The following is a 57,671-nucleotide window of genomic DNA, read 5'->3' on the forward strand; positions in this document are numbered from 1 at the left end:
TTGGGGGTTTAGATGAAAATATAAATTTTAATGCTGAGATAAGATATGAAGAGGTTAATGAAGTTAAGGATATGGAATTTTCTTTAAATAGAAATATTCCAGTATATTATGCTGATATAGTTGATTATTATAAAAATGACAATATAGGAAATGCTATATTTTCATATCATAAAACTTTGCTTTTATTTACTAAAAACAATGAGATTAGCTCAATGGATATGGAATCTTCTTTAAATTATGCTAAAGAAGAATGTGAAAATTATTATAATGAATGGAAAACTCTTATAGCTGATGGTGTTAATTCTAATGCTTCCTATGAAATAGATTATACTGTAAATGTTGGTTATATAGACAATAGAGTAATAGCACTTGATAATTATTCTTATGTATATACTGCAGGAGCACATGGGGAAAAAGCAAATATTCAGGAAGTATTTTCTTTAGAGAGTTCAAACTTAATTACAATAAGAGATTTAATTTCAGATTTTAATAATAATGATTTAATATCTGTAATGAGAGATAAAATACTTAAAACAGGAAGTACAAAAGAAGATTATTTCAATTTTGATGATATAACGTTAGAAAACTCTACATTTAGAATACTCCCTAATTCTATTAATTTTATATGGCAAACTTATGATATAGCACCTTATTCTACAGGTGTAACCGAGATAAGTTTTAGTTTTGATGAGCTAAAGCCTTATGTAAGAGAAGATTCTCCATTGTATTATTTGTTTTTATAAATTGATATAACAATTTTTATAACTATAATTTATCAATTGATTATAGCTATAAAAATTGTTATTAATGTTTTTTTGATTATTGAAATATAATAATTATTTTTATACTTAATAACTATTCATTTTTATTGAATTCTAAATCTTTTAATTCTCTTAATTTTGGAAGGTCATCCAAACTGTTTATACCAAAATGCATAAGGAATTTATCTGTTGTACCATAAGTTTGTCTTTTATCCAAATAATTTTTTCTTCCTTTCCAAGCAATAAAACCGTCTTCCATAAGAGCTTTTAAATGATATCCGCTGTCGCTTTGTCTTATATCATCTATTTCTGCTTTAGTTAGAGGTTGTTTATATGCTATGATTGACAATGTCTGAAGCATTGCTTTAGATATTTTTTTCTTACGTTTTTTATCATAAATAGCAGATAAAGTACCGAAAGTTGAAGGTATTATAGTCATAATAATAGAATTTCCAACTTCAAGAATTTCTATAGCACTTCCTGCATTTCTATATTTGTTATTTATATTTTCTATATAATTTCTTATATCAGAATTTTCACATTTAAAAAGATTTCTTAATCTAGCTATATCTATACTTCCTTCTACATATATTACAGCTTCCATAACTTTTTCAAGTTCTTCTTTATTTGATAAAATAGCTTCATCTATTTCTAAAGTACTTTTTTCAGCTGTATTAACTTCTTTCTCTTCAGTTTCAACATTTTCTGCAGTTTCTTTTATATCATCCATAATATTAATCAAAATCCTTTTTTATTTTATATTTGTTATTATAACATATATAAAACTTTTTTCAATGGTGCAGAAACATTTGGAATTTATATTTTCGATAAAACTAAAATTATATTAAGCAATTTATTATTAACTCTTTATATATAACATTATATAAAATAATATATTTTTATAGTATAAATTGGCATAATTAAATTTAATTATCATAAAATAAATGTTGCTAAAATAATAAAAAATGTTATTATATTTTAGTAAAATACTAAAAAAATAGAATAAATTTATATGAATATAGAATTTTTACTTTCGGCTAAATTTGATAATAGAAGGGTTATTCCTACACAGGAGAGATTGTTTAGAGCAATAGTATCTTCTTTAAATGAAGTTAATATAAACCCTTTAGTAATGCTGTCAGAATTTTCTATAATAGAAGATGGTAATACATTAACATATTCTTTTCATCCGTCATCAGATCCTATATATTTTGAATTTAAAAATGACACTATTTTTATAACTATAAGTACTGGAACATTTGGTGCCGGATATCATAAATTTATAGTTGGTGTTTTGGATAGAATAGCTAGAAGATTGGATATTGAGTTTAAAGAAGATGATGCTCATAAAGATCCAAGCGGATATTTTAGAGATAGAGATTTTAATTCTCTTCAAAAATTTTTTATAAATTCTTTGGCAAGCTATGCTGAAATGCTTATAACTCATCATGATAACGGCTTTAATAATTTTATGATATCAATGCCTTATAATTATCCTATGATAGAAAAAGAGTATTTTGCACTTTCATCCTTAGGATACTGGGGCAAGAGCTGGTTTACAGATTTGATAGCGGCAAATGAAGAAGACAGATTAAGATTAGCTGAAGATTTCTTTATTTGGAATACTGAAGAGATGAATGCCAATTTTTGGTTTAAAAGTTTTATCAGTATGATTTGGCTTTACTTTCCATTTAGAGAGATTATAGATGACAGCGAAAAGACTATGTATAAGAAGATTATGTATTCTTTTCAAGAGGCATATAAAAAAGACAGCAGTTTAAAATATCCTTGGGACATACTTATAAATATAGCCAATTATTTAGATGATGAAAATATGGTTAAATTTATAGAATCAAAGAAGAATCCTCATCAGCCTAATATAGGAATTGGATTCAGACTCGAGCATGCAAGATATTCGATAGCTGCAGGTTTTACAATAAAACTTCCTATGCGTATGAATGTATTTAAAAATGATAAAACTTTGATAGAGTTCAAAGATATCAATATATATATAGCTATGCAGGTTTATTCTTTTGCTAATGAAGAGCTTGATGTTATAATGGAGTATGTATTAAAACAGATAGATATTGCAGGCGAATATAAGGGTGATCCTATAGATGTTAAGATAGAAAGCAATAAAATAGAAAGTGTAGTATATGAAAAAAGTCTTGAACAAGATGATTATATGATAACTCTTGCTGCTGTTACAAAAAAATTAGCATTGCTTGCTTGGTTTACATATACAGGCAAAGAAAATAGAGATACATGCTTGGAAGCTATAAAATCAATAGATATAGAAAATTAATTTTATTTATATTAAATATAATTTAGAGAGTAAAATTATGTCTAATCCAAATGAAGATAGAATAAAAAAACAAATTGAAGAAATAAAGCCTAAAACAGATACATCATTTACAAAAAAAGAATTGAATGAATTACCTAACGTTATACATGAAGATGAAGATATTTTATACTTCACATCAGGATTTCATAAATCTAATAACAATACTATGATTATAGTACTTACTACAAAAAGAATAATATTTTTAGATAAAGGTATGTTTATTTCAAGAAGGCAATTTGATATACCATTGGATATGGTTAATAGTGTTCAATCATATACTGGACTTTTACTTGGAGAACTTACTATAGTACACGGAGCACATTCAGAAATAATAAAAGATATAGGAAAAGATAGTGTAGTAATATTTCAGCAAATGGCTACAAAAGAAATAGAAAAATATAAACAAAAAGTTAAAGAAAAAGAAAATGAACATTTAGCTAGCATGATAAAAGGTGCTGGAACTACTATAAATGAAAATACAAAAAGCAAATACATATTAATAAATAATATTTATGTAAATTGCAGTAGTATTGTAGAAATCAAAAAAGATGAAAGTAACATTATTATTTCCACAATAAAAAATGATCATTATATCAAATGTAATTATAATGATATTGATAATCGTTACAATAGTATTATTTCATTTGTAGCTGACAACATATTTGAGTGCTGAAGATAATTTTAAAATTATTTAGTTTATATTTAAAAAAATTATGTAAAGTAATCATAATAAATACCGAAAAATTTATTGTAGTTACTGTTAAATGTTAAGTAACTATTAACTTAAAGGTGGTATTTTATGTTTAACTTATATGAAGAGCTTACAAAAATAGAGATACTTCTCTCTAAAGAAATAGAAGTTTATAAAATTATATTAGAAGATGAAGAGAAAAAAGTAAATTCCATAATCAATACTAGACTTCAGGATATACATTTATATTGTGATCATCAAAATGAGAAAATGACTGAAGCTAATGAACTTAGAAAATTGAGAGAAAGTGTTATAGATTTAATAGTATTAAATAAATTTCCGCATCTTTCAGAGACAGCAACATTGTCAGACATTATTAGAAGAATACCTTTAAATAAAACTGCCAAAATATCAGCATTACGTCTTGAATTAGTAACATTAATGGCACGTTTAAAACATTTAAATAAATTAGCTCCGAAACTTTTTGATGAAGCTTTAGATTTATTTGCAAACATGAAAGAAGTTTTACATGAAAGCAAAAAAGTAGGTTATAACAACAAAGGTAAAGAACATGTTGTTAATAGAAAATTATCAGTATTAGTAAATAAGCAAGTTTAATATAGAATATTTATATCTTAATAAAACACATAGCATTTTATGTTATGTGTTTATTTTTATTTAACCTTTTGAAAAGCTATTCTATCTTCGTTGTTTCTATGCAGTATAATTCTACCGCATTTTATAAATCCTTCTTTTTCTAAAAATTTCTGCATAGGTATATTATCTTTATGAGTATCTATTCTTATATTATTATGAATATTGAAACAATAATTCATACAAAAAGACGCAGCTCCTTTTCTGCCGTGTAATGATGCTATTCTATGTACAACAGCATATTCATCATTGTTAAGCCAAGCACCGTCATATATTTCATTATAATTATTATCTATTCCAATATAAAAACAAAAAGTGCATATTATATTGCTATCATCATCCAAGCAAACATAACTATGTCCTTTATCTATATCTGCTTTTATATCTAATTCAGAAGGGTATCCGTTAGTCCATTGATTTGGATTATTATTTGCTGCCATAAATTTTCTTGCATAATCGAATATTTCCAATAATTTTTCAATATCTTCATATTTTGTTTTTCTTATTTGCATATATTTATACTCCTGCTGCATTTCTGTTTTTTAGATAATCGAATATAGTTTTTAAATCTTTTTTAGTTAAATCTATTTTTGAAAATAAATCAGCTCTGTTTGCGAATGTTTTTATTAAACTTCTTTCTCTCCTGTATTCATTAATATTTTTATGATTTCCGGATATTAAAACTTCAGGCACTTTCATATTATCTATTTCTACTGGTCTTGTATACTGTTCGTATTCTAATAACCCCATAGAATTTTCTTCAAATGTATCGCTAGGTACAGATTCATTATTATTTAAAATTCCTTTATATCTTGAAATGGCATCTACAATTAGCAAAGCAGGTATTTCTCCTCCGCTTAATACATAATCTCCTATGCTTACAGCTTCATCAGAATATTTATGCTCAACTCTATAGTCTATTCCTTCATAATGTCCTAATATCATTGTTATATGTTCTTTATTTGATAATTCTTTTATTTTTTCTTGAGTAAGAGTTTTTCCAGATGGTGAGAAAAAGAGGGTATAGCCTTTATTATGATTGTCAAAATACTTTTTAAAAATATTATAAGTCATTATCATTCCAGGTCCGCCGCCGTAAGGGTAATCATCGCATCTTTTGTAATTTCCTTCTCCGTAATCTCTCATATTAACAATGTTTAAATTGATTTTATTTTCGTTAACAGCACTGCCTATAAGTCCTACAGATATAGGACTTTCATAAAATTTTGGGAAAAGTGTTAGAATATCTATTGTCATTTATGTATTATACTTAATTAATATTAATTAGGCAAGTAAAAAAATTGACTTATATTATTTGTTGTTATATAATAATGTTATTAAATAATTTATAGAAATGATAAAATTTGTCGCCGGATAAATTTTTTTAAAACGTTTGTATTCATACCGTAGGCCTTAGAAAGTATGAACGCAAACGTTTTTTTATTATGGGGTATTTTTTATGAATATATTAAATTTATTTGTTAAATATGTATCTTTAAACATACTTGGAATGATAGGTTTATCATGCTATATACTTGCAGATACTTTTTTTGTTGCCAGAGGTACTGGTTCTGAAGGACTTGCTGCTTTAAATATTGCTATACCTATTTATAATTTTATAAATGGTATCGGTCTTATGATTGGTATGGGATCTGCTACTAAATATGCTATATTAAAAACTCAAAATAAAAACCATGAGGCAAATGTAATATTTTCAAATGCTTTAATTTATATTGTTATATTTGCCGCTTTCTTCATTATAACAGCTGCTTTTTTTACAGGAAAAATAGCTTATATGCTTGGGGCAAGAGACAATGTCCATACAATGACTGATATATATTTAAAAGTTGTATTATTCTTTTCCCCTATGTTTATGCTTAATAATTTGCTTCTTGGTTTCATTAGAAATGATAATCATCCTAAACTTGCAATGCTTGGCATGATTATGGGAAGTTTGTTTAATATAGTATTTGATTATGTTTTTATCTTTCCTTTAAATATGGGAATATTCGGAGCTGCTTTGGCTACAGGTTTTTCTCCTATTGTAAGTATGCTGGTTTTATCAGTTTTATTCATAAAAAAAGAAAATACTTTTTGCATTGTAAAGCCTAGTATAAATTTTAAAAAATTTTTTGAAACCGTTTCATTAGGTATTTCATTTTTAATAACAGAAGTTTCTTCGGGTTTTGTTATGATAGCTTTTAATATTGTAATACTTAATATTGCAGGTAATATTGGTGTGGCAGCTTACGGCATAATAGCTAATATTGCATTGGTTATTATAGCTATATTTACAGGAACAGGTCAGGGAATACAGCCTATAATAAGCAGCAATTTTGGAAACATTAAAAATATAAATAAAATATATAAGTATGCTTTGATTTTATCTTCATTTATTGCAATTATAGTTTATATAATAACAACTGTATTTGCTAATGAGATAACTAGTGCATTTAATAAAGATAATGATATGGAACTTCAAAAAATAGCAGTTAAAGGGCTTTATTTATATTTTACAGCTTTTATATTTGTAGGATATAATATAATTACATGCGTGTATTTCAGTGCAATGGATAAGGCAAAACCTTCATTTATAATATCAATGCTTAGAGGTTTTGTAATTATAATGCCTTCTATATTCATTTTATCTTCAATTTTTAATATGACAGGAGTATGGCTTTCTTTTCCTACAGCGGAAATTTTAACCAGTATTTTTTCATTTATATTTTTTATAAGAAATAAAAAGTAGGAAAATCTTTATATTAGTTTATTGATTGACTATTTTTCTTATTATGATATAATAATGGTATTATGAGTATATTTAAAATCAAGCAACAAGCATAATTTACTTTCATAATCTATTCTATACTAATCGCAGAAAAAAATTTATAAACATAAATACGATCTTTGTATTTTTGGGGTAGTATATGAAAAATAAGAATTTGTTTTTTAAAATATATATTACCTTTCTAATTATTTGTATTGCAGCATTATTTATAATATCTATTTTAGGAAAAAAACAAGAGTAGGATATTTAGGAGAATTTAAATTTGATGAATATCATATAAATCGTACTTTAGAATTAAATGGATTAATAGATGTAAAAGAAAATTATAAAGTAGATGGAAAACTAGATAAAGAAGCTTTAATAAATTTTATATTTACAAATGAATATATTACTAATTATAGCTATGGATTTAGATTGCAGTATTATAATAAAGTATTTAGGAATAGTGATATTTATGGTGTTTATGTAGATACTAATAAAGTTTTGAAAGATAATCCGTTCATTAAAGAAATTATAATGAATGAAAATGGAAGTCCGTTTGGTGATTTAGTTAGTATTGAAAAAATAGATTTTGAAAAAATAGATAATATTGATTATATACTAAAACTAAAACAAAGAATTATTAACATACTAATAGTATTATTTTTATTTATAATATTTATTAGATATATATTACATTTATATAAACTTAAATCTAAAGAAAATATAAAATATAACTATAATATACATATAAATAAAAAAGATACACTTTTTTTACTTATTTCTTTTTTTATATGTATTCTGCTATTTATTTTTCAATATTGGTTGTCATTCCCAGGATATTTTCAATATCCTGATTCTTTATCAAGTATGTCTGAAGCTATAACTTTGTATCTTGATAATTGGCATCCTTTAATTATTAGTTTATTTTTAAATATTTTATATAAATTATTTGGATACAATACTTATTATATACTATTTTTGAATTTATCTTTATGGTACATAGGGATATATTTAATAACTATATCTTTATATTTAAAATATAAAAACAAATTGTTTGTACTTTTATTATTTACAGGATTTCTTGCCAATTTATTTTTTCTGAATATAAATCATATAAAAGATGTTACATCAAGTTTATGGATATGGTGTTTATGTAGTTTAATATTTTTTTCAATTATTATACCATTACAAAATAAATATATTAATATATTATCTATTATTTTTTTAATAGTCGGTATGTTATGGAGACATAATTCCATAGTTACAATTTATCCTATATTTATTATGTTTTCATATCTTATTCTCAAAGATATTAATTTTGATTTAAAAAATTATCTTTTATCATTTATTAGACTAATGATAATATTTGCTATAACTCTTATAATAATATATTTATCATTTCCAGCAATATTTAAAACTTCTAATTATGGAAAATATGCAACAAATCATTTATTTTTATTGCAGATTTCTGCATGTGCTGTTTTATCTAATGATGATAGTATGATACCAAAAGAATGGTATGCTGATGGTAAAACTTTTGATAATGTTAAAAAATTATACTATTTGGATCCTTGTAACGGTGATGTACTTGGAGCACCTTGGGCAAAAGAAGCTCCATTTATTAGAGGAAAGGAATTACCGCATTTAAAATCAGTATGGTTAAAATATATATTAAAATATCCATTTAGTTATATAAAACATATATCTAATTTTGCTATTAAATTATATACAATTAATACTTGGAAAATTAATGTAAAAGACATTCAAATTAATAATATGGAGGTGGATTTTAGTAAAGATATTTATAATTTATTTAAGCATGATAATTATGTTTCATTTACTCCAATAAAAAATAGTATATACTCTTTTTTATATGAATATTTACCAGATATTAATATATTATTTTTTATAGTACTGTCAGCAATAATATTTTTATTATCTCTATATTTTATTATTTTTAAAAATAAAATTATCAATATTATATTATTATTTTCATTTTCTACATCTTTCTCTGCAATTGCTACAGCATTAATAATTAATTTTGTTTAGCCCATCAGTTATATATAGATATATACATCCTGTAGTTCCAATAAGTATTATATCTCTAATAAGCTTCACTACATTTATATATGATATAGTAAGGTCAAAAAATTAGAGGTATTAAATGTTTGATAAAGAATATTTGAAAATATTAAACAAAAATGTACCCGAATATAATATTTTTAATTTTTTTAATAAGAAAAATAAATATGCTTTATTGATGCCTGTTATAAATGAGGGAGAAAGATTTATATCTCAAATGAATAAAATGAAAGGTAGCAATATATTTAATATTTGTGATGTTTATATATGTGACGGCGGAAGCAAAGATAATTCTTCAAACCCTGATTTTATAAAAGGTTACGGATGTAAAGGATTAATAATAAATATAAGTGATAAAATTGGACAGGGTGTTCAATTAAAACAAGGTTTTTATGAAGCTATGAAAGAAGAATATGATGGTGTTGTTATGGTTGATGGTAATGATAAAGATAATGTACATGAAAGTTTGCCGTTATTTTTAGAAAAGTTATGTGAAGGATATGATGTTGTTCAGGCTACTAGATTTACATTAGGAGGTAAAGAAGAAAATACACCTTTTTTAAGAAATATAGGTATAAGATTTATAGCATCTCCATTAATTAGTTTTACTTCAGGTTTTCATTATGATGATGTATGCAATGGATATAAAGGGTTTTCAAGAAAATACATACTAGATAAAAGAATGGATTGGTTTAGAGAAGAATTTAATACTTATGAATATTGTTATTATCCTTTAGTGCATGTGAAAAAGTTAGGTTATAAAGTTTGTCAGGTTCCTACAAATAGATTTTATCCAAAGAATGAGGTTCCTTCTAAAATAAAAGGATTTTCATCTAATTTAAAATTATTAAAAGAAATATTTAACTTAGCTTTTAGTAAGACTAAAAATTCAAATATGAACTAATAGTTTGTAAATAAAAAAATGAAATGGATAAAATTTATAATTAATTTTACCCATTTCATTAATAAAAGATAAATTACATCTCAACAACTAAAGCAGTACCCATACCGCCGCCTATACAAAGTGTAGCAAGACCTTTTTTAGAACCGCGTTTTTTCATCTCATATAGCAGTGTAGTAAGTATTCTAGCTCCGGAAGCTCCTATAGGGTGTCCTATAGCAATAGCTCCTCCATTAACATTAACTTTTTCCATATCGAATTTTAATTCACGCGCAACAGCAATAGACTGAGCAGCAAAAGCCTCATTACTTTCTATTAAGTCCATATCTTCAACTGTAAGATTAACCATTTTCAAAGCCTTTCTGCTTGCTTCTATAGGTCCTATCCCCATTATTCTAGGTTCAACACCGCAAGTAGCATAACCTAAAACTTTAGCCATAGGTTTAACTCCAAGTTTATCAGCTTTTTCTTTAGACATTAATATCACAGCAGAAGCGGCATCATTTATACCAGAAGCATTACCTGCGGTAACAGTACCATCTTTCTTGAATGCCGGCTTTAATTTGGCCAAAGTTTCCATAGTAGTGCCGAATGTAGGGTGCTCATCTGTATCAATAACTATTTCTCCTTTTTTAGTTTTGATTGTAACAGGTACTATTTCATCTTTGAATCTTCCGCTTTTAACTGCAGCTTCAGCTCTGTTCTGACTTCGGCATGCAAACTCATCTTGCTCCTGTCTTGTTATTCTCCATTGTTCAGCAATATTTTCAGCAGTAACTCCCATATGATAATGCTCAAAAGCACAAATAAGAGCATCATTAAGTAAAGTATCCTGCATTTTAGTTTCTCCCATTCTCATGGCAGAAGCGGTATATGGAGCCATACTCATATTTTCTGTACCACCGGCAACCACTATATCAGCATCTCCTGCTCTAATTATTTGCGCTGCCATTGATACCGCCCTAAGTCCTGAACCGCATAAGATATTTATAGTTAATGCCGGTTTATCTACAGGTATTCCTGCATTAATAGAAACCTGCCTTGCAACGTTTGGAAGAAGTGCTGATTGTATAACACATCCGAAATAAGTTTCATCGATTTGATCTGGTTTTATATTTGCTCTCTTTAACGCCTCTTTTACTGCTATTGTACCTAATTCTACAGCTGATATATTAGAAAAAGAACCTAAAAATTTACCTACAGGTGTTCTAACTGCACTAGCTATAACTACTTCTTTCATAGCTTTTCTCCTTAAATAATATAAAATTATTTTCTAATTAAATATATCATACTATAGTATAGTAATTAAAAAATAATTTTACAAGTATATTAAGAGTAAAAAGTTAATGATGTACAAAGCCTAATGAGTCAAAGTTAATTTCTTTATTGTTTATATCTATAAATTTAACGAAGCTGTTTGAAAATTCTTTAACTTTTCCTATTTTTATTAAATTCTTTTCTTCCTGTATTTCATCTTTAGAGCTGAAAATAATAGCATAATCTTCACCTCCCGTAAGAATTGATTTTAATATTTCTTTATAATTTTGACAGTCTGTATTAAAAAATCTATTAACTAAATTCCAATTAGAAGATTCGTATATTTCTATAGATTTGTTTGATTCCTCAGCAATATGAGAAGCATCCTGTAAAAGCCCGTCGCTTATATCTATAGAAGAGTTTATTTTATATTTATTTATAATTTCCTGCCATTTATCATAGAAAAGTTTAGGTTTTAAATGAGTTTTAATACTTTCATCATTATAATCATAATTTCCAGATAAAAGTTTTTTTAGTCCTATATCGCTTTCTCCTACAAATCCAAGCACATAAACATTATCTCCTTCTTCAGCATTGCTTCTTAATATGGATTTATTCTTTTCTATTGTACCTATTAAAGTTATGGACATAAAAAAAGAATCATTTGAACTTGTAGTATCTCCTCCGGATATTTCTATATTATAAGGATTACATGCATCTAAAAATCCTTTATACCATTCTAATATATTTTCATCATTTATTTTTTTAGGGATAGATAATGAAATAAATATATTTGTTGGATAAGCTCCTTTACATATAATATCGCTTATATTTGCTTGGGCAGATTTATATCCAATATCATAAAAGGAATAGTATTTTAAAGAGAAATGTATATTTTCTGCTAATATATCAGTAGTTACAAGAATGTCTTTATCATTGCTTATGTTTTTTATTACAGCACAATCATCACCTATATTTAAATTATTACTTGTATTATTATTTTTTGTTAATTCTTTTATTTTTTTTATAAGTTTGAATTCATGCATTTTATTAATTCCATATAATTTCTAATAATTATAACATATATAATATATCTTTTAAATCATTAAAAATAGTTATTTAGGCATTCTATTGTTTATTAGAATTACAGAATCTTGTTAAAATATATCTTTAATTAAAAATATTATTCAAATTACAGAAAAATTGTAAAAAAATACGAAAAATCTGTAAATTTTGAGTAAAAAAAGAGTAAATAAATTTGACATATATTGTATAATGTACTATAATATAAATGTAAAGATAATTTACTTCTATATATGCTATTTTTACAAAATTAATAAGGAGATTATTTATGACAACTATAAAAAGATGTTTATCAATAGTTTTTGTTTTAGCTATATGTTCAGGTGCATTATTTGCCCAATATAATGGATATTATGATCAGCAGCAAGGAGGTGGATATCAAGATTCTTATGCTCAACAGCCACCAGCACAGAACCCTTATGCACAGCCACAACAAGGAGCTAATCCTCAATACGGTTATGGTGTGCAATTATCATCTATACCTCAGAATGCACAAAACTTTATCAAACAGCATTTTTCAGGTATTGAAGTAACTTTTATAGAAAGAGATTGGGAGGATATAGAGGTTTATTTAGCTAATGGTACTCAAGTAGATTTCTTCCCTAATGGTGATTGGAAAGAGGTTAAATGCTATGGAAATATGCCAAATGGTATACTTCCTGCTAATGTTATGAATACAGTTAAAAAAACTTATCCTAATGCAGCTATAGTAAAGATAGAAAAACAATTTACTACATTCCAAGTAAAATTAAATAATATGATGGAATTATATATAGACAGCAATGGACAATTATTAGGTCAGCAGTGGGATGACTGATTAAAATAAAAATAAAGTAATTAAAATAAAAAGATTAGGAGGATTTTATCATGAAAAAAATACTTTGTTTATTAGTAGCTTTGACAGTTATAGGTTCTTCAGCTTTATTTGCTGATTGGTATGTACCTTTGAATCAAGTTCCTCAGGCAGTTTTAGCAAGAGCTAGACAAACTTATCCGCAGGCACAAGTTTGGGCAGTAGAAATGGAACATTATAATGTTTATAAAGTAAAAATGAGCAATATGATGGAATTGTACATTGATAAAGCTGGTAACTTATTAGGCCAAGAATGGGACGATTAATATAATTTGAAAAGGAGTTTTTTATGAAGAGAATACTTTGTTTATTAGTAGCTTTAACAGTTATAGGTTCTTCAGCTTTATTTGCTGATTGGTATATACCTTTAGAGCAGGTTCCTCAGGCAGTTTTATCTACTGCTAGGAGAACATATCCTCAAGCACAGATTTGGGCAGTAGAAATGGAACATTATAATGTTTATAAAGTAAAAATGAGCAATATGATGGAATTGTACATTGATAAAGCTGGTAACTTATTAGGTCAAGATTTTGATTAATTTTATTCATATATTTATTTTTATAAGGTAAAGTTATTAATGATTATGACTTTACCTTATAATAGCAATTTTAGAGGTTATTTATGGACAAATCAAAAATTTTATTAATATTATCAGTAATTATTTTGGTATGCAGTATTATTGTTGCTAGGTATCAAAGTTCTACAGCATATACTAATTTTACGAATCTTACATCTAAACTTCTTAATACTAATGATACTACATTAAATGAAGATCATAAGCCTGTAGAAGAGAATGTTTATTATAATCCTTTCGGCGGCGAGTATGGAGAGAATAGGCCATTCGATACTGTATTAACTAATCAAGGAGATTTGTATTATGATCCTTTTGGCGAAGGTTTACAGTATGTTACAGAAAAACCAGAATCAATAGCTGGTATTACTCCAAGCAATCAGAATGAAAATACAACAGATACCACAGAAACATATTCATCAGATACATATACAGCAGAAGATGATCTTAATATGATAAATAGTATGATGAATAATAATCAAGTAAGTTTGTTTAATGCGGATACTACAGCTAATGCTAATGTTCCGGATACTGCATCTGTGGCAAGCGGTTTTGATTATACAGAAACTACAACAGTTCAAAGTAATAATAGCGTAGTACAATCATCAGTAGTTTCTAATAATTCTCAAGCTAATAATTCAAGTACTACTAATACAAATACATATAGTTCTTATAAAGGAATAATGAAAGATATTATACAGCTTAATTTATTAAATAATTCTAATCAGGTGAACGGACCTAATAATAACAATAATGATCCTTATTATAATGATCCATACTATAATAATGACCCATATAATAATGGAGATCCTTATTATAATAATAACCAATACAATAATAATGATCCTTATAATAGCGATCCTTATTATAACAATAACAGTACTTATTCTGATCCTTATGCAGCAGATAATAATACAGCAGCTGCAGCAGACTATAATACAGCAAATACTTATGATGCTATTTCTTCTCTTCCAGCTGCAATACAAAATAATATAAGAAAATCTTTTCCTAATAAACAGGTAAGTTATGTAGCATATGATGACTGGGATGAGATAAAAGTATCTTTATCAGATGGTACTCAAGTAGAATATCATCCAGCAGGATACTGGAAAGAAATACAAAGCTATAATGGAATACCAGCATCAGCATTTCCTCCTGCAGTTTATAGAACAGCTAAAAGATATTATCCTAATGCTTTAATATATAAAGCTGAAAGAGATAATGGACGTTTTGAACTTAAACTCAATAATATGATGGAAATTTATATAAGCGGTTCTGGTGCTTTTTTAGGCAGAGAATACGATGATTGATTTAATCATATAAAAAACTCAACTTTAAAGGGCATGAAGAAAAATAAAAAATCTTCTTGTCCTTTTTATATTTAACTAATCATATAATTATTAAAAAATAGAATAACAGTTATTGACATTATGTTTATAATTATGTAAACTATAATATGTTTACTAAATTAGAGAAGGTATTTGTATAATGGTTATAGTGAAAGTAAATGATTTAATGCAAAAAGTATATGATAAATTCAAAGCAGCAGGAGTATCAAATGAACAGGCTTCTATTGTAACAGATTTATTAATTTACGCTGATCTAAGAGGCATACATTCTCATGGAGTTTTAAGAGTTGAACATTATATAGAAAGAATAAAAGCGGGCGGAATAAATTTAAATTCAAAATTCAATATAGAAGTAAAAAAGCCTTCTTTTGCATTGATGGATGCTGACGGCGGATTTGGACATGTTGCAACGCAGTATGCTATGGAATGGGCTTTAGAAACAGTTGAAAAACAGGGTATTGCTTTAATAGGAATAAAAAATAATAGTCATGCAGGTGCTTTAGGCTATTATAATAAAATGGCTATATATCAAAATAAGGTTTCTTTAATAATGGTTAATACTGATCCTTGTGTTATACCTTTTGGAGGAAAGAGGTCTTTTTTTGGTACTAATCCTATAAGTTATGGTTTTCCTGGTAAAAAAGATTTTATACTTGGGGATATGGCAACAAGTGAGGTATCATTAGGACGCATATTTACAGCAAGAGAAAATAATGAAACAGTACCTATGCATTGGGGAGTTGATGAGAATGGCAATCCTAGTTCAAATCCCCATGAAATAAAATATGTTGTGCCTTTTGGAGGAGTTAAGGGATATTTAATAATGACTATGGTTGAAGCTTTTACCGGGCTTTTAATAGGACAAGTTTACTGCAATAATCTAGTAAAAATGTATGGCGATATGGATAAAAAAAGAAATCTTTCTACATTTATACTTGTTATTGATCCTACCGTTTATAATGATTTGGATACTTATTTAAATACTGTGCAGTCATTTATTGATGATATAAGAAAAGAACCTGCTTTAAAAGAAGGAGAAACTATATCAGTACCGGGGGAGAGAAAAGAATCTTGTTCTTTTGATTATTTAAAAAATGGAATACCTTTATCTGAACATGTTTATAAATATATTTTTGACAAATAAATTTTAGGTATCATTAAATGAATGATTTATACAATATTCTTTCAAAAGAATTTGAAAAATTAAAGAATGAAAAAGAAGCTGTACCAATGGCTAAGTACATGAAAAATAATTTTGAGTTTTTAGGTATTCATTCAAAGGAAAGAAAAGAAGCTGAGAAAAAAGTATTTAAAACAATTCCAAAAGAACAAAAAGAGTTTATTGATTTTAATTTTACAAATAAATGCTATGATAATAAATACAGAGAATTTCAGTATGCTGCTGTAGATTATCTAATCTTAAAAAATAAATATTTAAATAAAAATCATATAGAAAAATTAAAAGAATATGCTCTTACAAAATCTTGGTGGGATAGTATAGATTTTTTAGACAGGATAATCGGTGATATTGCTTTAAGAGATGAAACAGTTAATGATATACTTTTAGAGTGGTCTTTATCCGATAACATTTGGCTTAGAAGAATTGCTATAGATCATCAGCTTTTAAGAAAAGATAAAACTAACACTGAATTATTAGAAAAAATAATAATAAACAATTTAAACAGCAAAGAGTTTTTTATAAACAAAGCTATAGGCTGGTCTTTAAGGGATTATAGTAAAACTAATCCTAATTGGGTTCGTAATTTTATACAAAAACATAAAGAAAATATGGCTAATCTCAGCATCAAGGAAGCTAGCAAGTATATTTAATTTATTATTGTTGCTAGTGATAAACTCGCTAAGAAATAGCTGACAACTTCCTTCGTCAGTTATCAGCTGCTCGTTTATCACTTTAAAACTCATAATTATAAAATTCAGTACCCGCCCAAGTGTTTATTAGTTTTAAAATTTATTTAATACATTTCTGCCAAAAACTAAATTTTTGATTAATATTAAAACTACCAACTTGAAAATACCAAAAAATGAAATATATTATTTTTATAATAAGAAATTATTTGAGGTAAAATATGTTATCATCAGAAGAATATTATGAAGAAGGTATTAATTATCATGAGGAAGGAAAATACAAAGAAGCTATAGAATCTTTTGATAAAGCAATAGAGCTTGATAATACTCAATTAAGATATTACAATGCTAGAGGCATATCTAAAAATAGTTTAGAAGAATATGAAGAAGCTATTAAGGATTATGATAAAGCTATAGAGTTAAATCCTAACAATAGTTCAGTATATAATAACAGAGGAAACTCTAAATCAGATTTAAAACAATACGAAGAGGCTATCAAAGATTATGATAAAGCTATAGAATTAGACCCTAATAATACTCATGCTTATGTCAATAGAGGAAATTCTAAGGCTTATTTAAAACAATATAAAGAATCTATTGAAGATTATAACAAAGCTATAGAATTAGATCCTAATGATAGTACAGCTTATTACAACAGAGGAATTTCTAAAGCAGATTCAAAACAATATGAAGAATCTATTGAAGATTATAATAAAGCCATAGAGTTGGATCCTAATAATAGCTCTATTTATAATAATAGAAGTGTCAGTAAATTTAATTTATGTCGATATGAAGACGCAATTAAAGATTGTAAAAGATCTTTAGAATTGAAGAATAATAGCATAGTTTAGAAAATATTCAATATAAATATGGTTTGAAATGAACTTTACGCACGGTGGGCAAAATTAACAATATAATAAAATTTGAAATTACTATAAAACCATATTTATAACTTTGCTCTGCGTGCGGTGTATGCATTATAAATTTAAAAAAAAATTTGGGTGGGCGTTAACAATTCTATTTAAACTTCTAAGAAATGAAAAACAATAATTGCAAATTAAAATAGTAAGTCTAGAGAGTTGGCAGCAAAAATAACAGAGAAAATAAAAAAGAAAAGAAAAATCATAAATGCAAATAAAAATAAAAAGAATAAAGGGTGGCAAATGAAAATAAATTTTAAAGCTTTATTTACATACTCCCATTAAAATTTAATGCTTCATTTTGAATTTAATATTAATTATATTTATAGCTTAATTAGAAATTTTAGCTCCCAAGTATTGAATAAATTTAAGAATTTATTTTAATAATGATTGATAAAATTATTTTATATAAAATTAGCACTTTTGCAACTTTTGCGGCGGGAAAAGTTGATAAAAAATAACTTTAAAACTTTATTTACATACCCCGCCCTTTAAAGTTTATTGTTTTATTTTGAATTTAATATTAATTATATTTGTAGTTTAATTATAATTTGTTGTCACCCGCCCAAGTTTTAATTAAATTTATAGTTCTAATTAACGTACGTTTAATTAATAGTTTTTTATTGTTAAAATTTGATTATTAATTAATATATATTTATAATTTTATTCTGCGTGCGGTAATTAATTATGAAATATTTTGAAAATAAAGAGGGTAATATATTTTTTATTAGGGATGAATATAACCCAAAATTATGGTTAGGCGGCGAAGTTAAAACAATAAAAAACTATGATACTAATAAATGTAATGTATGGATTGTTTATACACCTACAGAAGCGGAGGAAATGATAAGAAAATATAATTATACTGTTTCTTGTAAAAAATAATCGATTAACTTTTGACATAATATAAAATTTTTAGTATATTATATCAGCTATAAAATTACGGAGTTATATATTTTTATATGAAAAAAGAAAAGAATGAAGAAGCTGTAAGACTTGTAAAGGTTATACTTGAATCTGGTTTTGCAAGCAGAAGAAACTGCGAAAAGGCTATAATGTCCGGCAGAGTGAGAGTGAATAATCAGGTAATATTGGATCCTGCATATAGAGTAAAAGAAGAAGATAGTGTTTCTATTGATAGAAATTTAATAAACAGACAAACTAAAAGATATATGGCATTATATAAGCCTATAGGTGTTGTAAGCACTACAAAGTATTTACCTGGAAGAAGAATAATTACAGAATTTTTTAAGGGTATAAATGAAAGATTATTTTATGCCGGAAGACTTGACTCAGAATCAAGAGGAATAATGATAATAACAAACGACGGAGAGTTTGCAAATATTATTACACATCCTTCTTATGAAATATTAAAAGTTTATGATGTTACAGTTAATGGAAAAATAGATTCTGAAAAGCTATTTGAGGCAAGTAAAGGTATTACTATAAAGAATGTAACTTATTCTCCTTTTAAATTTAAAATACTTTCTAAGGGAAGAATACAAAGCAAGATACGCCTTACTATTAATGAAGGTAAAAATAGAGAGATTAGGAAAATTTTTGATCATTTAGGTTATAAAGTTATTGATTTGGAGAGAATATCCGTTGGATGTGTAAGCAAGTATAATGAAATATCCGGTACATTAGAAGCCGGACATATTAGGGACTTAACAGAAGAAGAAATAGCATTCTTTTTTAAACAAAAAGATAAAAAATTAAAAGATATAGAAAATATATTTGCTGATGTTGAAAAATATAATAATATTTCAGAAGAAGAAATTGATATTGAAGAAGAGATAACAATTAAAGATGATAAGCCTGTAAAAAAGCATGATAAGTCAAAATGGGCAAAAGCAAAACCTAAGAAAAAAAGATTAACTTCGGGTAAATTAAAAACATATAAGGGTAAATCTTCAACAGAAAAAAAGTCTGATAAATTAACAAAAAAGAATAAAATTGAAATAACTAATAAAAATATAAAAAAGACTAGCAAAAAAAGATGATTTTTTTATATTTTTTTGATAGCATTTAGTTTTTCAATTTCTTTTGGTATTGATTTTATTTGATTGCTGTTTATTGTTATTTCTTCTAGCTTTTGCAGGTTTTGTATATCTTTACTGATTTTTTTTATTTTATTGAATGATATGTCTATGAACCTAAGGTTGTATAAATAGAATATTTCTTTTGGTAAATAATTAATATTACAGCTGCTTATATCAAGTTCTTTCAATTTGATAAGTTTATAAATATTTTTATCTATTTTATGAATATAGTTATTAGAAATATTTAAATATTCCAAATTACTTAAATTATAAATTTCTGCTGGAAGTTTTTTTATTCTATTGGCTGAAATATCAAGTTTTTTTAATTTTTTCAAATTGGAAATTTCTTTTGGTATCTTTTCAATATTATTTAAAGATAAATACATACTTTCTATATTTGTAAGTTTAAAAAATTCATTTGGTATATAATCTATATCTAAATTGCTTAAATTAATTTCTTTAATGTTAAAAATTTCATCTTTGCTCATATTTGATATATCATAAGCATCTTTTTCAATTGACCATTTAATTATTTTTTTAAAATCCGTATCACTAAAGCTCATAATAAAACACCTTTTAATATATTGATATATTAAAATATAATTATGACAAAAAATGACGTAAAAATACATATTTTTATAAATATTTGTATTTTTTTATTATTTGTATATTATAACATATAAAAGATTAAATATTATCAGAATATAAAAATTCTTTGAAATAATCCGGATAATCTATTTCAAATTTCATCATTTGTCCGCTGATAGGATGTTTAAACTCTATTTCTTTGGCTACAAGCATTAATCCATTGTATCTATTAGAGCTTTTTGAATATATTTTATCTCCTGCAACCGGAAAGCCTTTGTATGAAGAATGTACTCTTATTTGATGAGTTCTGCCTGTTTTAAGATTTATTTCTATTAGGGTATGATTTTTAAATCTTTTAATAACTTTTATATAGGTTAGGGCGTCTTTACCGTCTTCTCTAACAGTCATTTTTTTCCTATAAACAGGATGTCTTCCTATAGGTAAATTTATCTCTAAAAAATTTTCTTTTAATACGGATATTACTACTGCATGATATATCTTTTTTATAGTTCTGTTTTTAAATTGTTCTTGTATTTTTGCAACTATATCAGCATTCTTTCCAATAATCATAAGTCCGGAAGTATCCTTATCCAGTCTATGTATAATACCTGCCCGGCTTTTATTTCCTAAAAAAACAAAATCTTTTATATGATAAAGCAAGCCATTTACCAAAGTACCATTCATCTCTGATGATGAGCAATGAACACTCATATTTGCAGGCTTATTTATTACTAGAAGATGTTTATCTTCATAAACTATATCTAAATCAATATTCTCTGGTGCAGGACTTTCTATATCTGTTTCATCATCATCAATATTATCTAAATTAATTGTAATTTTATCATTAAGTTTTAATGAATATGATAATTTTTTTTCAGAATCATTTACCATTATAGAAGACATGTAATTTTTTACTTGGCTTCTTGTAATATTTATCTTCTCACTTATAAATATATCCAATCTTTTACCTGTATCTTCTTCTGTAATAATAAATGACTTTGCAGTATTGTTATCATTCATATTTTTTAATTATTTTCTTCAATATTAGTTTTTTTATTTTTATCGAAATCTTCTTTGAATATGAATACTCCTATTGCTATTATACATATACCTATTGTAATAGAAGCATCAGCTATATTATAATTATAAGGGAATCTAATAGTTTCATTAAATCCCATGCTTATAAAATCTGTTACATATCCTCTCATAATTCTATCAACTAGATTTCCCATAGCTCCTCCTAGAACCATAGTAAAACCTATCATAGATAATCTCTGTTTTTTTACATTTATTGAAATCATTATAAAAAAAACTATAATCATAGCAGCAAATACAACTACTTTTAATAATTCAGGTATTATATGCTTTATAGTTTCAGGTACATTATTAAGAAATCCGAATGATACGCCGTAATTTCTTGTATATATAAATATTAATATATCTCCTATAACTCTCTTTATTACAATTTCCTGCAAATACTTATCTATAAAATATTTTGATATTGTGTCAGCTATAAATATCAATACAGCTATTATAAAATATATTTTCTTTTCTTTGATTTCTTCTAATACTTTATTAAATTTTATCATGTTTTATTGTTCTCTATATTTTAGTTTTTATTTTAATTTGAAATCATAATTTATATTAATAAAAATTACAAGCATAATTTATAAAATTGTTGCTTTTAATATTTAAGTATTATATAATAACAAAAATAAAAATCTAAGAGTAAATGGTAACAAATTATGAAAAAAATCAATTTATGTTTATTAGGTGCCTCCGGTGCCGTTGGTCAAGAGATGCTTAAGGTATTAGAAGAAAAAAATTTTCCTATTGAAAACTTGAGATTATTGGGAAACAGTTCAGCAGGTCAAAAAGTTTCTTTTAAAGGTCAGGATTATACTATTGAAAAAGTTTCTAAAGATTCTTTTAAAGATATGGATATTACATTAGTTGCAGTTGGTGCAGATGAGAGTAAAAAATATTCTCCATTAGCAGCAGCAGCAGGAAGTATAGTTATAGATAACAGCAGTGCTTTTAGAATGGATAAAGATGTCCCTTTAGTAGTTCCTGAAGTAAATCCAGAAGATATAGTTAATAGAAAAAAAGGAATAATAGCTAATCCTAACTGTTCTACAATAATAGCTTTAGTGGTATTAGCTCCATTGCATAAGTATGGAAAAATTACTCGTGTTATAGCTTCTACTTATCAGGCTGTTTCAGGTGCTGGCAAAGCAGGTATGGATGAATTAAAAGAACAGATTAAAGATCTTAGTCAAGGTAAAAAACCAACTTCAAAGACATTCCCATATCAGATAGCATACAATTTGATACCTCGTATAGATTCTTTTGATGAAAAAAATTGGTATACTAAAGAAGAATTGAAAATGACTAATGAAACAAGAAAAATGCTTCATGATCCTAAAATAGCTATAAGCTGTACTTGTGTAAGAGTTCCTGTTGAAAGAAGTCATAGTGAATCTATAACAGTAGAAACACAAAAGAAAATTTCTGCTAAAAAGGCAAGAGAATTATTAGAAAAAGCAGATGGAGTTAAAGTTGTAGATAATCCTCTTAAAGAAAAATATCCTATGCCTTTAGATACTTCAAATCAGGATTTAGTATTTGTAGGAAGAATCAGAGATGATATAAGTGCTAAAAACTCTTTAACATTCTGGTGTGCAGGCGACCAAGTTAGAAAAGGTGCTGCTACAAATGCTGTTCAAATAGCTGAATTAGTATTAAAAGAATTAGAAGCAAAAGAAAAATCAAAAGATTCTAAAAAAGTTAAAGATACTAAAAAAACAGCTTCATCAGCAAAAAAGACTACAAGAAAGCCTTGTGTTAGAAAAACAACAAAAAAATAATAATAATTTTTTATAGAAATTGTAAAGGAGTCCTAATTTAAAATAGGCTCCTTTTTTTATAGTTGATATTGAAAAAAATATAACTTGTACTATACTAGAAAATAATTTAATTTTTTAATAAATGAAGGATTTTAATATGACAATTCAAGAAGAATATTTTTCTAATTTATCCAAAATATTAAAAGAAAAGTTTAATAATAAAGGTTTTGCATTTGATAGTTTTTCAAATAAGGATGAAGCTAAAAAGTTTATTATGTCACTTATCAAAAAAGATGATGTAATAACTTTTGGAGGAAGTACATCTGTTAATCAAATGGGTATACTTGAAGATTTAAAAAGCTATAAAAATTTTATTGACAGAAACAATAAAGATATAAAAGCGGAAGCCGAATTAAAGGCTTTCAGCAGTGATGTTTATTTATGTTCTGCTAATGCTGTAACAAAAAATGGAGATATAATAGCTATAGATGGTACAGGAAATAGGGTAGCTGCTATTATTTACGGGCCTAAGAAAGTATTTTTAGTTGTTGGAAGAAATAAAGTTTGTAATAATGAAAAGGATGCTTTGAAGAGGGCTAAAGACGTTGCGGCAGCTGAAAATTCTATAAGATTTAAAATGGATAATCCTTGCTGTATTAATGAAATGATTTGCAATGATAACTGTGATATAGATAAAAGATTATGTGCCTATACTGTTATAATTAATAAATGTCATATAAAAGATAGAATACATATAATATTTATAGATGAAGAATTAGGATTTTAACTTTTACTATAAAAAATTTAAAGTTATCAATTAATTTAATTGATAACTTTAAATATATATATATTTTTTTTTTAATATAAAACTTTGCTCTTATATTTTTCAAATAAAGTGCCTGAAAAATCTGTGCTTTTTATAGCCTCTTTTAATCCTGATAAATCAATATTATATTCATCACCGTAATCATTCGGTCTTATAGTCATATTTGTACTTTTTAGTAATTTCTTGAAAAAATCTACAGTTTCTTTTTCCTGAACCAATCCGAATGTAGGAGAAATAGTAAAGAGTATATCAAAATTATCTTTTGATGATCTCATTATAGGCTCTACAGAATAATAATCTGAATCATTAAATTTATACTGTACTATAGGTTTATTCTCATCTATATCATCTTTATACCATGTTAAAGTTATATTAAATTGATTAGTTCTTGAAGCTATATAAATTTCAAGGTTTTTATCAACATCAAGTGATACTGTAACCGTTTTTGCAGTTGTATTATCATAAGTTATAGTTCTTACTTTCCATTTGTCATAGTATTTGGTTACTGCTGCTGGAAATAATTGCATGCTGAATATAAATAATATTATAAATATAAATTTCTTCATTTTGTAAACCTCATCATACATATTATTATATACTTTTAGTTTGTTTTTGTCAAAGTATTAATATAATAATTTTTTTATGCTATTATACCAATTTATTATATATTTTTTAAAGTCTTCATACTTTATTCTTTGTTTTTCCATTTCATCTATATGCCATGGAGTGATCATATTTCCTAATTCTTTTATTTCGTTTAAATTATCATTTTTAACATTTTCGATAAATGTTTCTATCTTTTTTATAAGCTCTTCTTTATTAACATTTTCTATTATATGATTATCTATTTTTATATTATTTTTATTATACTCATTATTACAATCAAAATTATATATTTTAACGTTATTTATTTTAGCGGATTCTTTTGTTAATGTAAATATATCTATTGTATTAATGAGTTCTTGTACTAAAGATTCAAAATGCATTTTATAGCTCATTAAAGATGAAGATGTATTTCTATAAATTCCATCATAACATTCCTGTTTCTGATTATCATTAAGACGTTTATATTTTAGAGTTTCAAATGTCTTTATTTTATTACTATTAATTAAATCTAATGCTATAGCATTTGAATATAATGAATGGCTTTTATCATTCAAATGGCAGAAGTCGCATCCAGCAAGAAGTATATATTTGGGATTAAGCATATAAGCTATTCTTAATGCTGGCATTATTACGCTTCCTTCCATATAGAAATAAATATTATTGTTTTCATTACTGTCTTCTGTGTTATATAAAATTTTCTCTAAACTTTCATCATGTGAGAAATAAAATATTCTTTCATCTTCAATATCAGTTAAAGGAAAAGGGTAGGCACTATGTGTTGTAAATATTTTTATGTCTTTATTTTCCTTTTTTGTGAGATTCATTATATGTATAGAGGAATAAAATCCTCCATCTGTTGAAACTACAGCATCAGGTTTTATATTATTGTTTATTAATGTATTAAAAGCATGAGATAAAACAATAGTAAAATGTGTTTTAGATAATTCTTTTATTTTATCTATATAATTATCTATAGAAGCACCTGCTGAAACCAGCAATATAGGCACTTCTTTTTTTAGTATATTATGATATGTTTTTATAGAGTATCCTCTATTGAAATGCATATTATATAATATATTACGTGACCATATAGGGGCAAAATAGTAATTTGATGTGAGGGACATTAATTTTTCTTTTATACTATTTGCCAAGCATATATTAATATTATCATAATATTCTGAAGTTTCTTTATCAATATTTGAAGCTCTTACATGCCTTATATATACTATTTTTTTTGTATCAGTATCATTCATATAAAAGTTAAAGAATGCTAATATATTTTCTATATCCTCATTGAGAATTATTATTATATTTTCTGAATATTTAATTTCAATATTTTCTAAAATGAGTTTAACAATTTCAATATCTTTTTCTATTATTATAGCTTTATTGTTTTCATTAAGAGATAAAAAATATTCTATATGATAAAAAGAAGCTATAGATAAAAATATTCCTATATGAGCATTATTATCTTTTATAAATTGTTCTATTAATCTTTTGCCCTCATCAATAGGGGCATAGGTTGATGTTAATGGTTTATTATTAAATAATATACTTATTAAATTATTCTTTGTTAATTTAATTTTATATTTTTCGCTGCTGTTTGTATAATCTTTTAACTTATTTACAGCTCTAAAGTTATACTTATTCTTCTGCAGTTTTTTTATATTATCATTGAAAATATTATTGTTCATTTCCATAGCTCTAGTATATTAGAATATACCATATTTTTCTATAAGTTCATATATAGAATCTTCATCATCTTTGAGTTTATTATATATAATTAATTCAGGCCTATATTCAAAATGTATGGTATCATAATTATGCCATTTTCCGCCCCATATAAATCCATACTTTTCAAATACTTTTACAACTTCTTTAGGAGGATGCCATCTTTTATCATAAGGTACAGCATACCAAGCCTTATTATTAACTCTAGTCCAAACCCAATATATTTGCTTACCATAATTTTTTTTAGGTAAAGTATCAAAAGCAACTCCATAACTATGATAGCTTCTGCTTGCACTTTTTGATATTATTTTCCATACATATCCGCTCACAATTTTTAGAGAATCCAAAAACTCATCAACCTCTTTATTTGTTTGAGCAATAAGTTTAACTTCCATACTTACATTTGAAAGAGGCTCATAAACGTAGTCATGTACTCTTACTCTATGACCTAAAATACTTACAGTATTTATATGCTTAATCATATTTCTTTCAGTTGTACCATCATATAAAGTATCTAAAAATTTATTGTTTATGTATTTGCTATTGTTTACCCTTCTTTTATAATAATCTTCAAGTTCTTTTGTTCTTTCTGGTGTTTCCTGCTGTAATTCCGGAAGTCTGTCTATTGGATATGAATAAAAACCAAAAGGTATATAATTGTCTTGATTTGTCATATCTTCATCTGTTAATAATTTTCCATTAGCCCAATTGAACCATATTCCATCTAAGTAGAACCCTAATTCACGGTTTTTTATCATAGGAGGAGATATTCTATTTGAATAGGCTAAATGCAATGATATAGTTTCTATAGCACCAGGTCTTATTATCATATCTCTTCTTATTCTTGCTTTTTCTTCTTCTATTTTTTTCTGTTCTATATCAAGTGCTATATTAGGAAGTATACTCACTGTGTTATTCATATATATAACACCAACAGCTGTTATTGAAGACACTACTACACTTATTAATATTATGATTATAAGTTTATATTTAAATCCGGAACTTGCTTTCAAAATAAAGCTTATAAGTGCCATTATAACTAATATTACAACTATTAATAATACATATTGTAAAATTTCCATAAATTATATTTAATTATCTCTCTATTTTATAAAGTTAACATAATAATAACATGTTTTTTTATTTAATTCAATTATTAATTATCGTTAAAAACGATAAAATACTTAATAGTAACATTTATCAAAAAAGTATTTTATTTATATAGATTTAATGAAGAAGAAAGATTGGGCGATGACGGGCTCGAACCGCCGACCTAGTGCTTGTAAGGCACCCGCTCTCCCAGCTGAGCTAATCGCCCTTTCATTGAAACGTGTAAATATATTACCATGCTATGATAAAAATGTCAAGTGCATAAATGAAACAAATTTTATAATTTTGATAATAAATAAGGCATGCATATAAATGCACACCTTATTATTGTATATTATTTAGAATTCATATTATACATTAGCATAAGCAGGCTCATTGCTATTTTCGCTGCTGCTGTTATTTGTATTTTCTTCTTCCAATGCTTTTCTTTTCATTTTTCTATATATATAGATATACATAATTGAAGCCATTATTACTGTAACTATATCAGCTATAGGCTGAGCCCATATAATACCTTTGATACCGAATAATTTTGTACCTATCAGTATAGTAGGCACAAATGCTATACCTTGTCTGCTTATAGAAAGTATTAGGGAAGGAATAGATTTTCCTAATGCTTGGAATGTGGACATAAATACAAATTGGAAGCCTATTATAGGTGCTATTGAGTAACTTGCTACTAGGAATTTTACTCCATAATCAATTACCTCTTCATTATTAATAAATAGCTGAACAGATGCTCTTCCTAATATTAAAGATAAACATAAAAGTAAACATCCTATTAGAACACTTGCAACACATGATATTTTTATAGCAGCATTCATCCTTTTATAATTTTTTGAAGCGAAATTATATCCTACAAAAGGCTGAAGTCCTTGAGAAAGCCCGATAAATACCAATACAACAAGAGTAAATATTCTCTGAGCCACTCCTAGTCCTGCCACAGCATTGTCGCTATATCCTGCAGCTAAGTTATTTATTAATATGTTTGAAGCACTCATAAGTATATTGTTAATTGAAACAGGTATTCCTATTGCAAATACATTTGAAAGTATATCTGATTTTATAGAAAAATCTTTAAAATGTATTGATAGGAAAGATTTTTTTCTTAATATGTGATAGATGTAATAAACAGTAGAACAAGCATTTCCTATTATTGTAGCAAGAGCAGCACCAGCAACCCCCATATTCATATAAAGTATCATAATAGGGTCTAATACAATATTTACTACAGTACCAATCATCATACCTATCATAGCCTCTTTTGAAGAACCTTCTGCACGTACAATCTGTCCCATAGCCATTTGATTTACTACGAAAGGAGCTCCTAATGCTACTATTATTAAATAGTCCTTAGAAAATTGATAAGTGTTTTGGCTTGCTCCTGATATCTTTAATATATCTTTCATAAATATTAAATATACTGCCATTGAGATGAATCCTACTATAATACTAGCATAAAAACCAAAAGCAGATATCTTTTTTACACTTTCATAATCTTTAGAACCTAATTTTCTTGATATGTAAGAACCTCCGCCTATACCGAATATATTACCAAAAGCCATAAGAAGCAAATATATTGGCATACATAATGATACAGCGGCTACCTGATTCGGATCTCCTGTCTGTCCTACAAAGAAAGTATCTACCATATTATAAAAAACATTTACTAACATTCCTAATATTGTTGGAAGTGCTAGCGTAATTAGAGCTTTGTGTACAGGATAATTTTCAAATAATTCTATTTTTTTATCTGTCATACGTTTGTACCTCCTATTATTATTTTAATATATATTGTATGCTATATATTAAAATATAGCAAGCTATATAATAGTGATTTTTAACTGTATTTACAGATATATTCTTGTATGTATAATACATTTATAACAAATTATTCATAATATGCATATACTCCTCTTTCTCTTGAGGCATCATAATCTTCTTTTAATTTCATAGAATATTTTTCTTTTGAATTAATAAATCTCAAACATGATTTTATAGCTTCTTTTGTAAGAGGAGGAACATCGCTTCTATTTAACGTTTCTTCTACATCAAGCCAAATAACCTCGCTGTTCTCCTCATCATTAACTTTAGCTTCTCCTGAAATATATTCTGCTCTGAATGCTAAATACCAATCATCAGCAGTAAAACGCATAGACACTATTTCCAATGCCTTTACTTTTACATTGGTTTCTTCCAATACCTCACGTTCTGCAGCTTCAGCAGGCAGTTCTCCTTCATTGATAAATCCTCCCGGTATTATAAGAAGTCCGTTTCCTCTTCCGTAATTATGGCGTCCAAGCAATACCTTACCGTCTTTTATAACAACACATCCGACACCTTTGCCGAATATCATTCTTTCATTAGTAGAAAATGCCATTTTTTTGTATCCTCTTTTTTATTGAATTTTATTTCTAATATATATTCATCTTTTTTACTGCATGCCGCTTCATTTGATATTCTGTTTAATCCGTAAGGCTCTAAATATAAAGCAAGTATATTATTATCATCTTCAGAAGTTATTACTGGTATTTTTTTTCTAAAGCTATTGGGTATTTTTAAATCTATAAAAATCTTCCTTAAACTTTTTTTATGATTATCAGGATAAGCAAATAAAATATCTCCGTATCTTCTTTTTCTTATTATTATAGGGTATTTTATTTTTATATAAATATTATCTCTATAATTAATATTTTTATTTAAAATAGTTTTTATTTCAACTTCTTTATCTAAAAAATTATATATTCCGTCTTTTTCTATTTTTATATAGTCATTAACTATATTTTTATCAGATATTTCTTCCATACTTTTTATATTAATAAAATCATAATCTTTTATTAAATAAAAATTATCAAGTCTTAATTTTATATTTGTATTTTTTGATTTTATTATATTTATTATTTCAGCAACTCTTTTTTCACTTATTTCTATATTATTTTTAGCTAACAGCTTAATAATTATTCTGCTTGTAAAAATATAATTCATACTTTTTATTTTTTTTATGCTAAGAGTTTTATTATTATTTGAAATATTTTTTTTGTATAAAAGATCAGTTTTTTTTCTTAATATTACAGCTTCATCATAGCTTCTTTTGGCAAATCTTATAATATTTGTTTTTGCTTTTGTATTTATTTCTTCAAGCATTGGTATTATTAAATTTCTTATTTTATTTCTTGCATAATAATTTTTTTTATTTGAAGAATCTTCTCTATGTTCAAGGCCGTTATTTTTTGCATACTCTTCTATATCTTTTCTGTAGAAATTAAGTATAGGTCTTAAAACATAACCCTTTTTTTCTCTAAGGCTTTTATAAACATTGGTTCCGGCACCTTTGATCATTCTGTATATTATAGTTTCAACTAAATCATCCTTATTATGTGCTATTAATAAATAATCATATATATTTTGTTTATAAAGCTCTTCAAAAAAATTATATCTGTCATTTCTAGCTTCAAGCTGTACATTCTTTCCATCATAGCTATTAGGCTCTATTTCTTTAACATATATTTTTATATTATATTTTTCAGCCATACTGCAGGCAAATAATTCATCATTTGTTGAATCTTCGCCTCTGAGATTATAATTAACATGTATTATAATCAAATTAAATGATAATTTTTCTTTTAGTCTGTATGCCAAATTAAGCATAACCTGAGAGTCTATACCTCCGGAGTAGGCAACGGCTAAAGTTTTTTCTTTTATATTATCTATATTGTGTATTAAAAATTCTTCTGTTTCTTTCAGCATGTAAATTACCGTATTAGTATCTTATTATAAGAGTATATCATAATATTATTATTTTTTATATAACTGCAATTTTATTTGAAAGAATATGATTGTTAGTATATAACAGATGTATTAGACTGATTATTATTAATTAATACCTCATAATATGAAGTTTTTGATTTTTCTAAATGTTTTTTCATAAAATCAGAAGCTTTATCTAAATTATTTTTTTCTAGTTCATCAATTATACATTTATGTTCATTATATGTTTCTTCTAATCTTTTAGAATTATGTCTTCCGCTTAAGAATCTTAAACGTGAATTTTGATTATCAATATCATTATATGTACGTAAAAAATAAGAATTTGAACATTTTGACATTAATTTAAAATGAAATTCATTATCATAAATATAATATTCTGTACCGTTTGATTCTATTGTAGCCTTAATTTTTTCATTTAATTCTTTTAACTCATTTATTAATTCTAACTCAATATTTTGACAGTAATTTAATATAATATATGGTTCTAATAATAATCTTGCTTCAAATATCATTTCTACATCATTAATAGAAAATGATGATACTAAAAATCCTTTTTTTGGGAATATTTTTATCAAGTTTTCCTGTTCAATTCTACTTAAAGCATCTCTAACAGGTGTTCTGCTCATTTTTAAATCAGCACATATTATATCTTCATTCAAAAATGCATTTGGTTTATAATCGCATGTTAATATCTTATTTTTAATAGTATTGTATGCTATTTGTTTTAAACTTTCTTTACTCATAATTGCCTATAATTAGTATATTAATAATATACAAGAGTTTAAAATAATTTGCAATATATTATCATACTAGTATATCACAAGACATGAAATATTTTTATTATTCCATGTCTTGCATAAATTATAATGTTACACCGTCTTTGAATATTGCAATTTCCTGTTTATTTAAAGATTCACTTTTTGCATGAATATTTCCAGAAGCAACATCTAAAATATATTGAATTAATTTATCTGCTGCACTTTCCATAGTTTCTCCTGTAAGCAATATGCCAGCATCAAAATCTATCCAATTTTTTTTATGTTTAGCTAAATTTGAATTGCTTGATATTTTTATTGTAGGCACAGGAGAAGAAAAAGGAGTTCCTCTTCCAGTTGTAAATAATATGATATGCGAACCGGCTGCAGCGAGTGCATTAGAAGCTATAAGGTCATTTCCAGGAGATTGAAGAAGCATGAGTCCTTTTTTAGATACTATATCTCCATATAAAAGTACATCTTCTATTACAGCATTTCCGCCTTTTTGTACGCATCCAAGAGATTTATCTTCAAGTGTAGTTATACCGCCTTCCTTGTTTCCAGGAGATGGGTTTTCATCAATATGTTCTCCATATTTAATGAAATATGACTTGAAATTATTAATAAGATCTACAGTTTTTTTAAATACTTCTTCGTTTCTGCATCTTGCCATAAGCAGTGTTTCAGCCCCAAACATTTCAGGAACTTCAGTTAGTATTGATGTTCCTCCATGAGATACAATTCTATTTGATATCTCTCCTACAAGAGGATTTGCAGTAATACCGGAAAAACCGTCTGATCCGCCGCATTTCAAACCTATAACTAAATTAGAAATGTCGCATTCTTCTCTATGAAATTTGGAAGCATAAGCACATAATTGTTCTATGATATTTACTCCATCTTCTATTTCATTTTCAGATTCTTGGCAAACTAAAAACTTCACCCGCTCTTCATCATATGAACCTATAACTTCTTTTAATAAAGATATTTGATTGTTTTCGCATCCAAGTCCTATTACTAATACAGCACCTGCATTAGGACTTTTTATTAATCCGCTTAATATTTTTTGAGTATGTAATTGATCATCTCCAAGCTGTGAGCATCCATAAGGATGGCTATATGAAAATATACCATCTATATTATCCGTTTTAAATTTTTGAGAATTTCTAGCTATTTGATCCGCTATGGCATTTACACATCCTACAGTAGGTATAATCCATACTTCATTACGTATTCCTACAGATCCGTTGTTGCGTTTATAGCCCATAAATTTATATTCTTTTTTATTGTTTATAGGCTCTTTAAAATTAGGTTTATAATCATAATTTAGTACTTTGTCCAATTTAGTTCTTATATTATGGGTATGTACCCATTGACCTTTTTTTATATCATTTTTTGAAACACCTATAGGGAAACCGTATTTTATTATATCCTTTCCATTTTCTATATCATAAATTGCTATCTTGTGACCAGCTGGTATATCATCTTCTGCTTTGATTTCTGCGCCGTTGATATTAATAATTTCTCCTTTTGAGATTTTATTTACAGCAACAGCTACATTATCATTTTCATTGATTTTTATAACTGACAGCATATTATTCTCCTATATTCATAAAACTAACTCATCTATGTATTTTTTTATTCCAATTTCTGATATTTTGTTCAAATGATTTACTATGATATCTTTGAATGAAGTTCCTGAAGAATCATGTATTGCTGATAAATCCTCTCCCCAGAAATTTATTTGCTTCATTAATATATCTGCAAATTTATCATTATCTAAATTAGAATTATTAGCAAAGAATTCCAAGACATTGCTGTCATCATGTATTTCATAATTATCATTTCCTCTTTTTCCGATTAGGCAGTTATCTCCTTTCTCAGTGCTTCTATAAAAAGCGGCCAAAGATGCAAATGAAAAAGAAAGCCATTTTGGAAATTTTCCAGTATTTGATATACTGTCTTTTAAAGTAGGAAGTACTCTTGCTTTCCATTTTGATACAGAATTTAAAGAAATAGATAATAATGAATGTTTTACAAAAGGATTCTCAAAACGTTCAAATACAGAATTAGCAAATTCCTCTGATAAATGCACAGTAGGTACAATTTCTTCAAATACGCATTGTTCAAGCTGTTTTCTAATAGATTTATTATCCATACATTCTTTAACATAATCCATTCCGTAAAGATATGCTCCTAATGCCATTGAAGTATGTGCTCCGTTTAATATACGTACTTTTCTTTCTTTAAAAACATTTATATTATCTGTAAATTCAACATTTAATTTATCTGATGAAATATTAAATTTAGAAGATATGCTAGGATCTTCAATAACCCATAAACCAAAAGGTTCAGCTGCTGTTAATAATTCATCTTCATAACCAAGTTTTTCTATTATATCTTCATCTTTTGGGTATCCTGTAACTATTCTGTCTACAAGAGTAGATACAAATTTACAAGAATTATTAACCCATTTAATAAAATCTTCAGATAGTTTCCATAATGTGCAGTAATCTATTACGCATTTTTTTAAAGTTTCTCCATTTTTTTCTATGAGTTCTGCAGGAAGCATTATTAATCCTTTATCATTAGAACCATTAAAAAAATTATAGCGTTCATACAAAAATTTAGTTAATTTAGCAGGAAATGTACTTGGAGGAGAATCTTCAAGTTTATCAGAGTTATTGAATACAATTCCAGCCTCTGTGGTATTTGAAACTACAAATTCTAAACTATCTATATGTGAAAGTTCCATAAAATCAGAATAATTTTTAACAGCACTTATCGTTTTAGATATAGATGTAATTACTCTGTTTTCTTCATAAATATTTCCGTTTTTACGTCCTCTTACAGCAACAGTGTAAATAGAATTTTGATTATCAAATTTTGCTGTTTTATCAGATCTAGGAAGTACTATAACTATATTTCCATTAAATCCTAAAGTTTCATTTGCAATATCTATAGCATAATCAGTAAATGCTCTAAGAAAATTTCCTTCTCCAAATTGCATAACTCTAATAGGACGTTCAGTTACATTATATAAATCTTTTACATTTTTCATAATAAATATCCTAATTAAAAACTATATATTAATAAAATAAATCTACTAAAAATGTAGTAAATGGTGCAAACCATGTTAATAATAATAAATTAATAATTAATAATACATAGAAAGGCACCGCTTCTTTAATGAATGCCGCTGTTTTACACTTTGTGATAGAACAAGTTACAAACATTAATGTTCCCATAGGAGGAGATATAGCACCTATAGCATTATTAAATATATATATCATAGCAAATTGTATTTGATTGATTCCATAAGAATCAGCTATAGGAGCTAGCAAAGGAACTAGAATAATCATAGAAGCATTACCTTCTATAAACATACCAACTATTAAAAGGAATATATTAACAACTATAAGGAAAATATATTTATTTGATATAGTTTGAAGCATCCATTCTGTTAATTGCTGAGGTATTCTTTCTCTTGTTAATATCCAAGAAAAAACTGTAGCAGAAGAAACTATAAGCATGATTGATGCTGTTGTAGATACTGTTTCTTGCAATCCTTTTAATAGATCTTGTATTTTGGTTTCTCTATATATAAGACCTAATATCAAAGCATATATTATAGCAACAGCACCGGCTTCTGTTGCAGTGAATACTCCTATTCTAATTCCGCCTATAATAATAATTGGCAGTAATAGCGGTAAAATAGCAGGTATCAATACATTTATAAATTTCATTAGAGTAATTTTTTCTTTTGTTATGACTCCATATCCTCTGCGTTTTGAGATTATGCCTACTAATATCATCATAGTTATACATAATAATGCTCCAACACCCAATCCAGATATAAATAATTTCCCAATTGAAACATTTGCTATACTTCCATATAAAATCATAGCTATTCCAGGTGGTATAAGAGGAGTTATCATAGATGAAGTTGCTGTAACAACACTTGAAAACTCTAAAGAAAATCCTTTTTTTGTCATTTCTGGAACAAGCATTTTTGATTCCATAGCAGCATCAGCTATATTAGAACCAGATAATCCTCCCATAATAGTTGAAAGTAAAACATTTACCTGTGCCAAACCTCCAGGTAAATTTCCTGTTATAACTTCACAGAAACTCATTATACGTTTTGTAACTCCAGTATAATTCATAAATATTCCTGCACATACAAAGAAAGGTATAGCAAGCAAAGATATTTTTTCGGTACCAACAATAGCTTGCTGAGCAAAAATAATAGGATTTACACCTTCACTCAATGCAAAATATACCATAGAGCCGCCTAAAACAGATATATATACAGGCACTTTCAAAAATAAAAGCAATAACATTACTATAGTTGCAAGTATTAATATATTACTCATCTGTACTTATAGCCTCCTTAACTTCTGATTTTACACCAGTAAATAGTGCATAAAAATAGCTTATTATCATATCAATGTATGCAATTATTGATATTCCGTATACCCAATAATATGGGATTTTTAGCATACTTGTAGAACGTCCGCTTCTAATAAAGATTTGTATAAAATGAATGCTTTGAAAAAATAAATAACCTATTACTACTACTACAACTACTGATATTAATATATTCATGATTTTTTGTATTTTTAAAGGCATTAAATCTACAACCATTTCTATAGCTACATGATTGCCGAATCTAAAAGCAGCCCCAGCTCCGGCAAATACAATCCAAACCATGCATGAAGTTTGAACCTCTTCTAGCCAAGTAAAAGGAGAATGAAGCAAATATCTCCAAATTACACCTAAAAATGTTAAAATAACTAATATTACAAGAACTAAAGAGGCAACATAGCAATCAAAGTTTTTTAATATATTACAAATTACTTTTTTATTATCTGACATTTGTATTCCCCCTAATAATTTTAATAAGGCAATTAATAATTAAATATTAATTGCCTTATATATGTATGTATATTATTATATTAGTTAGTGGCGCTCATAGCAGCTTTAACTTTCTCATATAATCCGTCTGACCAACCGAAACGGCTTCCTTGTTCATAGAAAGATTGAGCTTTAGCTTTGAATCCTGCAATTACATCTTCTGTAGGAGTTACAACTGTTACACCTTCAGCTATCATTTTTTCTAAATATTCTTTTTCAGCTGCCTGTTGTATTTCATTGTTGTATAATCCAGCTTCTTCTGCAGTTTCTAATAACCATCTTTGTTGTTCTTCAGTTAATGAATTAAACCAATCAGCAGAACATACCCAAGTAGTAAAATTTTTAACATGTCCGTCTAAAATTAAATATTTTGCTACCTCATGAAGTTTTCTACCGTATAATGTAGCTAGAGGATTTTCAGCACCATCTATAGTTTTTGTTTGCAAAGCCTGATATACATCATTAAGAGCCATACCTGTAGATGTTGCTCCTAATGAATCAAAACCTACAGATTGTATTTCATTAGCAGGAACACGTATTTTTAATCCAGCAAGATCATCAACAGTATTTACTGGAGTAGTAGTTAAAGTATGTCTGTCTCCATATATCCAATTTGAAGTAAGTAATTTTAATCCTTTTTCTTCAAGTTTTTTAGATTCTTCTTTATACCAATCTGAAGATATTAATTTCCAGCATTGATCCCAATTATCAAATAAGAATGGTCCGAATAATATTCCCATATCTTTAACGCCATAATCAGCATAGAAAGCTCCGTCTGCTAAAGTACATACATTTTCTCCTAATAGCATAGAATCTATTAATGATGATTTATCGCCTAATTGAGAATCTGGGTAAATTTGTATAGCCATTGTACCGCCTGACTTCTCTTTTAAAATTTCTTGTGCTTTTGTCCAAGCAACTCCAACAGGCTCTGATATATTGTTTTCAAAAGCTACGTTAAGTGTTATAACATCTTGAGAAGCTGCATTTGATGAACTAGAACTATTCTTATTTGAGCAGCTTATAAAAGATAATGTTAATATTGATAGAACAATAAAAAATTTAAATGTTTTCATAATAGTATTCTCCCTAATTTATTTTATATTTGAAAAGTCTATAGAAACTTTTAACATATCACCTTTATTGTTTGCAAAATCTTTGAATGCTTTATCAGCATCATTAAATTGATAAGTATTAGTAATGATTTTTTCTAATAGTACATTACCATTTTTTACTAAGTCTATTAATTCAAGAAAATCTTTTTTTAATGCATTTCTAGAACCATATACACTCAATTCCTTTTTTTGAATCAATGTGAAATTGAAGTCTAAATTTTGTTTGCCTACTCCTATTAAAACCATACGTCCGCCAAAACATGCAGCATCTATACAGTTTTGAAATGTAGAAGGAAGACCTACAGCTTCTATAGTAACATCAAATCCGTTATTGTTTGTTATCTCGTTTACCTTGTTTATAAAAGCATCATTTGAACTGTTTATAATTACACCATCTACGCCAAATTCTTTTGACATTTCTAATTTACCTTCTGATACATCAGACATATAAACTTCAGCTCCTAAAGATTTTGAAGCTATAGCAGCAAGTATTCCTATTGTACCAGCTCCAACTATAAGAACTTTATCTCCTTTTTTTACATTAGCACGGCTTACACCATGATAACTAATACAAAATGGTTCTATAGCAGCAAGCACTTTAGCAGGTATTCCTTTTCCATCATATATACGTTCAAGAGGAATTGATACATATTCACAAAAAGCACCGTCTCTTTGACATCCTAAAGTTTGATTATCCATACAAGCATTAACAATACCATGACTGCATGAATAACAATGTCCGCAGTTATAGTATGGATTTACAGTAACTATCATTCCTTTTTTTAATCCATATTCATTTTCATCAATTTCTACTATTTCAGCAGAAAATTCATGCCCTGGTATACGGGGATATTGAACATAAGCAAATGTACCTCTATATGAGCCTAAATCGCTTCCGCAAATACCGCCATATAATACTTTAAGTAAAGCCTCTCCTTTTTTTCTAACAGGCATATCTATTTCTTTTATAACAACTTCGCCTGGATTATTTATAGAAATAGCTTTCATAAAAAATACCTCCATAAAAAACTATTCTGTTGTATACTTTATTATATGTAACAAAGTATACAAATATAAATTCGTTTGTCAAATTTTTGTTTATTATTTATTGATTTTTATCAAAAAAAAATATTAATTTGATTTTAATATGTATTGAAATTTGTATTTTTAAAGTTTATTATATAAGTATGAAGAAGATATTAATAATTTTTTTTGTATTAAACACATTTTTATTAGCCCAATATTACTCATATACAAATATACCTTCTTTTCAAAAGAGTGAATATTTTGTTCATAAAGGAATATCTGGCAAGAAAAACAATGCTATTATAGTATATACTGAGACTTCTGTTGATGATAATGGATATTGGAATGTAAAAGAAACTTATGTTAGAGGTTTTGTAACAAATAGTAAGATAAAAGATCCGTTTCAATTAGAAGAGAGTATGATGACTAATATTAGAAAGTCTGAGATGCTTTCAATAATAGATTTAGAGAATATGCGTACAGTTTATAATAAGACTATTGATTATTATGACTTCGGAACTATGGAGCATACATTCGATATAAGAGGAAAAGTAAATTATACAAGCAAAGAGGGTTCTTTAGCTATATTTTCTATGTACGGAGCATATCAGATAGCAAGAACTTTTCCTATTGATATAACTAATGAAATGAATATCATAATGCCTACTGCTTCTAAAGATAATAAAATTAATGTTTCAATTTTAAATAATGGGGTTAAGAAGATAAAAATAAATGGTGAAGATAAGCAATGTTATGAAATGGAAATAAAAGTAGAAGGCATACCATTTTCTATATTTCTTCCTAAAATAACAGCTTATATTGAGCAGGAAGATAAAACTAGAAAAATAATAAAATATAATACATTATCAGGTATGCTTGATACTATGGATGTTTTTCTTACAGAAACTGAAAGAAAGTAAAAATATATTAGGAGAAAATAATAATGAGTGAATTAAAAGTAGACTGCATAAATATAAATATGTACGGCATGAATTCTTATATAGTGTCTGCTGATGATGAAGCTATGATTATAGATATAGCAAGTTTATCATTCGGATATGATGATTATAAAAAACTATTAGAAGGAAAAAAGTTAGTAAGAGTAATATATACTCATGGACATTTTGATCATATATCCGGTGCTGATGATATAAGAAAAGAATATCCTGATACTCCTCATTGTGTTCATAGTTTAGATTATGATTTTTTTCAGGACCCTAATTTAAATGTTAGTGCTTATCTTGGAAATATTTTGAAATGCAAAAGTCCTGAAGAGAAATTTAATGATGGAGATACTTTCAAATTAAAAGATATAGAGTTTAAAGTTATACATACTCCTGGACATACTAGAGGAGGAGTTTGTTTCTATACTGAGGGGCATTTATTTTGCGGAGATACTATATTTGCTCATGGAATAGGAAGAACAGATTTAGCTACAGGCAACTATAATGAATTAGAGAACAGTATAAAAGAAAAGATATTTAAATTAGATGATGATACATTATTATATCCAGGACACGAATCTTACGGATTTAAATTATCTCAAAGAAAGAAAATGGGAGTTTTTGAATTTTAAATAATGATAATAAGTGCAAGCAGAAGAACTGATATTCCGTCATTGCATACAGAGTGGTTTTTAAATAGGTTAAAAGAAAATTATGTTATTACTCAAAATCCTATAAACAGAAATAAATTTTATAGAATACCATTAAATAGAGATATTATAGATATAATACTTTTTTGGTCTAAAAATCCTAATATTGATTTCTTAAAAAATGTAAGGGATTTAGGTTATGAATTTTATATTCATTTTACTATAACACCTTATGATAAAAGTATAGAAAAAAATCTTCCAAATAAAACTATATTGATAAAAAAATTTATTGATATAAGTAATTTGTTTGGAAGAGAAAAAATAGTTTGGAGATATGATCCTATTATATTAAATGATAAATTTGATATTAATTATCATATAAATAATTTTAATAATTTTGCATGTCAATTAAAAGAATATACAGATGAATGCATATTTAGCTTCATTCAAATATACAACAAAATTAAAAATAATATTGAAAATCTAGTTGTAAATGATAATGATAAAGTATTTCTAATAAATAGTTTTAAAGAGATAGCAGATAAAAATAATATCAAATTAAAATCATGTTCTCAGGATTTTGATATTGTGGAAAAAGCATCATGTATAGATAAAGAAAGAATACAAAAAATATTAGGCTATAGTATAAAAGAGAAAAAAGATAAATCCCAAAGAAAATTATGCAATTGCATAGAAAGTATAGATATAGGTTCATATAATACATGTCAAAACGGATGCATATATTGTTATGCCAATTCAAAAAATATTTTAAAGCATTATGATGTTAATAATGCCATGCTTTCAGATTTAAATATTGATGATATAAAACATACAATAGAAGATAGAAAAATAATAGTTAATGATAAAAATACACTTTTAATATTATAATGATTTTTATTTATTCTTTATTTTTATAATGCTGCCTTTATTGTCTATTATAATAATATTATTATTTATTTCTATTTCATATTTGTTATTTTTCTTTAATATTCTGTATATATGAAAATTATCATATTTTTCTTTAATTGCATTTATGATTTCTTTTTCTATGATGTTATCTTCTGCAAGTTTTTCTATTATATTAAATGCTATTTCATTTCCATTTCCTATTATGGCATTCCATTCACCTTTTGTATTAAAATTGATTGAGCTTCCTCCTTTAAATACGGCACTATATGATGAATTAAATGTTACTTTAAATAAATAATAATCAGAGAAATAAGTTTCTATAAAATTTCTTGCTTTTTGAGGCAAGTTTTTGAATGAAATAATATCCATAATTTACCCTTTTTATCTAATAAGTTTTTATATCATTTATTTTAAGCTTTTTTTTATTTTTATTATATTTCCGTCATAGCTTATATAAATATATTCTTTATCATCTACTTTAAACTCATAACCTTTTCTTCTTTTGTATATATTATTTATGCTTGTATATCTTTCTTTAACTATATTCATAATATTACTGTCTATAAATTTTGAGGCTATATTAATTGGTATTATTTGCCTGTTGCCTATTATAGTTTGCCATTCACCATTTCTTTTAAAATGTATTGATGAGCCTCCTTTAAAAATAACAACATAAGATGATGATACAATAGCTGCATTATAAACTTTGTATTCTTTAAAATAAGTATTTACAAATTCTTGAACATTATCAGGAAGATAGCTGTAAGGTATAAATTCAATACCTCCTTCATTGTCAAATCCTATAAATGAAGCAGATGTTATATATATAATAATTAATAATATTATATTTTTAAACATAATTTTATATCCTTTTATATAATAATATAATTAAAGATAAAATACTTCAATAATATAAAAAAGTAAAAAATCATACTTTTTCTATTGACAAAACAATAAATATGCATATAATACTCCATTACAATAGTACGAAATAAGACTATATTTTTAAAGGAGTTTATTATGATGAATACAAAAACTATGGAGAAGTCTTTTTTCAAGTATATTATACCAGCTATAGTGTCTACTATGTTGGGAGGACTTTATATAGTAGTAGACGGTTTTTTTGTAGGAAACTCAATGGGAGATATAGGACTTACAGCTATTAATTTGATATATCCTATAGGTACTTTAATTAATGCCTCTGCTGTTATGCTTGGTATGGGAGGAGCTGTAATAATGTCTATATATTTAGGAGAGGGTAATATAGACGGATTTAATAAAGCTAAGAACAATACATTTATAAGTTTAATTTTGGCAAGTATTATATTAACAGTAATTCTTTTTTTATTAAAAAATAAATTAATAGTTATGCTTGGTGCTAAAGGTGAAGTTTTTCATCATGCAGACGCTTATATTACAACAATTATTGTAGGTGGAGGACTTCAGATAATATCATTCGGTTCTATGCCTATAATAAGAAATTTAGGTAAAACTGTACATGCTATGAGTTTTATGGGGTTAGGGCTTGTTATAAATATTGTACTGGATTATTTATTTTTAATGGTTTTTAAATTAGAAATGTTCGGAGCAGCGCTTGCTACAATAACAGCACAGGGAATAGTTGCTTTAATTTCTATTTATTATTTGTTTATAAGAAAGAAAAATAGAACAAGAATAAAATTATCAGACTTTGATTTATCTATGACTAAAAGGGCAATGCAGATAGGTTTATCTCCTTTTGGAATGGTAATGGCTCCGTCTTTGATAGTAATATTTAATAATCTTCAATGTTTAAAATACGGCGGATATTTGGGAACAACAGCTTATTCTGTTATTAATTATATTTACGGATCTATTATATATTTATTTGAAGGCGTTGCAGAAGGATGTCAGCCTATGATAAGCTATTTCAAAGGAGCATGCCGAAACGATCTTATGAAAAAAGTACTAAAGAAAGGACTTTTATTTGATTGTGTGCTAGGTTCTATACTTATGGTTTTGGTATTTATACTTAGAAATAGATTAGGTATATTATTTGGTGCTTCTATAGAAACTAATGATATAATAAGTTTAGGGCTTCCTATAATATCGATAGCATTTATACTTCAGCCTATAGTAAGACTTGGTACAGCATATTTCTATTCATCAGGAGAAAGTGTTTATTCAAGTATATTAACATATATAGACCCTTTTTTAGTAAGTCCTTTATGTATAATTATTCTGCCTATATTCTTTAATCTTAATGGTATATGGATTGCTATACCTGCAGCACAATTTATTTTAATATTGCTGTTTAGTGTAATATTTTATATTACAAATAAAAAGTATAGTGCTGTAAATGGCATAATATATCAAAATGAGTAATTAAAAAATAATAGCTAAAAAAGCCATAGATAAAAGCTTTAATATTAGCATTATAGATAAAGCAAATATAGCTGATGTAAGTATTAGCTTATTTGCTTTTTCTATATGACGCGGAGTTAAATCTTCTAAATATTCTCCTACCAATGGTCTGTCATATATTTCACCATCTTTCATATATTCGCCGCCTAACTCTATATTTAATGCTCCAGCAATGCTAGCTTCTAATCTTGATTTATTAGTTTTGCCTTCTTTTATGAAAGCAGAAAATGCATTTTTATACTCATATCTAAAGAAAACAGAGCCTAGTATATAAACTAAAGAAGTAAGTATAGAAGGTATAATATTTACTATATAGCATAATTTGATATTAAATATTCTGAACATATTATTGCTTTTAGGTTCATCTATATACACGCTATCGGATGAACATTCTGATAAAACATAAATAACTTTGTAAAGCAGACATAAAGGTGCTCCTCCCAAAGTTAAAAATATTGCAGGATATATATAATCTTCAGCAATACTTATAGTTGTATATTCTATAGTGTTTTTTACAGCTTGTTCTTCTTCTATATCTTCTGTGTCTATTTCAGTATTTTCATGTAGAAGAGATTTAACCTTTTTCATATCATTAGCCATTAAACTATTATTTATATGAGAACTTATTTCTAAAGGTTTTCTAATTCCTATTATGATATATGATAATACTAACTCTATTGCTAAACCTAATAGAAAATGGACTTTATATAAAAGCATAAGAATAAAAAATGGTATTAAAAAAATTACAGCCATTATTATTATAGAAGATAAAGCCCCTATAATAAATTCTATTATTTTATTATCATTATTTATTTTTTTTCTAAATAAATCTTCTGTCATAAAATGTATTCTTTTTATAAAAACAAAAGGATCAAATTTGAACTTTTCTACAAAAATATTAAGAAGAAAAGATATAGGTAATATTAATAGTATTCTCATTATATTTATTCCAATAAAAGTTATTACTAATAATCATCGTAAAATTAAAAGTTTTCTATAATATTTATATTGTTTCTGTCATCTATTTCTGTATAATATCCGCCTCCATTTTTTAGCAAATATTCATAAAATCCGAGTTTTTTGCTGTCATATCTGCTGAATATTGACATAATAACTCCTCCATGTGTAACAACAGCAGTATAATCTAAGTTATTTTTTTTCATATCATCTATTATGTAAAAGTATGCATTTTCTGTTCTTTTAAAAAATTGTTCTGAAGTTTCTCCATTAGGTACATTACTCTGCCAATTACTTTTAAAGAATTCTTTATAGTATGGATTATCTTTTAATTCATCATGGTTTTTTCCCTCAAAATCTCCGAAACATCTTTCTTTTAAATTATCTATAATTTCTTTATTATCAAACATATCATCAAAGTATATTTGAGCTGTTTCTAAGCATCTTTTCATAGGACTGCAATATAGTTTTTGAACGGGTTTGTACTTATTGATTATTTCTTTTTTATTTATTAGAAAATCCTTTCCGGGTTCAAATAAAGGTGCATCGGTAGAGCCTAGCCATCTTCCTTCAGCATTTAATTGAGTCTGACCATGACGTATAAATAAAATTTTCATAAGAACTCTCCAGATTTATAATTATTAATATTATAATAGCAGTTTATTTTTTTTCAATAATATTTTATATATGTAGAAATAATTTTATATAGGTATGGTATGTATTAAAAATACTAATAAAATTGATTGACAATATAATGAATTTATGATATAATCCAAAACTGTAAAATTTTTAACAAAATTTCAAAAAATAGGGTATATGTATGAATTATGAAATATTAGCTGAAAATGCTCGCTTTTTTACAATATCAGCGGCAATTTTAACATTAGCCTTTGCCTTCTATTTTTACAAATGGATGCGTAAACAAGATGAAGGTAATGAAACTATGAAAGAAATAGCTTCGCATGTACGTTCCGGTGCTATAGCTTATCTTAAACAACAGTATAAAGTTATAGCTTTCTTTTTTGCCGGAGCTTTCATTATTTTTGCTATTCTTTCTTATGCTTTGAAAGTTCAAAATCCTTTTATTCCTATAGGTTTCTTAACAGGCGGTTTCTTCTCTACATTATCAGGTTTCTTAGGTATGAAAACTGCTACTTATGCATCAGCTAGAACTGCAAATGCAGCTAGTAAATCTTTAAATGAAGGTTTAACAATAGCTTTCCGTTCTGGTGCTGTTATGGGACTTACAGTTGTAGGTCTTGCTTTGCTTGACATTTCTTTATGGTTTATAGTATTAAATTTATGGCTTGATAACAGCTTATTCGGTACAGATTTCTTAAATTTAGCTGGTACAGGAATAGCTAAAGGAACTGCTGAATATACTGCTGCTAAAATGCACTTTGTAACTACTACAATGCTTAGCTTTGGTGTAGGTGCTTCTTTCCAAGCTTTATTTGCTCGTGTTGGAGGCGGTATATTTACTAAAGCTGCTGACGTTGGTGCTGACTTAGTAGGTAAAGTTGAAGCTGGAATTCCAGAAGATGACCCTAGAAACCCTGCTGTTATAGCTGACAACGTAGGTGATAACGTAGGTGACGTTGCTGGTATGGGTGCTGACCTTTATGAATCTTATGCTGGATCTATACTTGCTGCTATGAGTTTAGGTTCTGCAGCTTTCGGATATATTAACCCTGATGTAAGTCCTATATTTGCTGTATCTCTTCCTATGATACTTGCTGCTATAGGTACTTTATCTTCTATAATAGGAGTATTCTTCGTTAAAACTAAAGAAGGTGCTACTATGGGAGAATTATTAAAGTCTTTAAGAGTTGGTGTTTATGTAAGCAGTGCTATTATTATAGTAGTTGCTTTTATCTTGGTAAAAATACTTCTTCCAAACAATTTAGGATTATTTGTTTCTATAATTGTAGGACTTATAGCTGGTAACGTAGTTGGTTTCTTCACAGAATACTATACTGCTGCTGAATACAAACCTACTCAATGGGTAGCTGAGCAATCTAAAACAGGTCCTGCTACTGTTATAATCGGCGGACTTGCTGTAGGTATGCAATCTACATTAGTACCTGTTGTTACAGTTGTTATTTCTATAATGTTAGCATTTGGTTTTGCAGGCGGTTTCGGTGCTGAGCCTTCTGCTTTCTCTCAAGGATTATATGGTATAGCTTTAGCTTCTGTTGGTATGTTATCTACTTTAGGTATTACATTAGCTACAGATGCTTATGGTCCTATAGCTGACAATGCAGGCGGTAATGCTGAAATGTCAGGACTTCCTGAAAGTGTTAGAGAAAGAACTGATGCTTTAGACTCTTTAGGTAATACTACTGCTGCTACTGGTAAAGGTTTCGCTATTTGTTCTGCTGCTTTAACTGCTATGGCTTTGATTGCTGCTTATATTGAAGAGATTAAAACTTCTTTAGGAAGAATGATTAATACAGGAAATTTAACTTCTATAGATATAGGTACTGTTCAATACACTGCTAACAGTGCTAAAGAATTATATGACAAAGTTGTTTATAGTTTAGGCATGAATGAGTTTATGAATGCTTTCAATATTCACTTAATGAACCCTAAAGTATTAATAGGTATATTTATTGGTGCCATGTTAGTATTCTTCTTCTGTGCTTTAACTATGAAAGCTGTTGGACGTGCTGCTGCAGGTGTTGTAGAAGAAGTTAGAAGACAGTTTAGAGAGATTAAAGGTTTATTAGCTGGAGATAAAGGTGTAAAAGCTGATTATGAAAAAGCTGTTCAAATCTGTACTCTTTCTGCTCAAAAAGAGATGATTGTTCCTTCTGTATTAGCTATAATAGTACCTGTTGTAGTTGGATTCTTATTCGGAGTACCTGCTGTTATAGGTATGTTAGTTGGAGGATTAACTGCTGGTTTTGCTATGGCTGTTATGATGTCTAATGCAGGCGGTGCTTGGGATAATGCTAAAAAATACATTGAAGCTGGTAATTTAGGCGGTAAGAAAATCATTGATGAAAAAACAGGTGAAAAAATTACTAACCCTAACCATGCTGCTGCTGTTATAGGTGATACTGTTGGTGACCCATTCAAAGATACTTCTGGACCTTCAATCAATATTCTTATCAAATTAATGAGCTTGATAAGTGTTGTATTTGCTGGTGCTATAGTAGCTTTCTCACCAAAGATTCAGGCTTTATTAGGTATTGCTGATCAAATTATTAAGTAAATTATATAAATAAAATAATAGACCGCTTGACTTAATTTCAGTTAAGCGGTCTTTTTTATATATTTTTATAAAAAAATACTATATATAAAATAAATTTTACATTTTAATTAAAAAAAATATATTTTATTGACATTGATATTGTTTTAATGTATAATTTTTTTCTTATATTGGCTATGAAATTAATTATCATTATGGAGAAAATATATGAAAAAAAGACATTCTATAAGGGTTAAAATGCCTATAGCAATAAGCATTTTAAGCACTATATTTTTAGTTTTAATAGTTGTTATATTTCATATAGATCGCATATCATTATTAAGGAAGCTACTTTAGATGGATTTAATAATACAGTTAATGGTTATAAAGATATGTTGGATGTTTGGCTTGATGATCAAAGAAATTTAATAAAAACTTATTCTGTATCTCCTACTATAAAAAGTTATTTACTTGATAGAAATATTAATATTAGACCAACTCTCACCGAATATGAAGGTATAAATGAATATGTACTTGATATAGGTGTTACAGATACAAACGGAATAATTTTAGATAATGTTAATAATGTTAAGATAGGTGAAAATATTACTACAGTAAGACCTAATATTTTAAATATACTTAAAAATAATAATAATGAAGCGTCATTCGACGATGCAGTTCAAAAATCTAGTGCGGATCAAAAATGGTCATTAGCTGCTATTGCTGGAGTAAAACATAATGGTGAACATTTAGGTAATGTATATATGATTTTGGATTGGGAAGATTTATCTGCTAAACTTCAGCAATTAAAATTACCTGAAAGAACCAGAATATTTGCGATAGATGATCATAATACAGTTGTATTGGATACAAAAAATGAGATTAACACAGAAGCTAATGAGGCTTATGCTTCAATAATAACAGGTAAGAAGCCATCAGGAGTTATGAATTATATATCTTCTGTAAGCCATGATCCTAGAACAGCAGTTTACAGCAGAATCGAAAATTTACATTGGTATTTGATTATGGCTATGGATGACAGGATAATTTATAAAGCAAATAATGATTCTATAAAAATTTCTGTTGTTATATGTATTTTATCTATTGTATTTATAAATATATTTGCTTTTCTTTATATTAAAAATGCTACACACCCTCTTAAAATATTAATGGAACAGGCTACAAATATATCTAATGGAAATATAAAAGTTACAAGTAAATCTAATTATAGAAAGGATGAATTTGGAGAATTAGAGAAAATATTTGATGCTATGGGTAATAGGCTGGCTGAAGTGGTTTCAAATGTACATGATGCATCTATGGAAATAATTACAGCGGCTGAAAATATGATGGAAAGCAGCACAGAACTTTCATCAAGAACAGATTCTCAGTCATCAAGTTTGGAAGAGACAGCGGCTAGTATTGAGGAGATGGTATCTAATATTAAAACTTCTGCTGAAAAATCTCTGCAGGGTAAAAATATGATGTCTGAGTCTATAGAGTTTATTGAAAATGCAGCCAATATAATATCTCAAACAGCTTTAAATATAGAAGAAGTTTATCAGGCTAGTGAGAAGATAAAAGATATTACAAAGATTATTGAAGATATTGCTTTCCAAACTAATATACTTGCACTTAATGCTTCTGTAGAGGCAGCACGTGCTGGAGATCAAGGTAAAGGTTTTGCTGTAGTAGCTTCTGAGGTTAGAAATCTTGCACAAACTACTCAGGCTTCTGTTAAAGACATTACAGCATTAGTTGATAACACATCTCAAAAAATAGATGTTGCTACAAAAACAGCTAAACAGTCTCAGGAAATATTTGTTGATTTACAAAACAAAGTATCTGAAACTTCAAGATTGATGGAAGATATTACTTCTAATGCTTTGGAACAGGAATCAGGTACCAATCAAATAAGTGTTGAAGTTAATAATATGGAATCTGCTACTACCCAAAATGCTGCTTTGGCTGAAACTTCAAGTGAAATATCAAAAAGTTTAGTTGAAAAGGCTAGATTCTTGGAAACTAGTATTGAGTTCTTTAAAATTTCAAACAATAAATAATAATATGAATTTGTTAAGCTGTATGACTTTAATTAAAGTTATGCAGCTTTTTTAATGCATTATATGTAATTAGCAATTAAAATTAATACTAGACAAATGATTCATATATAATATAATTAATATAACATAATATAAGTACAGGGATTATTTTATGAGAATATTAAAATACTTTTTATTTGTGAATATTTTGATTGTAGCAATTACATACAATGCATTTGCAAGTTTAGAGGTTAATTTTCAAGGACATTATGGAATTGCTTTTCCTTTTAATTCTATAAAGGTAAATGACGGCTATAAAAATACTATTTATGATAGTCCTGACGGTACTTTAGGTTTTGAAGGAACTTTGTTGTTCCAAATTGGAAATTATTTTAAATTATTTGAAGATGATTATACAAGCCTAATTAAAGGTGTGAGTTTATTTGGTGATATAGGTTTTAGCGTTAATGCTTTGATGTCAGATTATAAAGAAAATAATAAAAAGTACACAGAGATGCTTGGATTTTATTCTATGATTGTTGGAGCCACTGTTAAATTAAATTTCAGTAAAATGTCTGTAGGATTAGGTACAGGAATAATAGCACCTTTATATGCTATGGTTGCTTCAAGTAAATATGGTGGTGTTATGGCAGCACCTGATTTAGATAATTGGAATGTTAATGATATGAGAAATCTATTTAAAGCTCCTATAATGCCTTATGTAAAACTAACTGTTGAAGGATTTTTATATTTATTTCCTAATTTTGCTGTTAATATAGGCGGATATATGATGTACAATTTTGGTATGCAGTATAAAACGGATGTTATTAATAATAATATAGGACATAATGTATATAATAAGTATAATTTCTCTGCTCTTTCAATAGGCTTGGTTTTAGGAATATCTTTCGGAAGAAGTGACGGCTACAATTAATAAAAAGCATATTATTTTTTTATTAATCTAATTAGCCCGCCCACCCGCCCCTAAATTCATTTATTGTGTTAAATAAAAAAGAGAAGTGCTTATATAAGCACTTCTCTATAATATATTAATATTATTTTTATTTTATATGATCATTAAGCCACTGTATAATTTCCTTTGTAACTTCATCTCTTTGAACATCATTAAGTATTTCATGCCTTCCATCTTTGTAAAGACTTATATTAACATCTTTAAGCCCCAATGATTTATACATTTCATGTACCCATTTAACACCTTTTCCCATATCTCCTACAGGATCCCTATCACCAGAAATTAAAAGTATAGGAAAATTTTTGTTCATTGAAGAATAATTATCTTTATCAGATATTTTGTCTATAAGTTCAAATAATTGTATGTATGTTTCTATACTTGCTGGCTTATCTGCAAAATATTCATCTTCTAATACTTTTTCAATTTCATTTTTGTCGGAAGTAAGCCAAGCATGAAGAGAATTATCTTCAGGGAAAAATTTCTTACCATATCCTCCTACAGATAATTTATCAAGTAAATAAGCTCTTTTTCTTCCTCCAAATATAGATTTTTGAATATTAGCTATAGTTTTTCCAAAATTTTCAATTCCTTTAGGTTTTCCTCTAGTACCCATTATTACAGCACCATTTAAGTCCTGATGATATTTTATTAAAAATCCTCTTGTTAAGAAAGATCCCATACTATGTCCTAACATAAAATATGGTATATTAGGATAATCTGCTTTAGTATTTACCATTAGATACTTTAAATCTTCTATTATTAATTCATGTCCATTCTTATCAGCTATATGTCCTATTTGATCCTTACTTACAGTGCTTCTTCCAAAACCTCTGTGATCATCAGCACAAACTAAAAAACCAGCATCGGTTAATTTTGATGCAAATTCAGCATATCTTCCTGCATGTTCTCCAAGTCCATGAACTATTTGTACTATTGCTTTTGGGGTTGAATCTGGAATAAAAAGGTATGTGTACATTCTGTGCCCATCATCCATTATTAATACCCTGTTTATAGTTTTCATAAAATACTCCAGCAATATTATTAAGTTTGGAGAAATTATATAATATTTTCTTTTTAATGCAATCAATAATTTTGTATTAAAAAATTATACATACTACAAAAATTAATTATAATTTTAGGCTTAAAAATAAAAAAAATTTGTTTAACTATTAGCATACAAAATAAATATTTTAAGGAGATAATAATTATGTCTGGAAATGCTAATATAATAGTAATAGAGGGAAGATTAACAAAAGATCCTACTTATATGAAAACCAAAAATGGTAAATCTTTATGCAGATTTTCTATTGCCAATAATAGATATTATTACACAAATGGCACTTTACAAAAAGAGGTTTATTTTTTCGATTTGGTTGCTTGGGGATATAATGCAGATAAGGCAGCTGTTATTTTATTTAAAGGAAGACATGTTCTTATTAATGGAGAATTAAGACAGAATTCTTATGTTTCTAAAGATGGTAATAAAAAGACTTCAATTTATATATTGGCATTGGATATAAAAAATTTGGATAAAAAATCTTTAGAAAGAAATGCTTATAGTCAGAATATAGCTAATAATCAAATAGTATCAGATTTTATAGAGGAAAGTCTTCAGGAAGTATTTTAGAATCTTTTATTATTTGTATTAACTCATTATTTATAATTTTTTCATCTCTATTTGAATCTATATGATGTATATATGGAGCATTAAAAGAGTTGAATATTTCATCAACTTTTTGCAGATAGTTTTCATTTTCAAATCTATCTACAAATCCTCTTTTCTCCATAATTCTACTTATAGCATTTTTTATAGGTAAATGAAAAATAAATACTAAATCAGGTTCTATGATAAAGTCTTTATGTAAGTTTATTATATGATCTCTGTCTATTCCCTTAGCTCCTTGATATGCTACAGAAGAATATACATATCTGTCTAATACTATAATATATCCGTCAGCAATTGCAGGTTTTATCATATGCTTAATATGTTCTTTCCTATCAGCTATAAAAAGAGATAGTTCTTCTTCCGGTTTTAAATCTTTTGAGAACATACTTTCCCTTAATTTAGCACCAAAATAAGCATGAGTAGGCTCAAAAGTATATATAGATTTTATTCCGGCATTATTCAATATATCTGTAAGCATTATTCCATGAGTAGATTTTCCTGAACCATCAATACCTTCTAATACTATTAATTTTCCATTCATATACAACCCTCTATATAAATATAATAAAATTATCTTATTTTTAAAGTAGCTATTCCTATAATTGCTGCTATTATTCCTATAATATAAAATCTAAATACAACTTGTGTTTCTTTCCAACCTGATTTTTCAAAATGGTGGTGAAGGGGTGCCATTTTAAACACTCTCTTTTTAAATAATTTGTATGAAAACACTTGTAAAACAACACTGAATGCTTCAGATACATAAACAGCCCCTATTATAACGAGAAGAAGCTCATGTTTAATGAATAATGCTATAATACCAAGTACTCCGCCAAGAGATAAACTTCCAACATCACCCATAAATACCTGAGCAGGATGGGCATTAAACCATAAAAATCCTAAGCCGGCACCTATTAAAGCTCCTACAAAAACTGTAACTTCTCCAGCATCTGCTATAAATGGTATTTTTAAATATGTAGCTATAAGCGAATTACCGGATACATAAGAAAGTACAGCCAATGCCATTGACATTATTACTAATAATCCTATAGCTAATCCGTCTAAACCATCTGTAAGATTTACGGCATTACTCATACTTACAACTACAAATGTTGCAAATGGTATATATAATAGTTTTAAATCTATATATATTGTGCTTGCAAATGGAAGAAATACTGTAGAAGAAGGTACTTGTGCTACTTTTACAGCTTCAAGAACTCCTATACCTTGATTAAGTTCAAATGTCATTAAAAATGTTGATTTATCAAAATAGTATAGATAAATTCCTATTATTAAACCTACTAAAGTTTGGAATAATATTTTATATTTTCCTGGAAGTCCTTTAGAGTTTTTATATTTTATTTTCAAAAAATCATCAAGAAATCCTGATATTGAAAGTATTATTAAAGAAATGGTAAGAAGTATAATTTTTAAATTATCCAATTTACCCCATAATAATATACTTATTATTATGCTTCCTACTATAAATATTCCTCCCATAGTAGGAGTTCCAGTCTTTGCTAAATGAGTTTCTGGTCCATCATCTCTAACTACCTGACCAAAATTAAGTTTCCTTAATTTTTCTATTATGTTAGGAGCAAATACTAATACAAGTATTAAAGCAGTTCCTACAGCTCCTGCAGTTCTGAATGTAATATATCTGAATATATTAAAACCAAAAAATGTTTCTCTTAATGGATAAAAAATTTCATATAACATGTATATTATTAACCTTTAGATAAAAATATTATAAATTATAAAACTATTATAATATAGTATTATATATAAATTGTTTTGTCAATTAAAATAATTATGTTAATTTGATTTTTTAGCATTTTTAATTAAAGAAAATGCATATAAAGAAGCAGCAGATATTATTATTATAAATGTAATAATCTTACTAATAGTTAATTCTTCTTTGTATATTAAAGCGCCTAATATCGTTTCTAATATAGGGCATATAAATTGCAGACATCCTAATGTTGATATTGGTATATTTTTTACAACTAAAGAGAATAAATATAAAGGTAGTCCAGTTACAAAACCTACCATCAATAATATTATCCATGTATTAATAGGCTGAGGCTGAGCAGGATAATATATTTTAAACAAAAATAATGCAGGTATTAATATAAATAATGACTCTAAAAATAATGATTCCCAAGCTGAATATGATGTAATTTTTTTTAATGCTGTATATATTGAAAATGTTGATGCCATTATTAATGACAGTACAGGAGGATATCCTATTGTGTAAGTTTGATATAATATTCCTATAATCATTAAAACGATAGCAGTATATTCCAAAGCATTTTTCTTTTCTTTAAAAAATATTATTCCTATTAGTATTGAAAGTATAGGAGATATATAATATGCTAATCCTGATTCTAAAACCCTATTGGAATTTACAGCATATATGTAGAAATACCAATTAAGACCTATAAACAATCCTGCAAATAAAATAGCAATTAATTCTTTTTTACCTCTGTATAATTTTTTAATACTTCCATTTTGTAATATTATAATAAAAGTAAATATTAAAGTTGTTATTATTCTCATTGACAATATGAAGGAAGCATTAAAATTGTCTATAGTTTTCCAGTATATAGGCAAAAGTCCCCATATAATTTGTACAATAGTAGCTACAAATATAGAAACTCCTGTTTTCATCATATATTTCCTAAAAGATTAAATTGTATAAAGGGTGAAACCATTATTATGATTCCACCCTATAAATATTATCCCAAACTAGCCTGTATTAAAGGCATAAATATTTTCAATAATAGTAATGCTGATAATATCCAAGTTAATATTGATATATCTTTTGTTTTACCAGATATTAATTTTAGTATAGTAAATGATAATACACCAAAAGTTATTCCTTCAGCTATACTGTATGCAAAAGGCATAAATATTATACATATAAATGCAGGTATTGATTCAGTATAATCTGCGAAATTTATCTCTAATATAGGAGTCATCATAAATAGACCAACTATTATTAAAGCAGGAGCAGTAGCAGCACTAGGGATGGCTAAGAATATATGAGATAGGAATAATGATATAGTAAATAGTATAACAACAACTAAAGCAGTAAGTCCTGTTTTTCCTCCCTCAGCAACACCTGAAGCACTTTCAACATAAGTTGTAACTGTGGAAGTACCCAAGCATGCACCTACAACTGTACCTACAGCATCAGCAAATAAAGCCTGTTTACATCTAGGAACTTCTCCTCCTCTTGTAAGCATATTAGCTTTAGTACATACTCCTACCAATGTTCCAACTGTATCAAACATATCAACAAAAAGGAAAGTAAACAGAACTATAAACATATTAGGAGTTAATATATTACTGAAATCAAGTTTAAAAGCTATAGGTTCTAAAGAAGGAGGTACAAAACTAGCATGAGGAGAAAGTTTTGTTAAACCCATAGGTATTCCTATTACTGTTGTAATTAGAATTCCTAATAAGATAGCACCTCTTACATTATAGGATAATAAAACAGCTGTTATTATAAGTCCTATTATAGCAAGCAATGCACTGCCTGAAGTAATATTTCCTATACCAAGCAATGTAGCATCATTGTTTATTATAATTTTTGAGTTTTGCAAACCAATAAAAGCAATAAATAATCCTATACCAACAGAAATAGCTCTTTTCATATTAACAGGTATGCTATTAACTATTGCTTCCCTAACATTAAATATCGTTAATACCAAAAATATAATACCTTCTACAAATACAGCAGTTAAAGCAGTTTGCCAGCTATATCCCATTCCAAGTACAACTGTATAAGCAAAGAAAGCATTAAGTCCCATTCCAGGAGCCAATGCAAATGGTAAATTTGCAAACAATGCCATTATTAATGTTGCTATTATTGCTGAAACAACAGTAGCAGTGAATATAGCCCCTTTATCCATACCAGTACTTGATAGTACATCTGGATTTACAGCTAATATATAAGCCATAGTCATAAATGTTGTAAAACCAGCTATAATTTCTGTTTTAACATTAGTACCATGCTCTTTTAGCCTAAAAAATTTTTCCATAAATGTATCCTTTAATATTCTTTTTCATAATTTATTATATAATTTGTTATGAAAGCTATACTATATATGAGATTGTAAATTTTGCAATATTTTTTAATTATAGTTTTATTAATAAATTTTTTATTAAAATTTTAAAACATGTCATTTTTTGTCATCATAATTATTTATACTCATATTATTATTTTATAATAAGGAGTATTGCCTATATGCTTTTAATAATTCTTATATCTTCTATTATTACATTGTTTTTATTTGAAGAGTTTAGAGAGTTATTGGTTGATATTATTATCATGTTAATAATATGCGTATTTGTTTTTGCTTATAGTGTATGTGTTTTTATAGTTGATTATCTTTATGTGTTCATTGACAATTATATTCTTTCTTTTTTTACTTCTATTTTTTCTATAATTAAGTTTATTTTAAGATGTGCAAGAAATTTGTTTATGTAAAATA

The 57,671-nt window shown here is 26.8% G+C and carries 56 protein-coding genes, 1 tRNA gene and 1 pseudogene (1 of these 58 only partly in view); 27 read left to right on the top strand and 31 right to left on the bottom strand.

Going from position 1 to position 57,671, the window contains the following annotated elements:
- A protein-coding gene (locus tag T324_RS0111210; RefSeq protein ID WP_028330341.1) for an RsiV family protein crosses the window boundary here: on the top strand, window positions 1-743 show its 3' portion. The gene continues 301 nt to the left of window position 1, outside the view; the window shows 743 of its 1,044 coding nt (coding positions 302-1,044); its start codon lies off the left edge, out of view; it ends in the stop codon at window positions 741-743.
- 112 nt (window positions 744-855) lie between these two features.
- Here the strand turns inward: T324_RS0111210 and scpB are convergent, their stop codons facing one another.
- Window positions 856-1,491, bottom strand: coding sequence for an SMC-Scp complex subunit ScpB (scpB, locus tag T324_RS0111215; RefSeq protein ID WP_028330342.1), 636 nt, complete (start codon window positions 1,489-1,491; stop codon window positions 856-858).
- A 282-nt stretch (window positions 1,492-1,773) separates the two neighbouring features.
- On the opposite strand from scpB, the gene T324_RS0111220 reads away from it, so the two are divergent.
- The 3 genes from T324_RS0111220 to flgN all read left to right on the top strand — a co-directional run bounded on the left by T324_RS0111220 (window position 1,774) and on the right by flgN (window position 4,414).
- Complete coding sequence (locus tag T324_RS0111220) at window positions 1,774-3,066, top strand: hypothetical protein (RefSeq protein ID WP_028330343.1); 1,293 nt, start codon at window positions 1,774-1,776, stop codon at window positions 3,064-3,066.
- Between the two features lie 37 nt (window positions 3,067-3,103).
- Complete coding sequence (locus tag T324_RS17770) at window positions 3,104-3,778, top strand: PH domain-containing protein (RefSeq protein WP_051436841.1); 675 nt, start codon at window positions 3,104-3,106, stop codon at window positions 3,776-3,778.
- Window positions 3,779-3,904: 126 nt separating this feature from the next.
- The gene (flgN, locus tag T324_RS0111230; protein ID WP_028330344.1) at window positions 3,905-4,414 is read left to right on the top strand and encodes a flagellar export chaperone FlgN; all 510 of its coding nucleotides are present in this window, start codon (window positions 3,905-3,907) and stop codon (window positions 4,412-4,414) included.
- A 56-nt stretch (window positions 4,415-4,470) separates the two neighbouring features.
- Here the strand turns inward: flgN and T324_RS0111235 are convergent, their stop codons facing one another.
- Window positions 4,471-4,962, bottom strand: a complete 492-nt coding sequence (locus T324_RS0111235; RefSeq protein WP_028330345.1) for a GNAT family N-acetyltransferase — start codon at window positions 4,960-4,962, stop codon at window positions 4,471-4,473.
- A gap of 4 nt (window positions 4,963-4,966) precedes the next feature.
- Entirely contained in the window at window positions 4,967-5,707 is a 741-nt protein-coding gene (gene trmD, locus T324_RS0111240; protein WP_028330346.1) for a tRNA (guanosine(37)-N1)-methyltransferase TrmD, read from the bottom strand.
- Window positions 5,708-5,909: 202 nt separating this feature from the next.
- Here trmD and T324_RS0111245 point away from each other — a divergent pair, with 202 nt between their 5' ends.
- From T324_RS0111245 to T324_RS17255, 3 genes are all read left to right on the top strand, one after another.
- Window positions 5,910-7,199: an MATE family efflux transporter gene (locus T324_RS0111245; RefSeq protein WP_028330347.1), complete on the top strand. Its 1,290-nt coding sequence runs from the start codon at window positions 5,910-5,912 to the stop codon at window positions 7,197-7,199.
- A gap of 228 nt (window positions 7,200-7,427) precedes the next feature.
- A complete protein-coding gene (locus tag T324_RS0111250) occupies window positions 7,428-9,269 on the top strand; it encodes a hypothetical protein (protein ID WP_028330348.1) in 1,842 nt (613 codons plus the stop codon).
- A 115-nt stretch (window positions 9,270-9,384) separates the two neighbouring features.
- Window positions 9,385-10,206 (top strand): glycosyltransferase family 2 protein, encoded by an 822-nt coding sequence (locus T324_RS17255; RefSeq protein WP_051436842.1) that lies wholly within the window; start codon window positions 9,385-9,387, stop codon window positions 10,204-10,206.
- 73 nt (window positions 10,207-10,279) lie between these two features.
- On the opposite strand, the gene T324_RS0111260 is transcribed toward T324_RS17255, so the two are convergent.
- Together T324_RS0111260 and thiL are read right to left on the bottom strand one after the other, a co-directional pair.
- Window positions 10,280-11,443 (bottom strand): acetyl-CoA C-acetyltransferase, encoded by a 1,164-nt coding sequence (locus T324_RS0111260; RefSeq protein ID WP_028330349.1) that lies wholly within the window; start codon window positions 11,441-11,443, stop codon window positions 10,280-10,282.
- Window positions 11,444-11,546: 103 nt separating this feature from the next.
- Window positions 11,547-12,506 (bottom strand): thiamine-phosphate kinase, encoded by a 960-nt coding sequence (gene thiL, locus T324_RS0111265; RefSeq protein ID WP_028330350.1) that lies wholly within the window; start codon window positions 12,504-12,506, stop codon window positions 11,547-11,549.
- Window positions 12,507-12,811: 305 nt separating this feature from the next.
- Between thiL and T324_RS0111270 the strand changes: the two genes are divergently transcribed.
- From T324_RS0111270 to T324_RS0111310, 9 genes are all read left to right on the top strand, one after another.
- Window positions 12,812-13,360 carry a PepSY-like domain-containing protein gene (locus tag T324_RS0111270; protein ID WP_211232591.1) on the top strand — a complete coding sequence of 183 codons (549 nt, stop codon included), beginning with the start codon at window positions 12,812-12,814 and terminating at the stop codon, window positions 13,358-13,360.
- 50 nt (window positions 13,361-13,410) lie between these two features.
- Window positions 13,411-13,662 carry a PepSY-like domain-containing protein gene (locus T324_RS0111275; protein WP_028330352.1) on the top strand — a complete coding sequence of 84 codons (252 nt, stop codon included), beginning with the start codon at window positions 13,411-13,413 and terminating at the stop codon, window positions 13,660-13,662.
- A gap of 23 nt (window positions 13,663-13,685) precedes the next feature.
- Window positions 13,686-13,934: a PepSY-like domain-containing protein gene (locus T324_RS0111280; RefSeq protein ID WP_028330353.1), complete on the top strand. Its 249-nt coding sequence runs from the start codon at window positions 13,686-13,688 to the stop codon at window positions 13,932-13,934.
- 83 nt (window positions 13,935-14,017) lie between these two features.
- Complete coding sequence (locus T324_RS17775; RefSeq protein ID WP_051436843.1) at window positions 14,018-15,277, top strand: PepSY-like domain-containing protein; 1,260 nt, start codon at window positions 14,018-14,020, stop codon at window positions 15,275-15,277.
- 178 nt (window positions 15,278-15,455) lie between these two features.
- Complete coding sequence (locus T324_RS0111290) at window positions 15,456-16,460, top strand: Ldh family oxidoreductase (RefSeq protein ID WP_028330354.1); 1,005 nt, start codon at window positions 15,456-15,458, stop codon at window positions 16,458-16,460.
- A 17-nt stretch (window positions 16,461-16,477) separates the two neighbouring features.
- A complete protein-coding gene (locus T324_RS0111295; protein ID WP_028330355.1) occupies window positions 16,478-17,146 on the top strand; it encodes a DNA alkylation repair protein in 669 nt (222 codons plus the stop codon).
- Window positions 17,147-17,403: 257 nt separating this feature from the next.
- Entirely contained in the window at window positions 17,404-18,033 is a 630-nt protein-coding gene (locus tag T324_RS17265) for a tetratricopeptide repeat protein (RefSeq protein ID WP_245580694.1), read from the top strand.
- A 756-nt stretch (window positions 18,034-18,789) separates the two neighbouring features.
- Window positions 18,790-18,987, top strand: coding sequence for a hypothetical protein (locus T324_RS0111305; protein ID WP_028330356.1), 198 nt, complete (start codon window positions 18,790-18,792; stop codon window positions 18,985-18,987).
- A 77-nt stretch (window positions 18,988-19,064) separates the two neighbouring features.
- Window positions 19,065-20,105: a pseudouridine synthase gene (locus tag T324_RS0111310; RefSeq protein ID WP_028330357.1), complete on the top strand. Its 1,041-nt coding sequence runs from the start codon at window positions 19,065-19,067 to the stop codon at window positions 20,103-20,105.
- 5 nt (window positions 20,106-20,110) lie between these two features.
- On the opposite strand, the gene T324_RS0111315 is transcribed toward T324_RS0111310, so the two are convergent.
- The 3 genes from T324_RS0111315 to lspA all read right to left on the bottom strand — a co-directional run bounded on the left by T324_RS0111315 (window position 20,111) and on the right by lspA (window position 22,321).
- Complete coding sequence (locus T324_RS0111315) at window positions 20,111-20,707, bottom strand: leucine-rich repeat domain-containing protein (protein ID WP_028330358.1); 597 nt, start codon at window positions 20,705-20,707, stop codon at window positions 20,111-20,113.
- A 124-nt stretch (window positions 20,708-20,831) separates the two neighbouring features.
- Window positions 20,832-21,752 carry an RluA family pseudouridine synthase gene (locus tag T324_RS0111320; RefSeq protein ID WP_028330359.1) on the bottom strand — a complete coding sequence of 307 codons (921 nt, stop codon included), beginning with the start codon at window positions 21,750-21,752 and terminating at the stop codon, window positions 20,832-20,834.
- Between the two features lie 5 nt (window positions 21,753-21,757).
- Window positions 21,758-22,321 (bottom strand): signal peptidase II, encoded by a 564-nt coding sequence (lspA, locus tag T324_RS0111325; RefSeq protein ID WP_028330360.1) that lies wholly within the window; start codon window positions 22,319-22,321, stop codon window positions 21,758-21,760.
- Between the two features lie 156 nt (window positions 22,322-22,477).
- On the opposite strand from lspA, the gene T324_RS0111330 reads away from it, so the two are divergent.
- Together T324_RS0111330 and T324_RS0111335 are read left to right on the top strand one after the other, a co-directional pair.
- Window positions 22,478-23,599: an aspartate-semialdehyde dehydrogenase gene (locus T324_RS0111330; protein WP_028330361.1), complete on the top strand. Its 1,122-nt coding sequence runs from the start codon at window positions 22,478-22,480 to the stop codon at window positions 23,597-23,599.
- 136 nt (window positions 23,600-23,735) lie between these two features.
- Window positions 23,736-24,365: a lactate utilization protein gene (locus tag T324_RS0111335; RefSeq protein WP_028330362.1), complete on the top strand. Its 630-nt coding sequence runs from the start codon at window positions 23,736-23,738 to the stop codon at window positions 24,363-24,365.
- A gap of 71 nt (window positions 24,366-24,436) precedes the next feature.
- On the opposite strand, the gene T324_RS0111340 is transcribed toward T324_RS0111335, so the two are convergent.
- The 14 genes from T324_RS0111340 to T324_RS0111405 all read right to left on the bottom strand — a co-directional run bounded on the left by T324_RS0111340 (window position 24,437) and on the right by T324_RS0111405 (window position 39,414).
- Window positions 24,437-24,970: a hypothetical protein gene (locus T324_RS0111340; RefSeq protein WP_028330363.1), complete on the bottom strand. Its 534-nt coding sequence runs from the start codon at window positions 24,968-24,970 to the stop codon at window positions 24,437-24,439.
- A 57-nt stretch (window positions 24,971-25,027) separates the two neighbouring features.
- Window positions 25,028-26,704: a motility associated factor glycosyltransferase family protein gene (locus tag T324_RS0111345; RefSeq protein WP_028330364.1), complete on the bottom strand. Its 1,677-nt coding sequence runs from the start codon at window positions 26,702-26,704 to the stop codon at window positions 25,028-25,030.
- A gap of 18 nt (window positions 26,705-26,722) precedes the next feature.
- On the bottom strand, window positions 26,723-27,823 hold the full coding sequence (locus T324_RS0111350; RefSeq protein WP_028330365.1) for a M15 family metallopeptidase: 1,101 nt from the start codon (window positions 27,821-27,823) through the stop codon (window positions 26,723-26,725).
- A gap of 163 nt (window positions 27,824-27,986) precedes the next feature.
- A tRNA-Val gene (locus T324_RS0111355) sits at window positions 27,987-28,059 on the bottom strand.
- Window positions 28,060-28,201: 142 nt separating this feature from the next.
- Window positions 28,202-29,611 carry an MATE family efflux transporter gene (locus T324_RS0111360; RefSeq protein WP_028330366.1) on the bottom strand — a complete coding sequence of 470 codons (1,410 nt, stop codon included), beginning with the start codon at window positions 29,609-29,611 and terminating at the stop codon, window positions 28,202-28,204.
- 131 nt (window positions 29,612-29,742) lie between these two features.
- Window positions 29,743-30,231: an NUDIX domain-containing protein gene (locus T324_RS0111365; RefSeq protein WP_028330367.1), complete on the bottom strand. Its 489-nt coding sequence runs from the start codon at window positions 30,229-30,231 to the stop codon at window positions 29,743-29,745.
- The gene (gene tilS / locus T324_RS0111370) at window positions 30,204-31,598 is read right to left on the bottom strand and encodes a tRNA lysidine(34) synthetase TilS (protein WP_028330368.1); all 1,395 of its coding nucleotides are present in this window, start codon (window positions 31,596-31,598) and stop codon (window positions 30,204-30,206) included. The genes T324_RS0111365 and tilS overlap by 28 nt, the downstream gene beginning before the upstream one ends.
- 92 nt (window positions 31,599-31,690) lie before the next feature.
- Complete coding sequence (locus tag T324_RS0111375; protein ID WP_028330369.1) at window positions 31,691-32,362, bottom strand: GntR family transcriptional regulator; 672 nt, start codon at window positions 32,360-32,362, stop codon at window positions 31,691-31,693.
- A gap of 118 nt (window positions 32,363-32,480) precedes the next feature.
- Window positions 32,481-33,968 carry a UxaA family hydrolase gene (locus T324_RS0111380; RefSeq protein ID WP_028330370.1) on the bottom strand — a complete coding sequence of 496 codons (1,488 nt, stop codon included), beginning with the start codon at window positions 33,966-33,968 and terminating at the stop codon, window positions 32,481-32,483.
- A 15-nt stretch (window positions 33,969-33,983) separates the two neighbouring features.
- Window positions 33,984-35,435, bottom strand: coding sequence for a tagaturonate reductase (locus tag T324_RS0111385; protein WP_028330371.1), 1,452 nt, complete (start codon window positions 35,433-35,435; stop codon window positions 33,984-33,986).
- 28 nt (window positions 35,436-35,463) lie between these two features.
- Window positions 35,464-36,750, bottom strand: coding sequence for a TRAP transporter large permease (locus T324_RS0111390; RefSeq protein ID WP_028330372.1), 1,287 nt, complete (start codon window positions 36,748-36,750; stop codon window positions 35,464-35,466).
- Window positions 36,743-37,252, bottom strand: a complete 510-nt coding sequence (locus T324_RS0111395; protein WP_028330373.1) for a TRAP transporter small permease — start codon at window positions 37,250-37,252, stop codon at window positions 36,743-36,745. Before T324_RS0111395 ends, T324_RS0111390 begins: the two co-directional genes overlap by 8 nt.
- Window positions 37,253-37,332: 80 nt before the next feature.
- Window positions 37,333-38,367: a C4-dicarboxylate TRAP transporter substrate-binding protein gene (locus T324_RS0111400; protein WP_038375233.1), complete on the bottom strand. Its 1,035-nt coding sequence runs from the start codon at window positions 38,365-38,367 to the stop codon at window positions 37,333-37,335.
- An 18-nt stretch (window positions 38,368-38,385) separates the two neighbouring features.
- Window positions 38,386-39,414 (bottom strand): zinc-binding alcohol dehydrogenase family protein, encoded by a 1,029-nt coding sequence (locus T324_RS0111405; RefSeq protein WP_028330375.1) that lies wholly within the window; start codon window positions 39,412-39,414, stop codon window positions 38,386-38,388.
- A 179-nt stretch (window positions 39,415-39,593) separates the two neighbouring features.
- On the opposite strand from T324_RS0111405, the gene T324_RS0111410 reads away from it, so the two are divergent.
- From T324_RS0111410 to T324_RS0111420, 3 genes are read left to right on the top strand one after another with little or no spacing between them, the layout of a single operon-like run.
- Window positions 39,594-40,352, top strand: coding sequence for a hypothetical protein (locus tag T324_RS0111410; RefSeq protein ID WP_028330376.1), 759 nt, complete (start codon window positions 39,594-39,596; stop codon window positions 40,350-40,352).
- 23 nt (window positions 40,353-40,375) lie between these two features.
- On the top strand, window positions 40,376-41,008 hold the full coding sequence (locus tag T324_RS0111415; protein ID WP_028330377.1) for an MBL fold metallo-hydrolase: 633 nt from the start codon (window positions 40,376-40,378) through the stop codon (window positions 41,006-41,008).
- A 3-nt stretch (window positions 41,009-41,011) separates the two neighbouring features.
- Window positions 41,012-41,914, top strand: coding sequence for a DUF1848 domain-containing protein (locus tag T324_RS0111420; RefSeq protein WP_028330378.1), 903 nt, complete (start codon window positions 41,012-41,014; stop codon window positions 41,912-41,914).
- A gap of 6 nt (window positions 41,915-41,920) precedes the next feature.
- Here the strand turns inward: T324_RS0111420 and T324_RS0111425 are convergent, their stop codons facing one another.
- Together T324_RS0111425 and T324_RS0111430 are read right to left on the bottom strand one after the other, a co-directional pair.
- Window positions 41,921-42,304 (bottom strand): PepSY-like domain-containing protein, encoded by a 384-nt coding sequence (locus T324_RS0111425; RefSeq protein ID WP_028330379.1) that lies wholly within the window; start codon window positions 42,302-42,304, stop codon window positions 41,921-41,923.
- A 36-nt stretch (window positions 42,305-42,340) separates the two neighbouring features.
- Window positions 42,341-42,793 carry a PepSY-like domain-containing protein gene (locus tag T324_RS0111430; protein ID WP_028330380.1) on the bottom strand — a complete coding sequence of 151 codons (453 nt, stop codon included), beginning with the start codon at window positions 42,791-42,793 and terminating at the stop codon, window positions 42,341-42,343.
- Window positions 42,794-42,955: 162 nt separating this feature from the next.
- On the opposite strand from T324_RS0111430, the gene T324_RS0111435 reads away from it, so the two are divergent.
- On the top strand, window positions 42,956-44,299 hold the full coding sequence (locus T324_RS0111435) for an MATE family efflux transporter (protein WP_028330381.1): 1,344 nt from the start codon (window positions 42,956-42,958) through the stop codon (window positions 44,297-44,299).
- Here T324_RS0111435 and T324_RS0111440 read toward each other — a convergent pair whose 3' ends face one another.
- Together T324_RS0111440 and T324_RS0111445 are read right to left on the bottom strand one after the other, a co-directional pair.
- Window positions 44,300-45,277 carry a cobalamin biosynthesis protein gene (locus tag T324_RS0111440; RefSeq protein ID WP_028330382.1) on the bottom strand — a complete coding sequence of 326 codons (978 nt, stop codon included), beginning with the start codon at window positions 45,275-45,277 and terminating at the stop codon, window positions 44,300-44,302.
- Between the two features lie 44 nt (window positions 45,278-45,321).
- The gene (locus tag T324_RS0111445; RefSeq protein ID WP_028330383.1) at window positions 45,322-45,912 is read right to left on the bottom strand and encodes a histidine phosphatase family protein; all 591 of its coding nucleotides are present in this window, start codon (window positions 45,910-45,912) and stop codon (window positions 45,322-45,324) included.
- Between the two features lie 203 nt (window positions 45,913-46,115).
- On the opposite strand from T324_RS0111445, the gene T324_RS0111450 reads away from it, so the two are divergent.
- From T324_RS0111450 to T324_RS0111460, 3 genes and pseudogenes are all read left to right on the top strand, one after another.
- Window positions 46,116-48,512 carry a sodium-translocating pyrophosphatase gene (locus T324_RS0111450; RefSeq protein WP_028330384.1) on the top strand — a complete coding sequence of 799 codons (2,397 nt, stop codon included), beginning with the start codon at window positions 46,116-46,118 and terminating at the stop codon, window positions 48,510-48,512.
- A gap of 204 nt (window positions 48,513-48,716) precedes the next feature.
- A pseudogene (locus tag T324_RS17270) lies at window positions 48,717-50,551 on the top strand (methyl-accepting chemotaxis protein).
- A 151-nt stretch (window positions 50,552-50,702) separates the two neighbouring features.
- On the top strand, window positions 50,703-51,464 hold the full coding sequence (locus T324_RS0111460; protein ID WP_028330385.1) for a hypothetical protein: 762 nt from the start codon (window positions 50,703-50,705) through the stop codon (window positions 51,462-51,464).
- 127 nt (window positions 51,465-51,591) lie between these two features.
- On the opposite strand, the gene T324_RS0111465 is transcribed toward T324_RS0111460, so the two are convergent.
- Window positions 51,592-52,524, bottom strand: a complete 933-nt coding sequence (locus T324_RS0111465; RefSeq protein ID WP_028330386.1) for an alpha/beta fold hydrolase — start codon at window positions 52,522-52,524, stop codon at window positions 51,592-51,594.
- Between the two features lie 186 nt (window positions 52,525-52,710).
- Here T324_RS0111465 and T324_RS0111470 point away from each other — a divergent pair, with 186 nt between their 5' ends.
- Complete coding sequence (locus T324_RS0111470; RefSeq protein WP_028330387.1) at window positions 52,711-53,130, top strand: single-stranded DNA-binding protein; 420 nt, start codon at window positions 52,711-52,713, stop codon at window positions 53,128-53,130.
- Here the strand turns inward: T324_RS0111470 and tmk are convergent.
- The 4 genes from tmk to T324_RS0111490 form a co-directional block, all read right to left on the bottom strand.
- Entirely contained in the window at window positions 53,099-53,710 is a 612-nt protein-coding gene (tmk, locus tag T324_RS0111475; RefSeq protein ID WP_028330388.1) for a dTMP kinase, read from the bottom strand. The two genes, T324_RS0111470 and tmk, sit on opposite strands and share 32 nt — an antisense overlap.
- A 29-nt stretch (window positions 53,711-53,739) precedes the next feature.
- Window positions 53,740-54,888, bottom strand: coding sequence for a phospho-N-acetylmuramoyl-pentapeptide-transferase (gene mraY, locus T324_RS0111480; protein ID WP_028330389.1), 1,149 nt, complete (start codon window positions 54,886-54,888; stop codon window positions 53,740-53,742).
- A gap of 96 nt (window positions 54,889-54,984) precedes the next feature.
- Window positions 54,985-55,842, bottom strand: coding sequence for an EamA family transporter RarD (rarD, locus tag T324_RS0111485; RefSeq protein ID WP_245580695.1), 858 nt, complete (start codon window positions 55,840-55,842; stop codon window positions 54,985-54,987).
- 65 nt (window positions 55,843-55,907) lie between these two features.
- Window positions 55,908-57,218, bottom strand: a complete 1,311-nt coding sequence (locus tag T324_RS0111490; protein WP_028330391.1) for an NCS2 family permease — start codon at window positions 57,216-57,218, stop codon at window positions 55,908-55,910.
- 206 nt (window positions 57,219-57,424) lie between these two features.
- Between T324_RS0111490 and T324_RS0111495 the strand changes: the two genes are divergently transcribed.
- Window positions 57,425-57,667: a hypothetical protein gene (locus tag T324_RS0111495; protein ID WP_038375234.1), complete on the top strand. Its 243-nt coding sequence runs from the start codon at window positions 57,425-57,427 to the stop codon at window positions 57,665-57,667.
- The last annotated feature ends 4 nt before the right edge of the window (window positions 57,668-57,671 follow it).

This window comes from Brachyspira alvinipulli ATCC 51933, from assembly GCF_000518245.1.
Taxonomy (GTDB): domain Bacteria; phylum Spirochaetota; class Brachyspiria; order Brachyspirales; family Brachyspiraceae; genus Brachyspira; species Brachyspira alvinipulli.

Coding starts and splice junctions, on each gene's coding strand:
- scpB (WP_028330342.1), bottom strand. CDS start 1,491: ATGGATGATATAAAAGAAACTGCAGAAAATGTTGAAACTGAAGAGAAA.
- T324_RS0111220 (WP_028330343.1), top strand. CDS start 1,774: ATGAATATAGAATTTTTACTTTCGGCTAAATTTGATAATAGAAGGGTT.
- T324_RS17770 (WP_051436841.1), top strand. CDS start 3,104: ATGTCTAATCCAAATGAAGATAGAATAAAAAAACAAATTGAAGAAATA.
- flgN (WP_028330344.1), top strand. CDS start 3,905: ATGTTTAACTTATATGAAGAGCTTACAAAAATAGAGATACTTCTCTCT.
- T324_RS0111235 (WP_028330345.1), bottom strand. CDS start 4,962: ATGCAAATAAGAAAAACAAAATATGAAGATATTGAAAAATTATTGGAA.
- trmD (WP_028330346.1), bottom strand. CDS start 5,707: ATGACAATAGATATTCTAACACTTTTCCCAAAATTTTATGAAAGTCCT.
- T324_RS0111245 (WP_028330347.1), top strand. CDS start 5,910: ATGAATATATTAAATTTATTTGTTAAATATGTATCTTTAAACATACTT.
- T324_RS17255 (WP_051436842.1), top strand. CDS start 9,385: ATGTTTGATAAAGAATATTTGAAAATATTAAACAAAAATGTACCCGAA.
- T324_RS0111260 (WP_028330349.1), bottom strand. CDS start 11,443: ATGAAAGAAGTAGTTATAGCTAGTGCAGTTAGAACACCTGTAGGTAAA.
- thiL (WP_028330350.1), bottom strand. CDS start 12,506: ATGCATGAATTCAAACTTATAAAAAAAATAAAAGAATTAACAAAAAAT.
- T324_RS0111270 (WP_211232591.1), top strand. CDS start 12,812: ATGACAACTATAAAAAGATGTTTATCAATAGTTTTTGTTTTAGCTATA.
- T324_RS0111275 (WP_028330352.1), top strand. CDS start 13,411: ATGAAAAAAATACTTTGTTTATTAGTAGCTTTGACAGTTATAGGTTCT.
- T324_RS0111280 (WP_028330353.1), top strand. CDS start 13,686: ATGAAGAGAATACTTTGTTTATTAGTAGCTTTAACAGTTATAGGTTCT.
- T324_RS17775 (WP_051436843.1), top strand. CDS start 14,018: ATGGACAAATCAAAAATTTTATTAATATTATCAGTAATTATTTTGGTA.
- T324_RS0111290 (WP_028330354.1), top strand. CDS start 15,456: ATGGTTATAGTGAAAGTAAATGATTTAATGCAAAAAGTATATGATAAA.
- T324_RS0111295 (WP_028330355.1), top strand. CDS start 16,478: ATGAATGATTTATACAATATTCTTTCAAAAGAATTTGAAAAATTAAAG.
- T324_RS17265 (WP_245580694.1), top strand. CDS start 17,404: ATGTTATCATCAGAAGAATATTATGAAGAAGGTATTAATTATCATGAG.
- T324_RS0111305 (WP_028330356.1), top strand. CDS start 18,790: ATGAAATATTTTGAAAATAAAGAGGGTAATATATTTTTTATTAGGGAT.
- T324_RS0111310 (WP_028330357.1), top strand. CDS start 19,065: ATGAAAAAAGAAAAGAATGAAGAAGCTGTAAGACTTGTAAAGGTTATA.
- T324_RS0111315 (WP_028330358.1), bottom strand. CDS start 20,707: ATGAGCTTTAGTGATACGGATTTTAAAAAAATAATTAAATGGTCAATT.
- T324_RS0111320 (WP_028330359.1), bottom strand. CDS start 21,752: ATGAATGATAACAATACTGCAAAGTCATTTATTATTACAGAAGAAGAT.
- lspA (WP_028330360.1), bottom strand. CDS start 22,321: ATGATAAAATTTAATAAAGTATTAGAAGAAATCAAAGAAAAGAAAATA.
- T324_RS0111330 (WP_028330361.1), top strand. CDS start 22,478: ATGAAAAAAATCAATTTATGTTTATTAGGTGCCTCCGGTGCCGTTGGT.
- T324_RS0111335 (WP_028330362.1), top strand. CDS start 23,736: ATGACAATTCAAGAAGAATATTTTTCTAATTTATCCAAAATATTAAAA.
- T324_RS0111340 (WP_028330363.1), bottom strand. CDS start 24,970: ATGAAGAAATTTATATTTATAATATTATTTATATTCAGCATGCAATTA.
- T324_RS0111345 (WP_028330364.1), bottom strand. CDS start 26,704: ATGAACAATAATATTTTCAATGATAATATAAAAAAACTGCAGAAGAAT.
- T324_RS0111350 (WP_028330365.1), bottom strand. CDS start 27,823: ATGGAAATTTTACAATATGTATTATTAATAGTTGTAATATTAGTTATA.
- T324_RS0111360 (WP_028330366.1), bottom strand. CDS start 29,611: ATGACAGATAAAAAAATAGAATTATTTGAAAATTATCCTGTACACAAA.
- T324_RS0111365 (WP_028330367.1), bottom strand. CDS start 30,231: ATGGCATTTTCTACTAATGAAAGAATGATATTCGGCAAAGGTGTCGGA.
- tilS (WP_028330368.1), bottom strand. CDS start 31,598: ATGCTGAAAGAAACAGAAGAATTTTTAATACACAATATAGATAATATA.
- T324_RS0111375 (WP_028330369.1), bottom strand. CDS start 32,362: ATGAGTAAAGAAAGTTTAAAACAAATAGCATACAATACTATTAAAAAT.
- T324_RS0111380 (WP_028330370.1), bottom strand. CDS start 33,968: ATGCTGTCAGTTATAAAAATCAATGAAAATGATAATGTAGCTGTTGCT.
- T324_RS0111385 (WP_028330371.1), bottom strand. CDS start 35,435: ATGAAAAATGTAAAAGATTTATATAATGTAACTGAACGTCCTATTAGA.
- T324_RS0111390 (WP_028330372.1), bottom strand. CDS start 36,750: ATGAGTAATATATTAATACTTGCAACTATAGTAATGTTATTGCTTTTA.
- T324_RS0111395 (WP_028330373.1), bottom strand. CDS start 37,252: ATGTCAGATAATAAAAAAGTAATTTGTAATATATTAAAAAACTTTGAT.
- T324_RS0111400 (WP_038375233.1), bottom strand. CDS start 38,367: ATGAAAACATTTAAATTTTTTATTGTTCTATCAATATTAACATTATCT.
- T324_RS0111405 (WP_028330375.1), bottom strand. CDS start 39,414: ATGAAAGCTATTTCTATAAATAATCCAGGCGAAGTTGTTATAAAAGAA.
- T324_RS0111410 (WP_028330376.1), top strand. CDS start 39,594: ATGAAGAAGATATTAATAATTTTTTTTGTATTAAACACATTTTTATTA.
- T324_RS0111415 (WP_028330377.1), top strand. CDS start 40,376: ATGAGTGAATTAAAAGTAGACTGCATAAATATAAATATGTACGGCATG.
- T324_RS0111420 (WP_028330378.1), top strand. CDS start 41,012: ATGATAATAAGTGCAAGCAGAAGAACTGATATTCCGTCATTGCATACA.
- T324_RS0111425 (WP_028330379.1), bottom strand. CDS start 42,304: ATGGATATTATTTCATTCAAAAACTTGCCTCAAAAAGCAAGAAATTTT.
- T324_RS0111430 (WP_028330380.1), bottom strand. CDS start 42,793: ATGTTTAAAAATATAATATTATTAATTATTATATATATAACATCTGCT.
- T324_RS0111435 (WP_028330381.1), top strand. CDS start 42,956: ATGATGAATACAAAAACTATGGAGAAGTCTTTTTTCAAGTATATTATA.
- T324_RS0111440 (WP_028330382.1), bottom strand. CDS start 45,277: ATGAGAATACTATTAATATTACCTATATCTTTTCTTCTTAATATTTTT.
- T324_RS0111445 (WP_028330383.1), bottom strand. CDS start 45,912: ATGAAAATTTTATTTATACGTCATGGTCAGACTCAATTAAATGCTGAA.
- T324_RS0111450 (WP_028330384.1), top strand. CDS start 46,116: ATGAATTATGAAATATTAGCTGAAAATGCTCGCTTTTTTACAATATCA.
- T324_RS0111460 (WP_028330385.1), top strand. CDS start 50,703: ATGAGAATATTAAAATACTTTTTATTTGTGAATATTTTGATTGTAGCA.
- T324_RS0111465 (WP_028330386.1), bottom strand. CDS start 52,524: ATGAAAACTATAAACAGGGTATTAATAATGGATGATGGGCACAGAATG.
- T324_RS0111470 (WP_028330387.1), top strand. CDS start 52,711: ATGTCTGGAAATGCTAATATAATAGTAATAGAGGGAAGATTAACAAAA.
- tmk (WP_028330388.1), bottom strand. CDS start 53,710: ATGAATGGAAAATTAATAGTATTAGAAGGTATTGATGGTTCAGGAAAA.
- mraY (WP_028330389.1), bottom strand. CDS start 54,888: ATGTTATATGAAATTTTTTATCCATTAAGAGAAACATTTTTTGGTTTT.
- rarD (WP_245580695.1), bottom strand. CDS start 55,842: ATGATGAAAACAGGAGTTTCTATATTTGTAGCTACTATTGTACAAATT.
- T324_RS0111490 (WP_028330391.1), bottom strand. CDS start 57,218: ATGGAAAAATTTTTTAGGCTAAAAGAGCATGGTACTAATGTTAAAACA.
- T324_RS0111495 (WP_038375234.1), top strand. CDS start 57,425: ATGCTTTTAATAATTCTTATATCTTCTATTATTACATTGTTTTTATTT.